The following is a 55970-nucleotide window of genomic DNA, read 5'->3' as shown; positions in this document are numbered from 1 at the left end:
GGTTGTCCTGGTTGAGCAGCATGCCGGTCACCGCGAAGTCGTTGTAGGCCAGCAGGAAGCTGAACAGGCCGGTGGTGATCACACCCGGCCACATGACCGGCATGATCGCCAGGCGGAACGCCTGGAAGCGGGTGCATCCATCGACCATGGCGCTCTCATCGAGGTCCTTGGGGATCGACTTGAAGAAGCTGTGCAGCATCCAGATGGTAAAAGGCTGGTTGATCGCCACCAGTACGATGATCGCCGTCGGAAGATAGCCCCAGATGTTGAGCTCGAAGAAGGGCAGCAGGTAGCCCGAGACCAGCGTGATATGCGGCATGGCGCGGAATATCAGCGCCGCAATCAGGATCCAGAAGGTGTAGTTGCGCGTCGAGCGCGATAGTGCGTATCCGCCGAGCGTGCCGAAGAGCAGCGAGATCGAGGTCACGCAGATCGTGACGATCACCGTGTTCCAGACCGAATGATAGAACTCGCGCTCAATCCATGCGCCCTCATAACCGCCCAAGGTGTAGGCACCGCCGGTCTGTCTCTGCGTCGCCGGGCCGGAGATGGCGTTCCAGAAGGACTCGCGCGAAAAGAAGTCAGCCTGCACCTTGAACGAGCCCCAGACCGTCCAGAAGAACGGAAAGGCGGCAAGGACGAGCCAGGCGAGGAGGATCAGCGTCGTGGTGATCGCGAGCGGGCGGGAATAGCCGATCTTTGTGGTCATCAGCGGGCCTTCCGGTTGAAGTCGCGCCAGGTGCGGATGAGCACCGGCATCAGAAGAACGATTACGCCAACCATGGTCAGGATCGAGGTCGCCGCGGCAGAGCCGAAGAGTTGGTCGCTCTGCCCGCTCAGATCATTGTAGATCGACCACGAGAGCGACGTCGCGTTTGCCTCCGAGGAGAAGCCGATGATCGGCTCGAACACACGGAAGTTGTCCATCAGCAGCACCAGCCCGACGAAGGTCGCCAGCGGCGTCAGGTGCGGCATGACCACGTAACGGATGCGCTCCCAGCGATTGGCGCCATCGATCATAGCGCTTTCCAGGGTGTCCTTCGGCAGCGTCTGCAGCCCAGCGTAGAAAACCACGAAGGCAAAGGGGATCATGTGCCAGGTCCCGTAGACGATCAGGGTCACCCAGGTCAGCGCCGGGCTCGCCTTGAGGCTCAGCTCGGGATCGTCGAACAGCCATTGCAGCGAGGCGCCGATGACCCCATCGGAATTGATCATCCAAAAGAGGATCAGCGAGCCGAGCAGCGGCGTGACGATATAGGGCAACAGCGACAGGAAGATCACCGGCCCCCTGAAGAAGCGCGGGATGGTGTTGACCCCCAGTGCCACCGCGAATCCCAAGATCATCGACAGCGGCGTCACCAGGAAGGTGTAGACCAGCGTGAAGCTCAGCGCTTTGTAGAAAGGCAGATTGTAGATCCGGCTCACCACATCCCCGAGCCCATCATTGTCGGATAGGATCTCGCTCAACTCGGTCACCGCGAGGTGCGCACGGTTGAGATAGGTGCCGAACCCGTTGAAACGTCCAAGCGGTTCCGCCGCCTTGAGCGCGGCGGTGGCATCGGCATCGACCTTCGTCTCCGTCAGGCAGCCAAAGGGGCCGCAGTTCTCAACCGAGATCAGCACCTGCTCGTGCTCGACAAAGAGCGACTGAACCGCGACCGAAACGATCGGGAGCGCGATGAACAGGATCATGGCCAGGGCCGAGGGGAGAATGAAGGCGGCAAAATCGCGGTGGCGCATGGCCGTCTCCTTCTTGGATGACCCCCGGCCCCTTGGCCGGGAGTCTGGTCTAGTGTCAGTTGAGGAAGCCGGCTTCCTTAGCGGCGGTGCGATAGGCAGCCTCGACATCAGCCAGAGCCTGCTCGGCGCCTTCCTTGCCCTGCATGAAATCCACCAGCTCGGCCCCAAGGGCCGTGTGCAGCAGCCCCATGTAAGGCGATGTCGGATAGCCCTTGGCGCCGGCGGCGGCATTCCCCAGCACACCCCTTGCGGTTTCGGGGGCATCAAAATCTTTCATCAGCCAAGTGGCCGCCGACGGGTTCTCCTGCGCGATCTCCGGCCGAATGCCGTGGATCATCGCTATGAAGGATGCCTCTGCGTCGGCGTCACTGATGTTCTTGGCGATCGTGAAGCCGTCCCACCACAGCGCCGCCGCCGGGATCGAGCCACCGCCCACCGTCGGGGCGGGCGCAAGGATGGTCGCTGCACCGATCTCGGGCGCCGGGCCGTCGGGGTCGATGTGCCCGTTCACCATCGATCCCCACTGGTTCATGATCGCGACTTCGCCCGACAGATACATCGCCTTCATCTCGTCCGAGGTGACGGTCATGTACTCGGGCTGCATGTATTCTGTCAGCGCCTTCATCATCTCCAGCGTCTTAATGCCAGCCTCGCCGCTGATCGCCGGCTCGGCGCTGCCGGGCTCGAAGAACTCGCCGCCCATGCCGAGATACATGTTCACGAACTCCGCCGCGAGGTACCAGCCGGCCTGGTCTGAAGCTGCGAGAGGGTACTGCATGATCCCCTTCTCGCGGATCACCTTTGCCGCCTCGAGGATGCCTTCCCAGCTGGTCGGCTGTTCGAGACCGGCCTCTTCCAGCACGTCGTCGCGGATGAACAGATGCTGGCCGTTGCCCATGAAGGCGACCGCCATGGTTTTTCCGTCGATTTTGATCAGCTGGTTCGGCTGCAGGCTTTCGCCGTATTTTGCAACAAGCTCGTCGAGAGGACGGATCAGGTTCTTGTTGAGAAGCGGGACGATCGAATTGTTCGAGACCAGCGCGACGCTGTATTGCGCCGGGCTCACTGTAAGCGCCGGCACCTGGAGCGCCTTGTGCTCGGTGGTCATGTTCACCTCGACCTTTACGCCCTCGCCCGCACAGGTCTTCGCCTCGTCCAGGACGATCCCGAGCGAGTCGAAATCATTGGCCAGAATGCGGACGGTTCCACTCTCGATGCCGCAGCCGGCGTGCGCCACGCCCGCTCCCATCAAGAAGGCCAACGCCGTGGTGGTCAGTCGTTTCATAGGAATTCCTCCATGTTGGGGCCCGCCGGCGTGTGCTCCGCCGGTCGGGCTGGCCATGGGCGGGTGATCCCCGCCCCTGCATCACTTGTCCAGCGCATCCGAAGCCGAGGGAGCGTCGGCCATCTGCGCAAGTTTGATCTGCACCAGCAGCGACAGCTCGTCGAAAACGGTCCATTCGTCGACGATCTTGCCGTCCTTGTAGTGGTAGTGGCTCATGCCCATCACCTGAACCCGCTTGCCGGTCGGATCGCCGAGGCTGTCGAGACCGCCGAAGCCGAGGTGGTGCCCTTCCATCACCCAGCGCACCGCGACCTTGGTGCCGCCCTCGTTGCAGGGCGTGGAGCAGATGTGCTGCGGCGCGAAGGCGGCGTCGGGGAACGCCCCGACCAGACCGATGGCTTGGTGGCTGACCGAGGTGGTGCCGTAGAGTTCCTTCATCAACGGGCCATGATACATGACCGTCGGTGCGTAGACCTCGCGGATCTTGCCGAACATCTTCTTGTTGAACACCTCGTGCAGCCAGCTCAGCGTGTGGCGCTCCAGATCGTTGTTCGCGATGGAAAGATCAGCATGCTCGGCAGGGGGGTACTGGCCCATGAGCAAGCCGGTCTCGCCGATGTCGAGTTGCTTCAGTCCCTGTGCGAACTTCGCGGCGGCAAGCTTCTCGGCATAGGCCTGCTCGTCGAGGCCGAGCTGTTTCACGATGGCCATCTGGTCGGAAACGACCCATTCGCGATAGATCTTGTTCCGGTGGATCATGCAGTCGGCCACCGTGCGGCTCACGAAGGGGCGACCGTTGGCCGGCCCGTAGTGTCCGTTCTGCGAATAGCGCCCCGAGCCGGTCACCAGATGCGAGGTATAGAAGCCATCCTTGTCGTTGCCGTTCCAGACCACATGAGTCGCCATGCCGCGCCGCTCGGGCAGGCTCACCAGCCGCTGGATGGTGTCGCGCACCACGTCCTCGCGGTTGTAGATGGTGCCGGTGGGCAGGTAGAGCACGATGTTGTGGGTGTAATGGGTGTAGATCAGCCCGACGTCGCGCTCGTCCCAAATCTTGTGGGTGCAGCGCACGATGTAATCGACGATGTCCGAGTAGCATGGGTCGAACCCGTCCATGCCCTGTACTGGCGCGCGCCCCTCGGGCACCAGATCGGTAAAATCGGCGCGCTCGATGTTCATCACCTTGCCATCATGGGGCGCGTCGTCGCGTTTTGCCGCGGGTTTCGCCGTCTTGGGCATGGTTGCGGTGTCATCCTGAGTTGCCATCGATCCAATCCTGAAGTCTGTGGTGCGGCGTCAGAGCCGCGCTTGCATAGGTATTCAACAGAAAGTGGCCCAGTTTGACGCCGCGTTCAATGGCAAAGTGAATACTTATGCAAAATTCTAGGACCGCGCGCCCTTGCTGGCCCCCGGGCACGCGGGCGCTCTTGCCCCGACAAGATTGAATACTTATGCAAACAGGGAGAAACCAGACATGGAGATGCGGGATGACGCCGGCCGAACCAACCCCTGAGACTTTCCGCGAGACCCTGCGCAAACAGGGGATCGACCTGCCCGAATCCGATCTCGCTGCGGCGCTTCCCTCCGCGGTCCGCCTGCTAAGGGCGGCGAATCGACTGCTGGAGCAGACCGATGTCTGAGCTGATCGACCTGCCCCTGCGCGCACAGGCGGCGGCCTTGACCAGGCGCGAGACCTCCGCGAAGGAGCTTATGCAGACGGTGCTCGACAGGATCTCCAGACGCGACCCCAAGCTTCACGCCGTGGTCCACCTCGATGCCCGGGCAATGGATGAGGCGCAACGCTGGGATGATACTCCGCTTGAAGACCGCCCAACCCTGGCGGGACTGGCGCTCGGGGTGAAGGACATCCTAGACGTGGCGCAGGCTCCCACCCGCTGCGGATCGTATGCGCAAGACAAGCTGGCCCAAAGAGACGCCGCCGCCGTTGCCCGCCTGCGCCGCGCGGGTATGACGCCGCTCGCTAAGCTCGCCACCTATGAATACGCCCTCACGGGCCCCGCCTGGGACCAGCCGAACCCGCCCGCGCGCAACCCCTGGAACACGGCCCATATCACCGGCGGCTCGTCCTCCGGATCGGCCGCGGCGGTCGCGGGCGGCTTGCTGCGTGTCGCGCTCGGCACCGACACTGGCGGCAGCATCCGGGCCCCGGCAGCCTATTGCGGCATCGTCGGGCTGAAACCAACGCTCAGCAGCGTGCCGGATGCTGGGTGTTTCCCGCTTTCGCCCGCGCTGGACGTGATCGGCCCCTTGGCCGCCTGCGTCGAGGACGCGGCTCTGGTGATGGAGGCGCTGGTGCCGGACAGCAAGGCGGCGCGCGCCCTCGGCCAGGACATCGAAGGGCTGAGGATCGGCTATGCGCGGGACTGGTTTGTCGCCGACCCGGCCTGCGATCCAGCGCTCCTGCGGGCCATGGATGATGCCGCCGCAACGCTGTCGATGCTCGGTGCGAGGATCGAGCTCATCGACCTGCCCGACTACCAACCCCTTGAAGAGGCCGGCAGCGTGATCCTGCAGGCCGAGGCCTGGGAGGTGCACCGCGCCGCCCTCGCGGACCATTGGCCGCGTTATGGAGTCGACGCGCGGCGCAACCTCGTCACGGGAGCGATTTTGTCTGAGGCGCATGTCGCGGCGGCCCGGCGGGCAGCGGCTCGGTTCGGTGCGCAGGTGACCGAGCTGCTTGGCACCTATGCGGCGCTGCTGGCGCCGACGACGCTGGGGCCTGCCCCGAGGTTCGCCGATTTCGAGGACGGGCCGGTCTGGACGGCGATGCGCACGTTGCCGTTCAACATGTCCGGTCACCCGGCACTTTCGGTGCCCTGCGCACTGTCCGACGCCGGTCTGCCACTCGGACTTCAGCTGATCGGGCGCCATGGCGACGAGGCGACGCTGTGCCGGATCGGTCATGCCTACGAGCAGGCGGGTCCGAACATGCTGTGTCCGCCGATCACGTGCCCGGGAGCAGCCGTCTGAAACCGCATCGGGGCCCGCAAGGGCCCCGATCAAAGGTGTTTTACTGGCTGGTTGGGCCGATCAGGCCTCGACTTTCATCCGGTCGAGTCGCAGCTGCGCCGCGCGGCGATGGCCCTCCAGCGTTTCCGAAGCCGCTTGGCGTGCGGCGGGCGGCGCCACCTGCCTCACGCCCTCCTCGGTCAGCCACTGGTGCGTCACGGTCTTGATATAGGTGCCGACCCAGAGCCCGCCGGTGTAGCGGCCTGCACCCATCGTCGGCAGGGTGTGGTTGGTGCCCGAGCACTTGTCGCTGTAGACCACCGAGGAATTGGTACCGATGAACAGCGAGCCGTAGTGACGCAGCCGTTTCGAAAGGCCGTGCGCGTCCTCGGTGTGCACCTGAAGGTGCTCGGCAGCCACGATGTCGGAATAGGCGATCATCGTCGCCTCGTCCGGGCAAAGCGCGATCTCGCCGTAGTCGCGCCAAGCCTGCCCCGCGGTCTCGGCCGTCGACAGCGTGGCGAGCTGGGCGTCCACCTCTTTCAGCACCGCCTCGGCCAGCGCCGCATCGGTGGTGATCAGCCCGACTCGGGTGCGGGTATCATGCTCGGCCTGCGCCAGCAGATCGGTCGCGAGCATTTCGGCGTCACCGGTATGATCCGCGAGGATGAAGATCTCCGACGGGCCAGCCAGCTGGTCGATGCCCACGGGGCCAAAGACCTGGCGCTTCGCCTCGTTGACGAACGCATTGCCCGGTCCGACGATCTTGTCGACAGCCGGGACCGTCTCGGTGCCGAGCGCCATGGCCGCGATGGCCTGCGCGCCGCCGATGCGGAAGATGCGGTCCGCGCCCGACAGGTGGCAGCCGGCGATCATCGCCTCGTGCGCGTTGGGCGGCAGGCAGGCGATGACCTCTTCGCAGCCGGCGACCTTGGCGGGCACGATGGTCATGATCGGCGCCGAGAGCAGCGGGTAGCGCCCCCCGGGAACGTAGCAGCCCACACGTTCGAGCGGGATGTTGCGATGCCCGAGATGGACCCCAGGGCGCACCTCGACCTCGACCTCGGACAGCGACGCGAGTTGTGCCTCGGCGAAGGCCTGCACATTGGCGATGGCGAACTCGGTGTCGGCGCGGGTCTGCGGATCGAGGTTGGCCAAGGCTGCCTCACGTTGCGCGGAGGTGACCTCAAAGCTTTCCAACTCGACCTTGTCGAAGCGTGCCGAGTAGTCGCGGACCGCAGCATCGCCCTCGGCCTTCACGCGGCCGAGGATCTCGGCGACGAGCTCCTCGACGGGGCGGTTGTCGGCCACGGCGTCGCGCGCCGGCGTCTTGATGAAACGGATGCTCTCGGGAATGGGCAGACGGGTCATGGTGTCCTCTTCAGGTGCGTGCGTTCTCGAAGGCCGCCCAGGCGGCCTCGAACTTGGTGAAATCGAACCCCGGCGCGCGGGCGGCATCGAGCACGATCGCTTCGGTCGCCTGCATTTTGCCGATGGCCGCCGGCAGCTCGGCAAGATGGGTCTCGGGGATAACCAGCGCGCCGTGCCGGTCGGCGTGGATCCAGTCGTCCGGGCGCACGGTCATGCCGAAGACCGTCACTGGACAGGCGAGATCGGTCACATGCACAAAACCATGCGATGGGCCGATCGACCCGGCGAGCACAGGAAAGCCGGGCGCAAGATCTCCGAGGTCGCGCATCACGCCATTGGTCAGCGCGCCGGCAAGGCCGAAGCCTTGATGCACGGCGGTGTTGAGCTCCCCCCAGAAGGCGCCAATGGCCGCCTCGCCGTCGAGATCCTCGACCACGGCCAGACGCGGTCCCGCACCGTCCGCCATGTGGCGATAGTAGTCCATGCGGCGGGCCCGCACGGTTTCAGGCGCCTCGGTGGACGGCGCCAGAGCACGGATCCTTGCGGTGCGCGCCCGCCCGACGATCACCCCGGTGGGATCGCTGGCGCAGAGCGTGCCTCGGGTGAAGGCATCGAAGCCGCGCTTGCCGTCGATCACCTCGATGGCATTGCAGACAGTGGGCGTGTCGACGCTGCGCAGCAGCGCGATGACGTGGGTCAGCTCAGCCATTGGCACAGCGCCTCCGTGACGGTCATGGGACTTTCGAGTGTGGGCAGGTGCCCCGCGCCGTCGACCACACGGTACGCGGCATGAGGCATCAGGGAGTGAAGCAGTGTGTGGCGCGTGACCGGGCAGAGCTGGTCTTCGGCGCCGCAGAGGATGAGTGCGCGACCAGTATAGCCACGCAAGGTCTCGCATTGGTCGGGGCGGTCGCGCAGGGCGCAGCTCTGGTGGACAAACACATCCGGCCCAAGATCCGCCGCCATGGCCAGGCAAATGGCCTCGATGTCCGGGTCAGGAGCCGCCAGGTAACGCGGAATGAAGGTGTCTGCCATCATCGCCGAAAGCTCGCCGCGCTCGGCGCGCGCGATCTGCGTGGCGCGCCCGTCCCGAACCTCCGGCGCCTCGGCCAGTGGATTGGTGTCGAGAAGGGCAAGACGGGACACCCGATCTGGGGCCTGTCGCAGAATCTCCATCGCAAGGATGCCCCCCATCGACAGGCCGGCAAGGGCAAAGTGCGGCGGCGCCTCGGCCAGGACACCCGCCGCCAGCGCGCCCATGCTGTCCCCATTATAAAGGTCCGCGCACAGGATGCTCCGGCCCGCCGAGAGCGCGGCGATCTGCGGCGCGAACACACGCGCGTCGCACATCATGCCAGGCAGGAGGACAAGCGGCAGGCTCATGGCGCGGTCCATCCGCCGTCGACCATCAATGCGGTTCCCGTCACCAGCCGCGATGCGTCGCAGGCAAGGTAGAGCACCGCGCCCATCACGTCCTCCACCTCTCCAACCCGGCCGAGGGCGATCTTCTCCATCAACCAGCGGCGCCGGTCGGGATCGGCGAAGGTTGCCTCGGTCAGCGGCGTGCGCACGAAGGTCGGGCACAGGGTGTTGATCCTGATCTGCGCCGGGCCGAACTCCAGCGCCATAGCCTTCACCATGCCTTCGAGCGCATGCTTGGAGGCGCAATAGACCGCGCGGTCGGGCCCGCCGACATGACCCATCTGCGAAGAGACATGCACGATGCTGCCCCCCCTGCCCCGCGCGCTCATGCCCCGCGCAGCACGCTGGCTGAGAAAGTAGGCCGCGCGCAGGTTGACCCCTAGCACAGCATCGAAGTCAGCGGGGGTAGTGTCGATCGCGGGACCGTGGCGCGCTAGTCCAGCCGCATTCACCACCACGTCATAATCACGGTCGAAGAGCGTCTCCTGCGCCTCGAGATCCGCGATGTCGCAGGATAGCGCGCGGGCGTACCAACCCTCGGCATGCAGGGCGGACAGCGCCGCCGCCAGCGGCGCCGCTCGGCGGGCGACGCAGGTAACCTCGGCGCCTGCCTCCGCCAGGGCGACCGCACAGCCCAGCCCGATTCCCGAAGAGGCCCCGGTCACGAGGGCTTGCCGACCCTCAAGACGGAAGGATGGGGTCCGGGGAAGGCTTGCACCAGGACGGGTCGAGACGCTGGCTTGCATCAATACTCCATCGAAACAGGGACCCGAGCCCTTGTGACAGCCCCATGTCCGTTGCACACGTTTGCAATACCGGTATCGGGAGCGAGGGTGCGGCGCAAGCAATTTTTGCATACTTATGCATTTTGTCTTGTCGGGCGAACGCACCCTGGATCAGTTCCTGAGAACCTACCTCATCATCGCGCTAGGCGGTTTCGTCTCGGGTTCGAACAGTCAGCCCCGCCACCACCGCTCTCGCTGCCGACACCTCAGAGAAATCTCTCGTCTAGGGAGTGAAGCGCTGACCCAGCTTTGGAGTCCTGAACAACCTCCGCAACACACGTTCCCCCAGGAAAATGTGCCGGCGCGGCGATACGCACGTGCGGTTCATCGCGCGGATAAGGCCAAAATATGTAAAAATAATTATGGTTTACCGACCAAGTGGCGCGTCTCTGCTATTTGCCGCATGCGCCTCAGTGCGCCTGCCCGATACAAAGTTGAACAAAGTGAAATCGCGCCGACGGAACCTTGCCGACCGAAGGCACTCCGATCTAGGCGCCCCCATACTGCGATTGCCCTGTGTCACCAAAATCTGGCTCCGCGTCACGTCACCCCTGCGCGGATCAGCACCGAGATCGCGGTTTCGAAATGCTCGGTCATCGCGGCCTCGGCCTTCGTGCTGTCCTGCATCCGCTTCGGCATTGCCGCGGCGACAGAGGCGGGCGTGATCGCGCTGGTCTGGGCTTTCGTGCTGGGCAAGTTCGTGTTCCGCGAATACAGCTGGCGCCATCTCGGCCGGTCGCTTGCCGAATGCTGCGTCGACAGCGCGCTGATCGGCTTCCTGATCGCGGCCTCGGTGCCCTTTGCCTGGATCCTGATCGCCGACGGCATGCCGCAACAGCTCGTCGGATTGACCCAGGACTATGCGCTCGGGCCGGCGGCGCTGATTCTCGTGGTCGTGCTGACGCTCTTCGTGGCGGGCACGTTCCTCGATCTGACCCCGGCCAGCCTGATCGCCGCACCGCTGTTCCTGCCGCTGCTGACCGCCGCGGGCTTCGATCCGGTGCAGGTCGGGATCATCATGATCATCAACCTTCAGCTTGGTGGCGTGACGCCGCCCGTGGGCATCCTCGTGTTCATCACCGCGCAGATCAGCAGGACCCCGGCCGCGGCGGTGTTCCGCGAGCTGACGCCCTTCGTCGCGGCGATCATCGTCGTGCTGGGACTGGTGTGCGCCATTCCCGCGCTCACGCTGGGGTTGTGGTCGCTGATCGGCTGAGCGCGCAGGGCCACGGTCCCGCTGCGGTCCGGCCGCGGCCCCTCCCCCGGCCGCACGCCGTTGCCCCGCTCACCCGATGCCTCCTGGGCGGACCCCCGCCCCAGCCCGGACCGACACTGCTTCAGGCCCGGCCCGGTGCCGGGGTGCGCAGGACAACCACCGAGACGCAAGGCACCACAAGCGGCGCAATGGCATGGGTGATTTCCCCATGGTCCCAGTGGACCGCGCAGCACCCCGGTCTGTGAATATCCCAGATATCCGCGGGCGGTTCGGGCGACCCTGCAAAGGCGGAAACTTCGCCTGTACCGCGACTTGACGGCTCCCTTCGCTCTCTGGCGCGTCTCGTTCTGGTCGAGTGCCGCCGAACACCGATGGGAGGGTGCTTGCTCCCTTCGGCCACGATACCGACCCACGATCGAGCGTCATGCACCCAATGGAGATGGGCTGACGCAAGCGCGGGGCGGCAACCGCAGCGCCGAAGCCCACCAATGGCCTGTGCAGCAGCGTTGACCCCCGCGACGCTTTGCGTTGTTCGGGCTCTAACACCCTTGCGAAGAACTGATGGGGCGCGAAGCGGGTAGGGACAAATTTTGAAAAAGAGTAGCGATGAAAGTGCCTGCCGGCGGGCCGAGGGCCTCTGCGCCGGGGATCGTTTCGAAGGGACGGCATCTGGCAGAGACACCGTGTCATGCGCCGAAAGCTGTCTTTTGCGCTGGAGACGTCCCGCCCCTCGCTTGCCCCTTGAAATAATTTGCACCAAACAAGAAAAATTTCACGCGGCGTTGACCAAGGCCGGAAGCCATCTCTATCGTCCCCTTACGCAAGAAATTGCGGGTCGTGAAATTACTTGCGGGGAGGCAAGTGCTCACGCACCGAAACCCCTGGCGTCTGCCAGGGTCATTTGGGAGGACAACATGAGACAATCCGCTATTGCCGTGGCTCTGGCCCCGGCACTCACTGCCCTATCGCTTGCAACCGCGAGCCCGGCGATGGCCCAGGAGGGTCTGCACTGCGCTCCGGGCGAGACCTATATCATGAACGTCATGGTGTCCGGCCACCCCTATTGGGTGCCGGTCTACCAGGGCTTCAAGCAGGCTGCCGATGCCTTCGGCTGCGAAACGGTATTCTCTGGCACACCCGACTACGACATCACCAAGCAGATCGCCTCTTTCGAGCAGGACATGGTGAAGCAGCCCGCGGGTATCCTGGTGCATCCGATGCAATCGGATCCGTTCATCGAGCCGATCAACCGCGCCATCTCAGATGGCACGCAGGTGGTGACCTTTGCGGCGGATTCTCCGAAATCCGACCGCAGCGCCTATATCACCTCCGACAACCTGGCCGAGGCGAAATTTGCTGCCGAGGAAATCGTCAAGCAGATCGGCGAGACGGGCGAATACGCGGTTCTGGAGAATCCGGGTCAGTCCAACCATGACCTCCGGGTGACCGCCCTGATCGACTACATGCAGCAACATTATCCCGACATGGAACTGGTCGGTCGCCAGGCCACCAATCAGGACAGCACCGCCGCCTATCGTGCGACCGCTTCGATCCTACAGGCCAATCCCGAGCTGGGCGCGATTTGGATCCCCGAGGCGGGCTCAGCGGAGGGCGCGGTCGCGGCGATCCTCGAAGCCAAGTCGGACGTGCTGGTCATGCATGCGGATATCACCCCGGCCACGCTCGAGCACATCAAGGCCGGCAACATCCACATGGCGCTGAACCCGAACCAGGGCATGCAGGGGTTCATGGGGTTCATGGCGACCTTCATGGCGGCGCATTCCGAAGTCTTCGATCCGTTCAACGACTACCGGACCTCGGGTTACAACCCGGTGCAGATCCCCTTTATCGACAACGGATTTGCCGTGATCACGAAGGACAATGCCGACAGCTTCGATCTGAACACCTACATGCAGGGCCGCGACCCGGCGTGACCCAGGCGGCGGGCTGTTCGGGCCCGCCTCACCGCCCTTTTCCGAGGCCCTCTCATGCACGACGACGTGATCCTGAAAATCTCCAATGTCAGCAAGTCCTTCGGCCCGGTGCGCGCGCTGAGGGGCGTCAATTTCGAGCTGCGCCGCGGCGAGATCCACGCGCTCGCCGGCGAGAACGGCGCGGGAAAGTCCACGCTGATGAACATCATCGACGGCATCCTCCAGCCCGACGGCGGCGAGATCCTCTGGGAAGGTGAGCCGGTCCGCATCGCATCCCCAAGCGCCGCGCAGCAGCTGGGGATCGGGCTGGTGCATCAGGAGATCGCCCTCTGCCCCGATATTTCGGTGGCCGAGAACATGTTCATGGCGGTCACAAACCGGAGCCGCCGCCTTCTCATGGATGTGGGTGCGCTCAAGCAGAAAGCCCGCGCCGTGCTGGGGAAGCTGTGCGATATCGATCCGGGCGCGATCGTTCGGGACCTGCCGATATCGCATCAGCAGCTGGTCGAGATCGCCAAGGCGCTGACGCTCGATTGCAAGGTCCTGATCCTCGACGAGCCGACCGCCGCGCTGACAGACCGCGAGGCGCAGACCCTTTTCGAGATCATGCACAGACTGTCGGCGCAGGGCATCTCGATCATCTACATCTCGCATCGGATGGTCGAGATCTTTGACAATTGCGACCGCGTCTCCGTCTTTCGGGACGGTCAGTACATCACCACCGCGCCGATTTCCGGGATCACGCCCTCGGGCGTGGTCAACGCGATGGTCGGCAGGGAGATCGGTACGCTCTATCCACCCAAGCAGGCAGCGGAAACGCGGACGGACAAGGTGATTTTCGAAGTCAGGGATTTGACCGAGAAAACTCGGTTCAGGAACGTGTCCTTCGCGCTGCGCAGCGGAGAAATCCTCGGCATCGCGGGTCTGATCGGCTCGGGGCGAAGCGAAATCGTCAAGGGCATCTGCCGACTAGAGGGCGACGCTTCGGGCGAGGTGCTGCTCGATGGAAAAACGCTGGATCTGCGCCACTACGGCGACAGCATCGCGGCTGGCCTCGTCTATCTTTCCGAAGACCGAAAGGGCGATGGCCTGTTCCTGGAACGCTCCATTGCGGAGAATGTCTCGGCACTGGATCTTGGTCGTGTCTCCACCGCGACGGGACTGATCGAGACGGAAAGGGAAATGGAATTGGCCCGAAGTCTGGGAGCGAAACTCAACCTCAAGTTCGGGCGGCTTTCGGACCCGGTGTCTTCCCTGTCAGGGGGCAACCAGCAGAAAGTGGCAATTGCGAAGATGCTCTCGGTCAATCCCCGGCTGATCTTCCTCGATGAGCCGACCCGCGGCGTGGATGTCGGTGCCAAGTCCGAGATTCACCGGATCCTGAGGGAACTGGCCTGCGAAGGCGTCGGAACCGTGGTGATTTCCTCCGAGCTGCCCGAGCTGATTGGGCTATGCGACCGCGTGCTGGTGGTGCGCGAGGGCCGCATCGCTGGCGAAGTAGCCGGGGACGCGATGACCGAAGAAAACATCATGCGCCTGGCCTCGGGCCTCGAGACCGCCCCGCAACCGACACTGAATGCCTGAGGAAGACCGATCGTGGAAAACTCAATCGAACTGACCGCAGCCGCCAAGCAGGGAGCGAACCCGGTGAAGAAGTTTCTCAGGATGCGCGAGACCGGGCTGATCCTGATCATCCTGGCGCTCTTCGTCGCCATGTCCTTCGCATCGCCCTACTTCCTGACTTGGGTGAACATGCGCGCGATGGTCATGGCCTTTGCCGTCGAAGGCATCGTGGTGGTGGGCATGACGATCCTGCTGATCTCGGGCGGCATCGACCTCTCGGTCGGCTCTGTCACCGCGCTGGCGATGGTCATCGCCGGATCGCTCTTCCTCGCAGGTGTCGACCCTTGGCTCGCCTCGCTGGTGGCGATCGCCGCCTGCACCGGGATCGGGGCCTTCATGGGCTTTTTCGTGACCCGGATCGGGCTGCACCACTTCATCGTCTCCCTAGCGGTAATGGTGATCGCGCGCGGGGCCTGTCTTCTCTTCACCGGCGGTCGTCCGCTCGGGTTGTTCACGCTGCCGCCGGAATTCAAGTTCATCGGCCAGGGCTCGATCGGGCCGGTGCCGCTGGTGATCATCGTCTTCCTGGTGGTGGTCCTGTGCTTTGACTTCATGCTCCGGCGCAGCACTGCCTTCCGCAAGGTGTTTTATACCGGCAGCAACGAGAAGGCCGCCGCCTATTCGGGGATCCGGACCAAGCGAGTGATCTTCCTCACCACGACGCTCTGTTCGACGCTTTGCGGCATCGCCGGGATCATCTACATGGCCCGCTTCGGCTCGGCCCAGCCAACCTTCGGTCTGGGCATGGAACTCAACGTGATCGCCGCGGCGGTGATCGGCGGGGCGAGCCTCAACGGGGGCTCCGGCACGATCTTCGGCGCGATCCTGGGGGCGGCGCTGCTGTCGGTCGTATCGAGCTCGCTCTCGCTGCTCGACGTGTCGGTCTACTGGCAGGACATCATCCGCGGGTCGATCCTGCTCACCGCGGTCTCCATCGATCACTACCTGAACAAGAAGCGCGACGCGGGAGGCAAGGCATGACCGAACCGTCTCCCGACTTCGATCTCATCCGCCAGATTCACACCGTGCTCGTGCTGCACTTCGTGGAGGGGGTGAAGCAGTCCGAGATCGCCGCGAAGCTCAACCTGTCAACCTCGAAGGTGAACCGGCTGATCGCGCAGGGCCGCAGGCTCGGCATGGTGCAGATCGACATCAAGAGCCCGTTCCAGCGCCTCTCGGACATCGAACAGAACCTGGTGGCGTCGACCGCGCTCGACGCGGCACGGGTGACGCCCACGGTCTCGGGCAACGCCGACACCACGCTTCACCAAGTCGGCCGCGCCGCAGCCAACCTCCTGCTCGAGACCCTGCGCGACGGCGATGTCATCGCGATCACGGGCGGCAAGGCGGTCAGCGCGGTCGTCGAGAACCTGTCACCCGAGCAGCCGCTCGACGTCACCGTCGTGCCACTCACCGGCGGGGTGCAGGGCAAATTCTACACCGATGTGAACCATCTCGTGACGCGCATGGCCGAACGGCTCGGCGGCAAGCCGATCCTGATCCACGCGCCGCTCTTTGCCGAGAACCGGGCGCAGCGGGACATGCTGACCGGCATGGCGCCGATCAAGCAGGTCTTCGACCTTGCGCGCACCGCTAATGTCGCGCTCACCGGCATCGGCTCGGTCGAGCCGCGCGGATCGAGCTACTACGACCTCAATCCGGTGCCCGAGGCCGATCGCAAGATGCTCGTGGGCATGGGGATCGCCGCCGAGTTCATGGCGCATTTGATTGGCATCAACGGGCAGGTGGCGGACTACGAACGCAACCAGCGCCTCGTGGCCCTGCATCCGCATGACACGGCGACCTGCCGCACCGTGATCGGCGTCGCTTCCGGCGTGCAGAAGGCGCGCCCGATCCAGGCGGTGCTGAACGGAAAACTTCTGAATTCACTTGTAGTTGACGAGGAGACTGCCGCTGCGGTCCTCGCGCAGATGAAAGGGTCTGAACATGCCGCATGAGATGCTGACGCGCCAAATCGGAAGATCGGGGATCGAGGCTTCGGTGATCGGACTCGGAACCTGGGCGATTGGCGGCTGGATGTGGGGTGGCACCGAGGAGACCGCCTCGATCGCTGCCATCCAGACCTCTGTCGACGAGGGTGTGAGCCTGATCGACACGGCGCCCGCCTACGGGCAGGGGCTGGCCGAGGAGATCGTCGGCAAGGCCCTCGTGGGGCGGCGCGACAAGGTCGTGCTGGCGACGAAATGCGGGCTGGTGTGGCACACGACGAAGGGCAACCGTTTCTTCGACTACGACGGCCAGCCGGTGCATCGCTACCTTGGCAAGGACGCGATCATCCACGAGGTCGAACAGAGCCTGAAGCGGCTCAGGACCGACCACATCGACCATTACATCACCCATTGGCAGGACCCGACCACCCCGATCGAAGAGACGATGGAGGCGCTTGAGTCCCTGAAGGCGCAGGGCAAGATCCGCTCCATCGGTGCAAGCAACACCACGCCGGCGGATATCACGGCGTATCTCGCCGCGGGACAGCTCGACGCGGTGCAGGAAGAGTACAGCATGCTCAAGCGCGATCTCGAGCAATCGCTCCTTCCGCTCTGTCACGAGCACGGGGTTTCGGTGCTGAGCTACTCGTCGCTCGCGCTTGGGCTGCTCAGCGGCAAGGTCGGGCCGGACAGAGTCTTTTCCGGAGACGACCAGCGCCGGGACAATCCGCGCTTCTCGCAGGGCAACCGACGCAAGATCGCGGCCTTCATGGAGGAGATCGCGCCGATCGCCGAGGCGCATGATGCGACCCTGGCGCAGACGGTGATCGCCTGGACCGTGCAACAGCCCGGCATCACCTTCTCGCTGTGCGGTGCGCGTACCGCGGAACAGGCCCGCGAGAATGCGGCCGCGGGCCGCATGCGCCTGACGCCGGAGGACCTCACCGCGATCTCGACCGCCGGGGCGCGCCACCTCATCGACCTCGACGGCTGACCGCCCAACCCCCGCCGACCCATCCAGCGCCGGAGAATTTCTCCGGCGAACGGAGGAGGAATGCCTTTGGAACGACACGACAGTTTCGACAAGATCCGCGAGAACGCCATATTCGACGTGCTCGTCATCGGCGGCGGCATCAACGGGCTTGGCGTCTATCGCGAGCTTGCGCTGCAGGGCCTGCGGGTGTTGCTGGTGGAGCGGAACGACTTCTGCTCGGGGTGCAGCGCAGCCCCCTCGAGGATGATCCACGGCGGCCTGCGCTATCTCGAGAACGGCGAATTCGGGCTGGTGAAGGAGTCGCTCGCCGAGCGCGACGCCCTGCTGCGCAACGCGCCGCATCTCGTCGGGCCGCTGCCCACCACGATCCCCATCAGCTCGGTCTTTTCGGGCATGTTCAATGCGGCGGCGGGGTTCCTTGGCCATTCCGGAAAGCCCGCGCGGCGCGGTGCGCTTCCGGTGAAGATCGGACTGACGCTCTACGACCTGGTCACCCGCAGGCGTCGCGCCCTGCCCCCGCACCAGTTCCGGAACGGCCGGGCGACGCGTGACAAATGGCCGGCTCTCTCTCCGGAGGTGCGGTGCTCGGCCTCCTATCACGATGCTTGGATTTCCTATCCCGAACGCCTTGGGCTCGAGCTCGTGGACGACACCGCGCGGATGGCGCCGGAGTCGATTGCCCTGACCTATGCCGAAATCACCCGCGACGGGGATCAATTCATGCTCACCGATCGCGAAGCCGGAGAAACCCTGCCCGTCGCGGCGCGGCTGGTGGTCAATGCCGCCGGTGCCTGGCTCGACGAGGTGCGGCGGGACCTCGGGGACAGCGTGGGGAACGACGCCCCGATGGTGTCGGGCACGAAGGGATCGCATCTCATCCTCGACAATCCCGCGCTGCACGCGGCGCTCGGCGGTCACATGATCTTCTTCGAGAACTCCGACGGGCGGGTCTGCATCATCTTTCCCTACCTTGGCAAGGTGCTTGCCGGCTCCACCGACATCCGCGTCGAGACGCCGACGCGGACCGCCTGCACCGAGCCGGAGCGCCGGTATATCCTTGAGGCCGTCGGGCGGGTCTTTCCCGACCTCCCGATCGCGGAGCAGGACATCGTCTTCAGCTACAGCGGGATACGGCCCCTGCCCCAAAGCAACCACGCCTTCACCGGCCGCATCTCGCGCGGGCATTTTACCCACCGGATCGACGGCACGGTGCCGCAGATCTGCATGGTCGGGGGCAAGTGGACGACCTTCCGCGCCTTTGCCGAGCAGACGACCGACGTCGTGCTGGCCGAGCTTGGGCGCGTCCGCGTGGCGCACACCGGGACCTTGCCGATCGGCGGCGGGCGCGACTTTCCCGGCAGCGCCGCGCTCCGGCAGACGCTGATCCGACACTTCGGTGTTTCGGAAAAGCGCGCCGCGCGCATGGCCGAAACCTACGGAACCCGCGCGCAGGATGTTCTGGTGTTCTGCGCCGGCCGTGCCGACGACCGGCCGCTGGCAGGCGGCTGCACCCTGACCGCCGCCGAGATTGCCTGGATGACCGCGCATGAACGCGCCCTGCACCTGTCGGACGTCGTGCTACGGCGCAGCGATCTGGCGATCACCGGACAGATCAGCGCCGAGCTGATCGACCGCATCGCCGACGCGATGGGCCGGGCGCTCGACTGGTCGGCGCAGCAGCGCGCCGCCGAAGTCGCGGCGCTCGGGGAAGAGCTTCACCGCTACCACGGGGTCTCCCCGCAGGTGCTGGACCAGAGATCGACGCAAAGGAGAACCGAATGCGTGTTAGCAACAAGGCCCGCATGAACCGATTGTTCACGAATGGCGGGTGCCTCGACGTGGCGATAGATCACGGCGTGTGCAACGAGCCGAGCTTCATGACCGGCCTCGAGGACATGGCCGCAGTGATGGACACGCTGATCGGCGCGCGGCCAGACGCGATCCAATGCGCCTATGGCCAGGCGGATCTGCTGCAGAGCCGCCCGGAGAAGGACAAGCCCGCGCTGGTCATGCGGATCGACATGGGCAATCCCTACAACGACCAGCGGCATCGCGTGATGTGGTCGATGCTGCAGAATGCCGACGAGCCGATCATCGGCGCGCTCGAGATGGATGCCGCCGCCGTGGTGGTCAATCTGTTCATGCTGCCCGATGAACCCGAGCTGTTCCGTCAATGCATCGAGAATATCTCGCGCGTGCGCGCCGCCTGCCACAAGTACGGCATGCCGCTGATGATCGAGCCGCTGGTGATGCTGCCCAACGATGTGCGCGGCGGATACCAGGTGGATGGCGACGCGGAAAAGATCGTGACGCTTGTCCGGCTTGCCTCGGAAATGGGAGCCGACATCATCAAGGCCGACCCGACCGCCAATCCCGAGGATTTCCACCGGGTGGTCGAGGCCGCGCGGGTGCCGGTGCTCGTGCGCGGCGGCGGCAAGGAGGACCTGCGCCATGTGCTGGAGAAATCAGCCGCCCTCATGGCGCAAGGCGCCAAGGGCATGGTCTACGGCCGCAACATCTACCAGCATGCCAACCCGAAGGCCGTGGTCGCGGCGCTGATGGCAATGATCCATCAGGGTGCGGGCGGCGAAGAAGCATGGGACATCTACAACCGTGGCTGACAACAGGACATATCTGCTGGGGCTCGACGCCGGCAACACCGTGATCAAGGCCGTGCTCTTCGACCTGGAGGGCAGGCAGATCGCCATGCACGCGCTGGACGGACGGTCCGCGACACCGGCGCCGGGCCATGTCGAGCGCGACCTCGACGAACTTTGGGAAAATGCCTGCGTGGCGATCCGCACTTGCATCGAGCGCGCCGGCATAGATCCGTCGCAGATCGCGGCAATCGGCTGCGCAGGCCATGGCAACGGGCTCTATCTTCTGGATGGCTCGGGCGCGCCGCTCATCGGGATCCAGTCGCTGGACACCCGTGGGCAGCGCGTGGCGGCGCAGCTTGGCGACGCGTCGGGCGGTGCCCTGCACGCGATCTGCTTGCAGAAACCATGGTCCGCGCAGACCCCCACCCTCCTGGCCTGGGTCAAGCAGAACCTGCCCGAGCTCTACGCCGAGGCCGGAACGCTGCTCTTGTGCAAGGACTTCATCAACTTCCGGCTCACCGGCGAGTTGACCAGCGACACTTCGGACATGTCGGGATGCGGGCTGCTCCGGATGCCAGACTGCGCCCATGACGACACGCTTCTGGACCTCTACGGACTCTCGGACGCGCGGCGACTGCTGCCCCGCCTCGTCGACCCCAGCGAGATCGCCGGCCGGGTGAGCGCCGTGGCCGCCGCGCGGACGGGGCTCGCCGAGGGAACGCCGGTCATCGGCGGGTTCTTCGACGTGGTCTCAAGCGCCATGGGCTCGGGCGTGGTCGCCCCCGGCGAGGCTTCGATCATTGTCGGGACATGGAGCATCAACCAGGTGTTCTCGTCGGCCCCGGTGGTGAACGACAGCGTCTTCATGGTCGCTGGCTTCGGCCCCGAGCGTTTCGTTAACATCGAATCCAGCGCCACCTCCGCCGCCAATCTCGAATGGTACGTGAGGGAATTCGTCGAGCGGGGCGGGCATCACCCCGATCCGTTCGGCCACTGCAATGCCCGGGTCGCCGAGGTGGTGCCAGCCGAGGATGACCCGCTGTTTCACCCCTTCCTCTACGGATCGGGCGAGGGCGCGGAATTCCGTGCCGGCTTCTACGGTATCGCCGGATGGCACACGGAAGGGCATCTGCTGCGCGCGCTGATGGAAGGCGTCATGTTCGAGCATCGGCGGCATATCGAGACCCTAAAGCGCGCAGGCGTGTGTTTCGATCACGCGGCGCTTTCCGGTGGCGGCGCGCGCAGCCCGGTCTGGCCGCAGATGTTCGCGGACGGCATCCAGGTTCCGGTGCGCGTCGCGGAGGCCCAGGAGACCGGTGCGCTTGGTGCCGCCATCGGGGCGGGCGTCGGCGCGGGGCTTTTCGAGAACTACGAAAGCGGCATCGCGGCCATGACCCGGGTCAGTGCGAGTTATGAGCCGAACCCAGACTTGGCGGCGCATTACGATGCCCGTTACCTCCGCTATCTCGACCTGCGCGACGCCATGCGTCCGTTCTGGGCACGTGAGTGAGGGACCAGAGGCAGACATCATGACAAGGCCATAGCATCTTCGGGGCGGGAACCGCAGGCTGCGTTCTTGCCGACCGGCTGAGCGCCGATCCGAAGTGCCGCGTGCTCCTGCTCGAAGCGGCCGGGTCGGACAATTATCACTGGGTGCACATTGCCGTCGGGTACCTCTATTGCGTCGGCAATCCGCGCACCGACTGGATGATGACCACCGCCGCCGAGCCCGGTCTCAACGGCCGCCGCCTCGCCTACCCGCGCGGCACGCTTCTGGGGGGATGCAGTTCGGTCAACGGTCTGATCTGCATGCGCGGCCATGCCGCCGACTACGATCTCTGGCGGCAGCTCGGCAATCCGGGCTGGGCATCGGACGACGGGCTGCCCTATTTCATCAAGTCCCAGGACCACCACGCCGGGGCGAGCCCCCTGCACGGGGCGGCGGCGAATGGAAGGTGTCGCGGCAGAAGCTGGAGTGGGAAATCCTGCGCCCCGTGCAGGAAGGCGCGACGGAATTCGGCATCGAGCCCCGCGCCGATTTCCAAAATGGCAGCAATGAAGGCTTGGGCTTCTTCGAGGTGAACCAGCGCAATGGCATGCGCAGGAACACCGCTAAGGGATTCCTGAGGCTTCCGAACCTTCGCGTAATGACCTATGCGGAAACGCAGCAGGTGGTGATCGAGGGCGGCAGGTGACCGGCGTCCGTTTCCGCCACAAGGGGCGCGTGCATGAAGCGGGCGCGAAACCCGAAGCCCTCTTCGCCGCGGGGGCGATCAATTCACCCAAGCTGTTGGACTTTCGGGCATAGGCGATCCGGGTCTCCCGGGAGATCACGGGTTGGAGGTGCGCCATGCGCAGCCAGGGGTCGGCGCGAACCTGCAGGACCATTTGCAGATCCGCACCGTCTTCCGCGTCGGCAACACGGTGAGGCTGAACGAGGTGGCGAATTCGCTGCGCGCTAAGCTGCGCATCGCGACCGAATACGCGCTCAGGCGCAGCGGGCCGATGTCCATGGCGCCAAGCCAGTTCGGCATGTTCACCCGCTCCGACCCCTCGCTCGACATGCCCGACCTCGAGTATCACGTCCAACCGCTCGCCACCGACAAGCCGGGGGATCCACTGCACGACTTCCCGGCCATCACCGTCTCGGTCCGCAACCTGCGGCCGGAGAGCATCGGCTCGAGCCATACCATCAGCGCCGGGGCGGACCGGCGGCCTGTCATCCGCCTCAACTATCTCAGTGCCGAAGCGGACCGGCGCATCGCGCTGGCTTCCATCCGGCAGGCGCGGCAGATCATGAAGGCCCGCGCTATGGCCCCCTGTGCGCCGCAGGAGATCCTGCCGGGCCCGGCCGCCGAGAGCGATCAAGATCTGCTGGAGGCGGCGGGAAACATAGCAACACCCATCTTCCACCCGGCCGGCACCTGCCGGATGGGCAGCGACGCGGCGGCGGTTGTCGACCCCACGCTGCGCGTCAGGGAACTGCCGCGGCTGCAATGGCTTGAAGCTCCTTGAACACGGCATAGCGCTCCAGATGCTTCGCAACCGCGTCCGGGCTTGGAAGATTGATGCCGCCGCTGCGCGACATTGCCGTCATGGCGCCGGCGGCATCTTCGTAGCGCGCGCCCGCCAAGGCGCCGAGCATGGCGGCGCCAAGCAGGACAGGTTCCGCGGACTCCGGAGCAACCACGGGCTTGCCGGTGGTATCTGCAAGGATTTGGCGGATCACCGGATGCCGGCCCGCGCCGCCACTGATCGCGATGCGGGCGATCTCTGCGCCGGCGGCGCTTTGGGCCTCGATGATCTGGCGCAGCCCGTAGCCGAGGCCGCAGATCGTCGCGAGGTAGAGTGCCAGCAAGCTGTCGAGGTCGCGCTCCATGCCGATCCCCATGATCGTGGCGCGGCGGTGCGGATCGGCGTGAGGCGCGCGGTTGCCGAGCACCTCCGGCACCACGTGGACACCTTGGACGCGCTCGAGAACCTCCCGGTCATCGACATGATCCGCGAGCCAGGACGGCAGGCTCTGACCGGCCGCCGCTGCGAGCTCATGCCCCTCGGTCGCGTAGGGGTGATGGTCGATCAGCTGGTCGACGGCCGCGCCCGCCGCGGATTGCCCGCCTTCGTTGAGCCACATGCCGGGGATCATCGCCGAGTGGTACGGCCCCCAGACACCACGCACGAAAGCCGGCGTCTCCGTGGTGGTCATCGTGCAGGACGAGGTGCCGAAGACATAGGCGAGATCGCCCGTCGGATCGCCGCTCGTGCCGACGGTGCCGAGGCCTCCCGCATGTGCGTCGATCAACCCCGCGCCAACGGGTGTTCCCTCCGGCAGACCCATTTGCGCCGCCGCCTCCGCCGTGAGGCCTGTGCCGAGCGCGGTTCCCGCAGCGACGACGCGGCTGCCAATACGGGTGAAGCCGTCCTTGCCGAGGTCGCCGAGGCCGACTTTTTCAAAGTAGCTCGCGTCCCAGCCCCCTTCGTGACCCAGGTAGGTCCACTTGCAGGTGACCGTGCAGATCGAGCGAGACAGATCCCCCGACGCCTTCCACGTCAGGAAATCCGTGAGGTCCATGAACTGCCATGCGGCGGCATAGACCTCTGGCGCATGTTCCTTGAGCCAGAGCAGTTTGGGGGTCTCCATCTCGGGCGAAATGACGCCTCCGACGTAGTCGAGCACGGGATGGCCGAGGGCGTTGATCCGTGCCGCCTGTTCGGTGGCGCGATGATCCATCCAGACGATGATGTTCCTGTCCGCTTCAACGGGCAGCGGCACGCCTCCCTCCCCGAGGATCACCAGCGAGCAGGTGGCATCAACTCCGATGCCGCCGATGCTTGCCGGATCGACCCGGGCGGCCGCGACCGCCTCGCTCACGGCGGTGCAGACTGCAGACCAGATGTCGTCGGAGGATTGCTCCACGCGGTTGCCCGGGCCCTTCCAGAGCGCGACCTGCTGCGAGGCGGTGCCCTTCAACACCCCCTGCGCGTCGAAGACACCCGCCCTTGCCGAGCCCGTGCCCACGTCAATGCCGATCAGATGCATGTCAGAGGTCCACGCTGTTGGGCAGAATGACCATGTCACGGATCACCACGCCCTTGGGGCGGGTGAGCATGAAGACGACCGCCGCGGCCACTTCTTCCGGCTGCATCAGCGAGCCGTTCGCAAGCGCCTCTTCCATCTTTTCCTTCGGCCAGTCGTCGAGCAGCGCCGTGACCACCGGGCCGGGCAGGACCGCGCCCATCCGGATGCCATGCTGGGACACCTGGCGTCGCGTCGTGTGCAGAAAGGCCTGCACGGCGAATTTCGAGGCCGTGTAGATCGGTTCCCAGACGACCGGGACGACGCCTGCCACCGATGAGGTGAACAGGACGTCGCCCGACTTTCGCGCGATCATGCCAGGGAGGACGGCATTCACGCAGCGGAAGGCCGCATTGATGTTCAGGTTCAGCATCCGGTCCCAGGCATCCGGGTCGCCCTCGGCTGCGGGGCCGCCAACGTAGGCACCGGCGTTGGCGTGGAAGATGTCGAGCGGGCCGACGAGGTCCTCGATCCGCGGAACCATGGCCGAAACCGCGGGCCCGTCGAAAAGATCGAGCACGAGGGGATGGGCGTTCTCGCCCAGCTTGCTGCAGAGCCGGGAAAGTTTCTCGGAGTCGCGATCGATGAGCACGACCCTGGCGCCTTCCGCCAGAAGCGCCTTGGCGCAGGCGAGGCCGATGCCGCTGGCCGCGCCGGTGATCGCGGCCGCTTTGCCTTTCAGTTTCATGGTCTTGTCCTTATGCGCGGCCATGCGAGGCACGGGAGCGACGGGCGAGGCTGTCGACGATCACGGCAATCGCGAGGACGCCGCCGGTGATCATGTAGCGAAGGCTCGAGGAAAGGTTCAGCAGTGTGAGACCGTTGGAAATGGCCTGGATCACGATGATCCCGAGCAGCGCCGACCAGGCGGAGCCACGGCCGCCGAAGAGCGAGGTGCCCCCGATGACCGCCGCGGCGATCGCGTTCAGGTTCACGTCGCCCGTGCCGGCCTGTTGCGAGGCGGAGGCGAGGCGGGAGGCCGCGAAGACGCCCCCAAGAGCCGCCAGCGACGAACAGAGCATGAAGGCCGAAAGGCGGATCTTCTTCACCGGGATGCCAGAGCGGCGCGCGGCCTCCGCATTGCCACCCACGGCGAACATGGAGCGCCCCCACTGCGTGCGGCGCAGCGCATAGTCGAGCGCGACGACGAAGAGGGTGAAGACACCGAACATGTAGGGCACGCCGCGACCCTGCTCGAGATAGGCGACGCAGCCGATGAGAGCCACGGAGAGCACGCCGGCCTTCACCAGCAGCACCGACAGTCCCGGGCTGGAGAGGTTGGCGTCACGCCGGCGATTCATCGTCTTCAGCCCCGAAAAGACCATCAATACGCCCGGCAGGATCGCCGCGAGATAGGACAGCCACGCGGGCATGATGAGGATCTGGCCGAATTTCACCAGCGGCGAAGTATAGGGCAGGTTGATCGAGCCCGTGGCCCCCAGCAGGTAGAGTTGCAGGCCAAGCAATGCCAGCAGCCCTGAGAGCGTGGCGACAAAGGACGGCATCTCGAACTTATTGCGCAGAAAGCCATAGACGAAGCCCACGGCCGCACCTGCAAGGACCGCCCCGAGGATGGCGAGCATCATCGGCAGGCCCGAGTTCACCCAGAGAACACCGACCAACGCCGAGGACAGGCCGGACATCGAGCCGATCGAGAGGTCGATTTCGCCCAGCAGCAGCACGCAGACGACACCAAGCGAGATCAGGCCGATAGCGGCGGCGTCGAACAGCAGGTTCACGAGGTTGTTCGGCGCAAGAAACACCGGGTTCAGGGACGAGAACACCAGTGTGATCAGCAGCAGGCCGATGAAGACTGGCAGCATTCCGAGGTCGCCGGATCGGACGCGGTCGAAGAAGGCACGCAGCGCACCGGAGAGACCTTCGTCATGGCGGACGCGCGTATCGGCGCGGTCGAGTTGGGCGCCGCTCATGCGACTTCTCCTTGCTTGCGGGCCAGGCGGCGAGAGACCGAGTTTTCAGAGGCGCCGGTGATCGCGGCGACCAGTTCCTGATGAGAGGTTTCGGCGGTGAACACGCCGTTGTTCTGGCCGAGGCGCAGGACGACGATCCGGTCGGCAACGGCGCGCACATCCTCCATGTTGTGCGAAATGAGGATAACGCCATGCCCGCGCTCCCGGACGCGCTCGATGAGGTTCAGAACCTCGGCGGTCTGCGCGACGCCAAGCGCGGCGGTCGGCTCGTCCAGCATGATGATCTTGGGATCGAGCAGCAGCGAACGGGCAATGGCCACGGTCTGGCGCTGGCCGCCCGAGAGCGAGGCGATCGGCTCACGGACCGAAGGAATGCGGGCGGCAAGCTCCTGCAAAAGTGTCCAGGCGCGAACCTCCATTTCGACTTCATCCAACGCCCAACGGTTCAGCTCGTGACCCAGGAAGAGGTTGGCAACCACATCGAGGTTTTCGCACAGCGCCAGATCCTGGAAAACGGTGGCGATGCCAAGCGCGAGCGCGGTGCCGGGGCTGTCGAGACTGACGGGCGTGCCGCACCACTCGATGGTTCCGGAGGTCGGCTGGTGCACGCCCGCGAGCGTCTTGACCAGCGTCGACTTGCCTGCGCCGTTGTCGCCGACCAGGGCGACGACCTCGCCTGCATGCACATCCAGCTCGATGTCCTTGAGCGCGGTCACCGCGCCGAACTGCTTCGACACGCCGCGCAGTTTCAGGATCAGTTCACCCTGTTCCATGTTTTCTCCTCCCTGTTTTACCGGGGGCAACGTGCTGCCCCCGGCGATCTCCTGACCGGAGATTACTCGATGCCCAGCTCGGCGCAGGGGTCGGCGTATTCGCCGGTGCAGACCTCGGAAGCGGTCTGGATTCCCTTGTCGAAAATCTCGGACTTGATGTTCTCCTGCGTTACGACCGCCGGGACGAACAGCTGCGAGGGCGTGTCGTAGAGCGTTGTGGTGGCCTCCGGCTCTTCGCCGTTGACAAGCTTCATCGCCACTTCTGCCGCTGCCTCAGCGACGATCTCCGAGGGCTTGGAGATCGTGTTGTACTGGTCGCCCGCGATGATGAGCTGCAGCGCTGCGATGGTGGCGTCATTGCCGGTCACAGGCGGCAGCGGATCGACGCCGGCCGCTTTCATCGCCGCGATCGCGCCGCCAGCAGTGCCATCGTTGGCGGCCACGATGCCCTTGATTTCAGGGCCGAAGCGGGTGATCTGGCCGGCCGCCCACTCCTGCGCCTTCGGCGGGGCCCAGTCCGGGGTGTCGAATTCGGAAAGCGTCTTGTAGGCGGAATTGTCGAGCGCGGAGTCGATGCCATCGCGGATCAGCCCGGCAGCGGCGTCGGTGGGCGAGCCGTTGATCTGCAGCACGCCTTCGCCCTCGGCGACGCCCGACGCCTTGAGGTGGTCGACCAGGGATTGCGCAATGGCCCGACCGATGCCCTCGTTGTCGAAGGACACGTAGAAATCCGCCGGCACATCGGGGATCGGCCGGTCATAGGCCACGACCTTGACGTCTTGGGAGTGCGCGATCTGCACCAGTGCCGCTGCGGCGGAACTGTCGACCGGATCGAGCACGACGACTTTCGCGCCCTGGGCGATCACCGAGTTGAACTGCTGCTGCTGCAGGGCCACGTCGGCGTTGGCATTCTGGTAGATCACCGTGCAGTCGGGGCAGAGCTTGTCCATGGCGGCCTTGAAGCCGGGATAGTCGTGCTGTTCGTAACGGGTGGATGCCTGATCGGGCATCAGAAAGGCGACGGTCGCCTCTGCATGCGCCATGGTCGCGGATGCGATCGCCAGCGCGGATGCGGCGAGAAAACGGGTCTGGGTCATGTTACTCCTCCTGTCATGTCAGACCGGCCCTGCGGGCAGCGCACAAGAAGGGAGTCCTCCGGACAAGCGGCCCGGCAGCACCCAGAACAAGTTCCTCCTCCCAGCGCGCCATCTTTGGACGCTCTATCGGACGAGCATGATATTATTGCGATGCTCAACCGATAGAGCATAATTGCTCTCGACCTTCGATCCTGTCAAGATCGCTGAATGAACACTCTTTGCGAGAGGCACTCTCATGACGGCCGGTGACGGAATTTCCTCAAAGCGGACAACGATCTACGATTTGGCCAGGATCGTCGGCACCTCTCCTACCGCCGTCTCCTCCGTGCTCAACGGATCATGGAAGAAGCGCAGAATCAGCCAGAAGCTCGCCGATCGCGTGCTGAGCGCTGCCGAGGAAAATGGCTACGCGCTCAACATCCAGGCCAGTGTCTTGCGCCGCGAGAAATCCAACATCGTCGGCATGATCATCCCGAAATACGACAACCGCTTCTTCGGCGCGATCGCGGAGCGCTTCGAGGAGGCCGCACGCGCCGAAGGTCTCTTTCCCGTCATCACCTGCACGCAGCGCGACCCCGATCTTGAGGTCGAGGCGGCGCGCGGTCTGCTATCCTACCAGGTCGATTGCCTGGTGGCCTGTGGCGCAACAAATCCTGACCATATCGCCGAGCTTTGCGCTGCCAATGGGGTCGCGACGATCAACCTCGATCTGCCGGGCGGCCGCGCGCCGTCGATCATTTCCGACAGCTACTCTGGTGCCCTGGATCTCACGAACGTCATCCTCGACGCTTGCGAGCGAGACCTGGGGTCCAGGGCGCCGCTGGTCTTCATCGGTGGCCGCCTCGATGATCACAACACCAAGGAACGGCGGCGCGGCTTCCTCGACGCCCACGCAGCGCGCGGGATCGAGGTACCCGAAGGCAACGTCCTGATGCCGGGCTACGCCCCCGAGAAGGCGCGCGCGGTCTTGGAAAGGATGCCAGCGCGCGCCCGGGGTATCTTCGTGAATTCGACCATCACCCTCGAAGGCGTGGTGCAATGGATGCAGTCGCTGCCGCCGGCCGAGGCCGCCGGAATGCGCTACGGCAGCTTCGACTACGATCCTTTCGGCGCTTTGCTGCCGCAGAATGTCGGCATGGTCGAGCAGGATGTTCCGAGCCTCATCGCGGCATTGGTGGCGCGGATGGGTGACCTCGCCAATGCGCCGATCGACGTGACAAAAGTGCCCTGCATTCTCCGTCTGCCGCACACTTAATCGCAGCAACGTCCAAGGCGGGTTTGAAGCGGCGCAAAGCCTCCTCGAAAGATACCCGTTGGCACACTACCGTAAGCGGATCGATCAAGACGGCTGAACAACATGGCAAACCAAGGCTGACCGCGTCTGGCCTTGGCTGCGTTCATGGGCGTCGGCGCGGACGATGGACAGTCCCGGACCAACGCTGCCCTGCGCAGCACCGCGTGCCGCATCGATGCGGTAGAAAGGTCGGAATACCTCATCGAGCAGATGGTCCGGGATGCCGGGGCCGGGGGCGCGGATGATGACGTGGACCATGTCTCGCGTCTTGCGGAAATCGACCTCCGCGCTGCCCCCGTATTTCACGGCATTCTCCAGCAGATTGCGCGGCGCATAAGGAAAATCCACTTTCTCACACCCGAATTTGGAACTCTGGATCGGGCAAGTAACGGGATCAGCCCCGATGGGGGGTCAGGTCACCGCGACGACCGAATAGTCGGGCGAGCCCTCCCAGACGAGGTCCCAGGACGCCCCCGGGCGGACGTTCTGTATGGCGCGGGGCTCGAAGCACACGAGGCAATTGCCCCCCGGCACGGGCGCGCGAACCGAGGGGTAGATCAGCCCCCGCGAGCCTTCGCGCCGCAGGTGCTGGGCGAGGCTCTGGCCCTCGGGGTATCCGATCTCCGGTTCGGGGCGCAGCGCAGGATGGCCCGGATCGTCGGTGATGTCATCGAAGGTGCCGATGAAATCCGCCAGCATCTCGACGTAGCGGGCGCTGTCCTCGAAACAGCCGATGTAGCCGAGTTCCCGTGTCCGGTGCCACGCGACCTCGCTGACCGAGACCATGACGTCCCAAGCGCAGTACCAGGCCCCGCGCTCCTCGGAGTTGAAGCGATTGCCACCCGCCCGCGTATAGGTGAAGGCCGCGTTGACATGGGTCTCTCCATAGATGCGCAGGTCGTGGCTGCGGCGGCGCCAGGCAAGCTCGCGCGGGTCGATATGCGGGTTCCTGCCCCGCTCGGCCTGAAGGCGGCCGCTGGTCAGCCCCTCAATCTCGGCGAGGATCTCGAGTTCGTCGTCGCTGTCCACGAGGCCGCGCAGCGCGGGCGGCTTGTGGTAGGTGGCGGGCAGGAGGCGCACGAGGCCGCGATCCGAGATCTCGGTCTGTTTCACGCGCCACCCCGCAGCGCGTCGAGGTAGGTGCGGATCGCGAGGATCTGCGGCAAGCCGCCCTCGACTGCGGCATCGATCGGCCGGCTGCCGCCGAAGAGCGGGCCGGCGTTCGGCCGGGTGAACCAGCTCCGCGCGAGCGGATCCGAGAAATAGAGTTCGAGGGACTTGTAGATGCCGATCACCGCGCTGAGCCGCAGCAGCTGGTCCTTGGTCAGCTCGCCTGCGAAATCGGGTTTCCGGGCGCGCTTCCAGGTGCTTTCCGACATGTCCGCAAGGCCCGCCGCCTCCTTCACGCTCAGCGCCCAGGCATCGGCGATGCGCGCGTAGGCCTTGAGGGCGACGGCGTTGATCTGTGCAGGTTCCCGGGTCTTGGCGATGACGTGCATCTCGATCTCCTTTGGTTCGAATATAGTCCATATGAACCTATAGTAAAGATCATATGAACTGACAGCATGGTTTCAACAGATGTCAGCGCGCGTGTCCTCCTGGACTGGGAATAGCTTCGACGGCTCGGAGCGTTCTAGGATCACGCGGACGCGAGTCTTCACCTTGGGAGTGGGCACCGAGCTGGCAAACCGTGAATTCGCGTACGGCGAGCCTTCACCTGTTGCCATCCTCACCGAGGCGTAGTTCATGGGGCCTACTAGGACCCACAGGAAGGGCGGATGCCTTGACCACCACCACGCCCGCCCGCACTTACCTTGTCGTCCTGACCGCGCTCGGCGCGACGCATCTTCTGAACGACCTGATGCAGTCGCTGATCCCGGCGGCCTATCCGATCCTGAAAGAGGCTTACGGCCTCGACTTCGTGCAGATCGGGCTGATCACGATGACCTTCCAGATCGCCGGATCATTGCTTCAGCCGGTCATGGGGATGGTGACGGACCGGTATCCCGCGCCCTATTCGCCGGTCGTCGGCATGGCCTTCACCCTGTCGGGGCTGATCTGCCTCGCTTTCGCGGGAAGCTATGGCGGCATCCTTGTAGCGGTCGCGCTGATCGGCATCGGCTCCTCGATCTTTCACCCGGAGGCGACCCGGACGGCACGCTATGCCGCGGGCGACCGGCAGGGGCTGGCGCAGGGGATCTTTCAGGTTGGAGGTCAGGCGGGCGGCGCGCTCGGGCCGGTCCTTGCCGCGCTGATCATCGTGCCTTGGGGGCAGCCGAGCCTCGCTTGGTTTGCGGTGCTCGCGCTGCTCGCGATGCTGATCCTGACCTGGATCGGCAGCCAGCAGCACCGGATCCGGGCAGAGTTCACCCACCGTTCTGCCCGCAGGCTGGCCGAAGCCCCCGCATCGAAGCGGAGTGCCGCGACGGTCGCTTTGGGATTGATCGTCCTCACCTTCCTGATGTTCACCAAGAACACTTATGGCGAGAGCTTCCGGTCCTTCTACACCTTCTACCTCATCGAGAAGTTCGGCCTGTCGATTCCCGCCTCGCAGATGATGCTGTTCCTCTTCCTCATGGCCGCCGCCGTGGGCGTGCTGATCGGCGGCATCGTCGGCGATGCAATCGGACGGCGACAGATCATCTGGATCTCGGTGCTGGGGCCGCTGCCTCTGACCCTGATCCTGCCTTACGCCGACCTGTTTTGGACCGGAGTGCTGACGATCGCGATCAACCTGATCATGGCCAGCGCCTTTGCCTCGATCCTGATCTACGCGATGGACCTGCTGCCGAACCGCATCGGGCTGATCGGAGGACTCTTCTACGGCCTGAACTTCGGCCTCGGAGGGATCGCGGCAGCGCTGCTCGGCATCCTGGCGGACAGCTACGGGGTCGAGGCGGTCTATAGGCTTTGTGCCTTCCTGCCGCTGGCGGGACTTGCCGTTTGGTTCCTACCGCCGATTGAGGAACGGCGCGTTCGGTAGGATGGAGCGAATGGCTGTCGAGGGTCCGGCGCGCCTGTACGGGCATTTCCGGGATTTCGTTCCAAACGAGCCATCCAGCCAATGTTGCCCAGATCAGAGCCGTATAGTCGAGAGGCGCAACGACAACCGCGGGCGTCATTCGGAAGGCCTGGGTGATCAGCGTTATCCCAGCCGTCCCAAAAAATGCGATAACAACGAACTTCCACAGGTCACTCAGCGGTAGGCTGCAGAACGCCTGCCGAAGTCTTCGAGTCTCAGCTCGTGGATATCCGGAACCGATTGACGCAAAACAGGAAATCAGACTTTGCGCTTCGGCGTGAGTTCACAGCGAACCTCAGCCTCAGTGTGCGGGCCAGCGCGTTCGGTGACGCCAAGAGGGCCAACGCGCTCCTCGACCGGCTGACGCTTCGCAGCCATATGCTCGAAACACGAAACGGCTGTCTCCATTTCGGGGGCAACGCGGCCGCAGCAGCGCGAAAACGAGGGGGGACGCATATCCTGACCCAAACATGCGCCGCGCGGCACAATGTAAGGTCGTCCCTCCCCGGCGGCCCCCCCGGTGCCGTGATGGGTCAAAATCAACACTCAAGACCTCGGCAAGTCTTCGCCTATGGCTTTTGGGCTCCACTTCGGTCAGGTATGGCCTCAGTTTGAGGCAAGGTGCGGTGTTACAGTGACCCAGCATTGGAGCAGGAAGGAGGCACGTTTGCCCATTCGGCTTGCGCGCGTTTTGGTGCCGGGCCTACTGGCGATCATGCTTGCCGCCTGCGGGAGCTTCCCTCTGACCTACACGGAGTTCCAGGCGCGACTTGACGGGGCGCCTTACGTACAGCAGCCGCTGTCGAGCGCATGGATCCGGGTCCCCGAGGCCCAACTCGTTCTGGAACGCAGATTTCGTTTCGTGACCGAGCAGCGCATCCTGCTGCCCAACCGCACGGCCCTGCGGGGCGAGAATTTCATCCTTCTTCACTCGGAAGCGTCGCCGCTTTCCGTCGGAGGAAGGTTCCGTCCGACCGAATTGCTGGCCTCTGCCGAAGGCACGCCCTACCCGTTCGAACGGTTCGAGGACCTCGCGTTCAGAACCACCACCGATGCTCTTGGCATCCTGAGTTGGGCGAGTTGGAGCAACCATGCGGGGCTCAACTGCGTCCTCGCCTTCCGCCGCCTTGATGCGACCGCGCGCACCCTGTTGTCGGGCACCGCGGCAATGGACATGATGCTGCGCAATTGCATCCACGGCAGCGAAGAGGCGGCACTGGCACCGATCGGGCCGGAGGCCGTCGGCTTTGCCGCGATCACCACCGAGCCCGCCGCCGCGCCTCAAATGCTCTCACCTCTGGCGGGTCCCCTCCCATGAAATCGTCATCAAGCGCACAATCCGCCACCTCGCTCTTGCTGTTCGGGGTCTGGACGGTCCTCGCCGTCCCTCTCCTCTTCCTCGCGTCGGTGCCGATCTCCGTCAGCACGCAGGGCCTTTTGGCATTGGTGGCCTGTGTGCTCATCTATGGTCTCAAGCCGTTCGTGGGAACGCGGATTTCGGTCCGCTTCGTCGTGATGTCGATCGCCGGGGTCTTTGTGCTGCGCTACTGGCTGTGGCGTGCCTTCGAGACGCTGCCATCGCTGGATGACCCGGTCTCGCTGATCGCCGCGCTGGTGCTCTTCGGGGCCGAAACCTTCACCGTCGGCCTGTTCTTTCTCACCGCGCTGATCACTGCCGACCCGGTCACCCATCCGCGGCCGGAGCCGATCAGGCTGAGCGATGTTCCGACCGTCGACATCCTCGTGCCGAGCTACGACGAGAGCCCCGAGCTTCTGGCGGTCACGCTGGCGGCGGCCAAGCGGGTGAACTACCCCGAAGACCGAAAGACCGTCGTGCTCTGCGACGATGGCGGCACCGACCAGCGCTGCACCCATTCCGACCCTGCCATTTCCGAGCGGGCGCTGGCGCGCCGGGCGAGGCTTCAGGCGCTCTGCGATGAGCTTGGCGTGGTCTACACCACGCGCGCCCGGAACGAGCACGCAAAGGCCGGCAATCTCAACGCGGCCTTGCAGAAGGTCAGCGGGGAGCTGGTTCTCATCCTCGATGCCGACCACGTGCCCACGCCGGACTTCCTGGCCCGGACCGTGGGATATTTCGCCGAACGGCCACGGCTTTTCCTTGTGCAGACCCCCCACTTCTTCACCAACCGCGACCCGATCGAGCGCAACCTCGCGCTGCCCGAGAACTGCCCGTCCGAAAACGAGATGTTCTATTCCGAGATCCACCGCGGGCTCGACCGGCTGGGCGGGGCGTTCTTCTGCGGATCGGCGGCGCTGCTGCGCCGCAAGGCGCTCGACGAGGTCGGCGGCATCTCGGGCGAGACCATCACCGAAGACGCGGAAACCGCGCTCGACATCCATGCGCGCGGCTGGGAGAGCCTGTACCTCGACCACGCCATGATCGCCGGGCTGCAGCCCGAGACCTTTGCCTCTTTCATTCAGCAGCGCGGCCGTTGGGCGACTGGCATGCTTCAGATGCTGATCCTCAAGAACCCCATTTTCCGCAGCGGCCTCACCATGGCGCAGCGGCTTTGCTATCTCAACTCGATGAGCTTCTGGCTGTTTCCGCTGATCCGCACGATCTTCCTGCTCAGCCCCCTGCTCTATCTCTTCTTTGGTCTCGAGATCTTCGTCGTCGATCCCGAGGAGGTCTTCGTTTACATCCTGCCCTACCTGCTGATCGGCTTCATGGTGCAGAACGCGCTTTTCTCCGAGGTACGCTGGCCGCAGATCTCGGAAGTCTACGAGATCGCGCAGACCCCCTATATCCTCAAGGCGCTGGTCGAAACCGTGCTGCGCCCGCGTGGCGCCTCGTTCAAGGTGACCGCAAAGGACGGCAGTCTCGAACACGCCTTCCTGTCGCCCATCTACCGGCCGCTCACGCTGCTCGTCGCACTGCTGCTCGCGGGCCTCGCCGCCGGGGCCTACCGCTGGTACGCCTTCCCCGGGGACCGGTCGGTCGTGCAGATCGTCGGCGCTTGGGCGCTCTACAATTTCGTGCTGGCGGCCTATGCCCTGCGCGCCGTCTTCGAGCGCCCCCGCCGCCTGATCCGCCCGCGCACCGCGGTGTCGACCCCCGGGCAGATCACCCTGCTCGCGCCGACCTCCGAGGCCGACCGCGAGGCGCAGGACGTCACGATCCTGTCCGCCAGCCCCGAGAGGTTCCAGTTGCAGCTCAAGGACGGCACGCAAGAAGCCTGGACCGCCGAACATCCCGGAGCGACAGTCGCGCTTGTCCCCACCCTGCCCAAGGCACCCGACCTCGAAACCGCTCTGCCGATGACCATCTCCGAGGTGCGCTCGGGAGTGGAGGGCACCGTGATCGAGCTCAGCGTCGCGCCCGAGCACATGGTTCAGGCCGCGCAGCTGACCGCGCATGTCGTTTACGGTGATAGCCGCAGGTGGCAGTTCTTCCGCAAGTTCCATTCGCAGAGCAGCACGCTGGTTGCGGGGCTGCTCTACGTTCTGGCCAAGAGCGCGATCTCGATTCCGCAGTCCATCTTCGACTTTGCCCGCGAGCTGACCCTGCGCAGCGGCCGGCCAGAGGCGGATGACACCCTGTTCGAGGATGCCTTCACCGGCGCCACGAAGGGGACCCAGCCAAATCCTGTCCTGGTTGCCGAGACAAATGTCCCCCAGGCCAGTATCCCGCAGGCCGACGGCTACCTCAGGATCGAGGATTGAGCCCATGCACACGATCAAACCCCTGATCCTGGCGCTCCTCCCCGCGCTCGCGCTGCAGACCTCGTGGAGCGCCGCACAACAAATCGAAATCGAGGATTTTCCGCCGGCCTCGGAACCGCGCGTCGCGCCTGCCGAGCCCAAGCCCGAAACGCGGGTCCTGCCCTCGGAGCGGCAATGGTCCGTGCCCGACGTACAGCCCTCGTCAGAGGGGGCGCAGGAGAGCGACGTGCTCTTGCCGCTGCGCCCGCGCAGCCCGCAGGGGGGAGAGACCGCCGGCCACCGCCTGCAGGGCGAATATCCCGAAGAAGATTTCTGGCTCTTTCTGCCCCGCGCGATCGACGGGGCCTCTCTCGCGATTACCACGCTGAGCTCGATCAACCTTCTTCCGGATCGCTCGCATGCCACGGTCCTCGTCAACGGCACCAAGATCGGCAGCGTCGTGCTCGAGAATTTCTCCGCAGCCGGCACCATGTTGCTTCCGGTGCCGGATGGGCTGTTGACCGCGGGCCGCAACCTGGTGGAGGTCCGCCTCGAGCAGGTTCACCGCGTGTTCTGCGGCCCGGACGCTTCATTTGGGCTCTGGACCGACATCATCGCGTATCAGAGCGGGATCACGGTGCCGCGCACGGAGCTTGGTCTCGACCCGCTGAGCTTCATCGCCGCCACTTCCGCACAACTCGCGCAGGGAAAGACCTTCTCGCTCGCGAGTGACAGCTACGCACAGGTGTTGAACGCTTCACCCCACGTCGCGCGCATCGAAAGCCTGTACGAAGGCCTGCCGCCCGAGATCACGGTCGACGATTACTACAGGGTCACGGAGCAAAGCCCTCAACTCGCCCGTGTCACCGCGCTTCCCGAGCAATACTCCGTTCCCGACCTGCCGCGGTTTCAGCGCGGCGGAGACGGCGCCATCGTCCTGCTCACCAACAATGGGCAGGCGCAAGCATCCGAGGCGCTGCTGGCACGCGCGCTCGGCCCGATGCCAGCGGGCACATCGGTGCCGGAGGTCGTCCCCGGAAAAAGACAGCCGCTGTCCGAACTCGGGGTGAGCACGCTCGAGGGTCGCGGGCACTACATCCGCCAGGCGGTCCCGTTCCGCCTGCCGTGGGACTGGCTGGTTCTGGCGTCGCAGCGCGCGCAACTGCGCCTTGACTACGCGTTCGTCAGGGATTTGCCGAAAGGCGCGCTGCTGCTGGTGAAGATCAACGACGAGACCATCCGACTGCTGCCACTGGACGATGTGAATCAGGCCGGGCGCCGCCTCGATCCGCTGCTTATCCCCTTCGCGGCAAACCAGCTGCAGCCGGGCGTGAACGAGGTGTCCTTCGAGGCGCTCGTCCCGGGTGAGCCGGCGGATGCCGCCTGCGCGCCGCAGCCCGCCCCTGTCTTCCAGATCTTCGACACGACCAGCCTGACGGTCCCGGAGAGCCCGCGCATGGTGCTGCCGCGCATCGACCGGAGCCTGGCCTCGCTCGATGTCTCCCGCATCTCGATGAGCGAAGCGGCGCAGCGGACGCTGCCGCTCGGGATGCTCGCCCAGATTTCGTCGATCTACGTCTCGGATGAGACGGCCGCCGCTGTCGAGCAGGGTCAACCTCCACGCACCGGTTCGATCAAGATCGGCATCCCTGCCGATCTTTCGATGATCCCCGGCGACATCGTCAGCAAGAACGTGGCCGAGCTCGAAGAGGTCCTGCTCTCGCCGCCCACCACCACGGGACAGGTCGTCGATCCCTGGGCGAAGGTTGACTCGCGCGGCTGGTGGACGCTCTTTCTCGACCGGCACAAGGCCACCGACAGCCTGCGGGAATTGCGGGGCAAGATCATATCGCTCTGGCGCGGCCCGGAGTCCGATCTCGACAGCTGGCTGCTCGGCCGCTCCGCCGAGGCCATGCTCGTTCAGCCCAGCATGGAGACACCCGAGGATCTCTGGTTGATTGTCCGTCCCAACACCGATTACGAGCGCCTCGTTGCCTCGCTGGTCGACATGCACCAAAAGTCCGAAGGCCCCAAGGGACAGGTCTCGCTGTTCGGATTCGACGGCACCTGGCAGGTCTGGAGATCGGCCAGCCGCCCGCTCAGCCTGCAGGAACCTCTCACCATCTCGAACGCACGCGCAGTTGTCGGCAACTATGTAACACTTTCGCCGGGAAGGTACATTGCCCCCCTTTTCCTGCTCGCCATAGGATGCGCACTGTCTGCGATGGGGCTCCTGGTCGCGAGCCGACGGAGAAAGAAATGAACCGGCGCAGTTTGCTTTCGGGAATGGCGGCTCTGGCTGGCCTGATTGGCACCGGCGCGGCAACCTCGGCCCAGACGCTCGGGCTGGAAGCCAACCTGCAGGACGTCTGGCTCGCCTGGCGCACTGCAAATCTCGATGCAACCGGACGGGTCATCGACCAATTCCAGCGCAATTCCAGCCATTCCGAAGGACAGGGCTACGGCCTGCTGCTTGCCGCGACATTGGGCGACCAGCGCGCCTTCGAACGCATGGAGACCTGGACGCGTCTGAACCTTGCCATCCGTTCCGACAACCTGATGGCCTGGCGCTGGTTCCCGGACGAGCCGGTCAAGGTGCCGGATCTCAACAACGCCAGCGATGGGGATCTCTTCCGGGCCTGGGCTCTGCTGCGCGCGGCGCGGCGCTTCAACATCCCCGACTACCGCCAAAGCGCCAAGCTCATCGTCTCGGACATCGTCGCCTCCTGCATCGCGCGGCACCCCGGCGGTGACGACCATGATCCGCTGCTCATCCCCGGCGCCGAAGGCTTCAGGACCGACGCGGGGTTCATCTACAATCCCTGCTACGCGATGCCGCTCGCGATGACCGAACTGGCCACCGAGTTCGATGCCCCGATCCTCGCGCAGGCCGCCCGCGGGTCCGTCGAATTGGCAAGGACGCTCGCACAGGACGGTGTCGTTCCAGACTGGGTAGAGGTGACCCCAAGCGGGGTCCGCGCCGCCGAGGGCTATTCGTTCGATGCCGGCTACGAAGCCATGCGTCTGCCGCTCTACCTGATCTGGTCCGGGCTGAAAGACCACCCGGCGGTGCTGCGCTACGCCGAGGCACAGGAGCGGCTCGCCGCGGGCGTTGTCGCCACGGTCATCGACCGAGAGACCGGCCGCGCGCTTTCCACCAGCAACGACCCCGGCTACAGGGCGATCTCCGCGCTCGCCGCTTGCACGGTGCGCCAGAGCGTGGGCTCGCAGATCCCGCCCTTCTCGAGCAGTTCGCCCTACTATCCGGGCACGCTGCAGCTCTTTACGATGATCGCCCAGATCGAAGCTTCGCCGATGTGTATCCCGATATGACCCTGCTTAGACACATGGGACTCCCGCTCGCGGTTGCGTGTTGCCTGGTCGGCGGAGCCGCCCTGGCGCAAACGCCGAGCGACGCGGACCTCCAGGCGCTGCGTTTCTACATGTCCGAGAGCAACCAGCAGGCGGTCAATTCAGAGATCCGGCGGCTGCAGTTGCAATACCCCGATTGGGTCGTGCCGGACGATCTTGGCCAGATCGAACGCAGCGTGCCCGGCGAGATGATCGACCGCATCTATCGCCAGGTCGACGCCGGGCAGTTCGAAGGCGCCCGCGGCACGATCGCCGAGATCAGCCGCGAATATCCCAATTGGGCGCCCTCCGCGGACCTGCTAGAGACCCTCGCGCTTTCCGAGGCACAGGCCAGCTTTGACGAAGCCGTGTCGGGGAACAATGCCGACGTCGCGATCCGCGTTGCCCGCGCCAATCCCGCCCTCTTGCGCTGCGAGCGGGTCAACAACGCCTGGCTGCTGGCCGAGCAATACCAGTCGATTGGCGACGTGACCGCCGCGCTCGGGGTGTACACCGGGATCGCGCGCAGTTGCACCGATCCCGACGCCCTGGTGGCCACACTCGAGAAATCGGCGGATGTCGCCACACTCGACCAGCTTGCACGACTTGCCGATCTTGCGCGCAGCCAGTCCCCGGCCACGGCGGACCGGCTGACCTCGGTCGAAGACCGGCTTCGTGCCGGAATGCTGGCGCAGGGACAGATCGCGCCCGCGACGTCTCCCCTTGATCCCCTGAGCACCGTGGAAATCGGCCCTGCGACAGGCTCCTCACCTGCAGTCAGCCTGCGCCCCGTCGGCCGGCCTCAGCGTGCGGCCAGCCTGCAAAGACCGGCAAGCAGCGCCCAGACCACCACGGCTCCCGCGTCGCTCTCGGGCGCTCGAAGCGCCGCGCAACGCGGCGACTGGGCAAGCTGCCTCGCCGAGTCCGCCAGCGCGCGTGACGCGGAGACCGTCGCGCAGCGCGGATGGTGCGCCCTCAATGCGGACCGTCCCATGCAGGCGCTCGCGGATTTCAAGGCTGCCGCCAGCAGCGCGCGGAGCCCCCAGACCCGTCGCGATGCCAGCTATGGTCAGGCGCTCGTCATGCTGCGGCTCAACATGGTGGATGAGGCCGCGGCCGTCGCCGCCGGCACGCATTTCACCGCCGAGCAACGGCTCGAGATCGAAAGCCAGATCCTCGATAAGCGCGGGGTCGCCGCCTACAACCGCCGGGACTTTAGGCGTGCCATCGCCTATTTTGACGAGCTCGAACGCGTCACGGGCGTGGTGCGCCGCGATCTCGCGCTCCTGCGGGGCTATGCCTACCTGAACTCCGGGCAGAAAGCGCAGGCCCGGATCGAATTCCAAAGGCTCCACGACCAGATGGCCACGCCCGCCTCGCGCCGTGCGCTCTCCGACGCGCTGCGCTGATCCACAGGCCGAGACTTACCCTCAGCTTGGCGGACCTATCCGATCGGATAGGCCGGGACACGCCGTTCGGACTACCCCTGCCCCCCAACGCGCCAAGACCTAACCTGCCGTGGGACTGCCGTTCCTCCGCAACCGCGGCTATCTAGTTAACCCAAGATTAAAGACTGCAAATTTGCAGCGTGAGTTGAGAATTGGTTGAGAGGGACGCGTGACATGAGCAAATTCGAAATCGAGCACGAGTCCCAGAAGAAAACCCGCCGCTGGCTCCGCGCCCAGGCATTCGAGCTGATCATCGGCGCCGTGATCCTGCTGTGTGTCGTCAACTACGTCGCCGCCTAGGTCTCGATCCCTCGCAGGAGCGGCGCCCTGTCCTGTTGCCCGCTCCAAGACATGGCCGGGTCCCGCCCCGTCAGGGAAAGCTATAGGACACACCGAAGCTGATCACCTCATCCTCGAAGAAGTTCACTGTCGACCAGGTCCGACTATAGGCCGCCGTCAGGACCAGCCTGCCATCGATGGCGAGCAACCCCGTCACGCCGAGGCTGTCATCGCGTCGATCCTCGCCCAGGAATAGCGTCTTCGGCGAGCGCGAGAGCGACAGGCCAAGCCCGACCACCTGACCCGCCGCCGGCCAGCGTATCTCGCCTGCCGCGGTCAACAGCGCGCCGGTCTCGTTCCCGGTCGGTGCGCCATATTCGAACGAGAGCCGCGTCGCCGAGCCGGCCCAGACCGACTCGAGCCCGACCTCCGCGAGGCTGCGCAGCCGATCTTCGTCGCTCCGCCGGGACAGCGACAGCCCGACCTCATGGCGGCTCGCGCTGCGCTCGAAAAGTGTGCTGACGCTGACGGTTGCCTCATCCCGCGTGATGTCCTGCAGGTCGCGGTGATCCTCGTAATGGTTCAGGCACAGATCGACGAAATGCCAGTCGGTCAGATGGTTGCGCGAGCAAAGAGCGAGTCTCGCGCGGGTCCTGCCCAGGTCGGGGCCCGGCGCATAGAGACCGCCGAGTTGCGCCTGTAGCTGCAGGTACCGCCCGCTGTCCCAGCCATAGCGCAGGAGCCCGTCGTAGGTGGCGCCGACCGCCAGCCCGCCCCGCGCCACCAGATCGTCGCGCAAATCAAAGGTCAGCCCGCGGAATTCCAGACTCTCCTGAGGTGAGCCGCCATTCATGTTCGGCACGTAGCTGAGCTGCGGATAAAGCGCCTGGTCGGCGGCGAGCCGTTGCCAGCCGGTCTCATCCATGTAGAAGCCTTGCCGTCGCAGCAGCTGTTTGAGGTCGAGCGCGGTCCCGAGGTCGGGTCCACCCGCTGCGAGCCCACGCGCCAAGGCATAGGTCCGCAGCCTCTCGGAGGTCACCAACTGCGTCAGATCGCGGAGCGAGGGGTTCGTCGCTTGTGCCCCAGCCGTCTGCGGTGCAAGAGCGAGAACGCCCAGAAGTAGCGCCGCGAACCGGCGCTTAATCCTCATAGTTGAGCTGGCTGCCCCAGAAGACGCCGTCCGCCTGGAAGCGATCGCTGTCGCCCCCCACGGTGAACAGGCCCGAGGTCGTCATATTCTCAACGAGCCGGGAAAGCCCTTCTTCATCGCCGTTGAGATTGCCCCGGAGCTGCCCCGTCGACGAGAGGATCTCGCCGGTGTCGGCCGAACGCGTGGTCATCGCGACGGTCCCGCCAAAGGCACCGGTCAGCACGTTCAGCGAGAGGTCCGAAGCCTGGATGGCGGTCTCGATCTCCGACCCGGCGCCGGGATCATAAGGGGTGCGCAGGTCGATCGTCACCGTCTCGCTGTCAAAGTCGACCACCATATTCTCGAGGTCACCGATACCGCGCTGCATGCCGCCGCCGTCGACGCTGGCGTAGACCTCCGCACCGCCGCGGAAGTAATATTGCCCTGACGCGATCAGGTTGCCGTCGCCGTCGACGTTGTTGAAGGGCGCCTGATCCGCGGTCAGACGCAGGATGCGTTTGACCCGTTCCTCTGCGCCCGTGCCCGAAACCTCCGCGATCACCTCGATCGTCATGGTGTCCAGGTAACGGGCCTCTGTCTGGGCGATCAGATTGCGATAGCCGCTTGGGTCAGCCGGGTCCGCGTCGTCGAACTTGGCAAGGATCGCGGCGTCCCCGGGCCTGTCTCCGGCTTGCAGACGCACGCGGCTGTAGCCGTTGTGATCGGTCGAATAGGTCTCGAAAGCCGGGGTGTCGATCTCTGTCCCGGTTTCCGGCGCGTTGCCCGCGGGAGCGCTTCCGCTCCCGCCGCCCGAGCCGCCCCCGCCACAGCTGGCGAGCGTCAGAACGAGGCTGCCTGCCACGCAAAGCTTACGGAGTGGCACAGGAGTCACGGCGACCCCACACACGGAAAATAAAGACACGTCTTGGTTCCTGATCCTTGACCCCACAGGGACAGATGACTCCGCCCTGCAAGGCAGGTCGGCATGCATGAAGCCCGCCGCTCACACATACATGATCCCTCCAGGTTCTGCCATCCGTCGAGGCCGGGCGAACTGCCACCCCCTCCTTTGGGATAGGATCGAACTCCCTCCGGGCGCGTTTCGAGCCCAACTCGCTATCCCGGGCGTCCCTTTTCGTCTGTGGCTAGCCCGCCGCGGGACTGCCCGCCGCGATCTCGGCAGGGTATTCAGGTTCCAGAGCCGGACGACAACAGCGTGAGGCTCGATTGTAACCAGTATCGCAAGCCCAACGAGTCAGGGCGGAGGGGAAACACCATGAGCAAGATCGAAATCGAGCGCGCCGCACAGCAGAAGAGCCGTCGTTGGTTCCGTGCACAGGCTTTCGAACTCTTTGCTGGCGCCGCAGTCCTTCTGACCGTGATCAACTACTTGGGCAGCGCTGCTTGACCCGAGCAGACCGGCTGTCCGGCGTACTCCACGCAGGCCCGAACCGAGACCCGGAGTGCTTTGGTCGGCGGACACCCAAAAAAGCCGCATCGCCTTATTTTCGTCCTGAGACCGCGGGTCATGCCAGTCACATTTAGGCAAGGCACAACTCTATTCTGTCGGCAGAACGGCCAATCTATTCAAAAAAGGACACCGCCGCGGCATGCAGAGATAGCATCAAAGCGGGGTTCCTCGCCTGTCTCTGCGCCGCAGAGGCTGGCGGCGATGACCATCACCTGAAGTATGAGATCCTTCGCCGCGCTCAGGGCTTCAACATGTCCCCCTGTGACGCGTGAAACTACGTAAGACCGCATGTCTTTCCGGGCACATCGAGGCCCCTGGTGCCGGACTGGACTCTCGCGCCGGCAGTGAAAGCGCTTGAGGCGCTGCGGGGCGTCGCTCTGATCCGCGCCGTCACCTTCATGGCCAAGATCGGCGATGTGCAGCGGTTCGAGACACCTGTGAAGCTGATGGCCTGTCTCGGGCTCGCGCCGAGCGACTACTCGACCTGCAAGACGACCAGGTGCCGCTTGCCCGCACAGGCCCCCGCGCGCGCGTTGTCGGGGGAACAACCGCAATTTGATCTGGATCCTGTGGCGCCGCGCGGAAGCGAGTAGTCTCGTGGCGTCAGGGGCTCGCAGAGGGAGAGCGGGTGAGTGGAACCGACAGCGAAAGACGGTGCTCGAGTCGTCGCGATCCGCGGGGCGGTGCTCGACATACTGTTTCCGGCTGGCACGCTGCCGGCGATCACCGACGCGGTCGAGATCGCGGCGGGTGACGGGCCGCCCTTCGTCGCCGAGGTACAGGCGCATCTCGACAGCTGCACGGCCCGGGCCATCGCGCTGCGTCCGACCACCGGGCTGCGCCGCGGGGCTCTGGTGCGGGCTCTGGGAGGGGCGGTTTCGGTGCCGGTGGGCGACGCGGTGCTCGGCCGCTTGCTCGACATCACCGGCAGCATCGGCGACCGCGGCGGCCCGCTGCCCGCGGACACGCCGCGGCGGCCGATCCACAACGCGCCGCCACCCTTGGTCGCGCAATCGGGCAACCACGATATCTTCCGCACTGGGATCAAGGTCGTCGACCTGCTGGCGCCGCTCTCGCAGGGCGGCAAGGCGGCGATGTTCGGCGGGGCGGGGGTCGGCAAGACGGTGTTGGTGATGGAACTCATTCACGCCATGGTGGCGCGCTACGAGGGCATCTCGGTTTTCTGCGGGGTCGGCGAGCGCTCGCGCGAGGGGCACGAGATGCTCTCGGACATGACCGCCGCCGGGGTGCTGGGGCGCACCGTGCTGGTCTACGGCCAGATGAACGAGCCGCCTGGGGCGCGCTGGCGCGTCCCTATGTCCGCGCTTGCCATCGCCGAGCATTTCCGCGACGAGCAGCACCGCAACGTCCTGCTTCTCATGGACAATGTCTTTCGCTTCGTGCAGGCGGGCTCCGAGGTCTCGGGGCTGCTTGGCCGCATGGCCAGCCGCGTGGGCTATCAGCCGACGCTTGCCACGGAGGTCGCCGAGCTGCAGGAGCGCATCGCCGGGCGCGGCAGCGCCGCGATCACCGCGATCGAGGCGGTTTACGTGCCCGCCGACGATTTCACCGATCCGGCGGTGACCACCATCGCCTCGCATGTCGACAGCACTGTGGTGCTGAGCCGAGCCATGGCGGCCGATGGCATGTACCCGGCGGTCGACCCGATCGCCTCGACCTCGATCCTGCTCGATCCGCTGGCGCTCGGCGAGGAGCATGTCGGCATCGCCAACCAGGTGCGCCGGACCATCGAGCACTACCGTGAGCTGCAGGACGTGATCTCGCTGCTCGGGGTCGAGGAACTGGGCCGCGAGCAGCGCCAAGCGGTCGAGCGCGCGCGGCGCTTGGAGCGCTTCCTCACCCAGCCCTTCGCCGTGACCGAGGCCTTCACCGGCATCGAGGGGCGCTCGGTGGCGATCGCAGACACGCTGGCGGGCTGCAGGGCGATCCTCGCGGGCGAGGCCGACGACTGGGACGAGGGCTCGCTCTACATGGTCGGCACCTTCGAGGAGGCTCGGGCGAAGGAAGAGGCCGCGCGCAAGGGGCAGGCGGCATGACCCGGGGGCTGCATCTGAGGATCACCACACCGCTCGAGGCGCTGGTCGACGCGCCGGACGTCCGCGGACTCCGAGCCGAGGACGAGAGCGGCGGCTTCGGCATTCTGCCGGGACATGTCGACTATCTCACCGTCCTTCCCGCCTCGGTGGTGCGCTGGCGCGACGCGCAGGACAGGCTGCGGTTCTGCGCGCTCAGGGCGGGGGTCCTGACGGTCTCGGGCGGAACCGAGATTGCCATTTCTTGCCGCGAGGGGGTGCTCGGCGACGATCTCGCGGGGCTGGTCGCGCGGGTGGCCGAGCTGCGGGAGCGCGACAGCGAGTCCGAGCGCAGCGCGCGAATCGAGCAGACCCGGCTGCATTCCCGCGCCGTGCGCCAGATCATTCGCTACCTGCGCCCCGACCGGCCGGGCGCCTTCGACCATCCCCCGCACCTGTCGGGCCGCGACGGGGAGGTCTCGTGATGGCGGCGGACAGGGACGAAGAGACCGATCACACTGCCGATGCCGCGCGCCGCTCTGCTCACCGTGAGAAGCTGGCCCGCGAGACCCCCGAACCCTCCTTCGGCAGCCGCATGGGGCAGATCGGCATCCTTGGTTGGGCCATCGTCACGCCGATCCTGCTGGGGATTGTGCTGGGCCGACTGGCCGACCGGCACTTCGGCACCGGGATCTTCTTTTCCGCCCCGGCAATCTTCATCGGCGCGGCCATCGGCCTGCACGCCGCCTGGAAATGGATGCACCGCCAATGACCAGCCTGATCGAGGCACATCCGCTCCCGATCGCCCTTGCCGCGTTGCTGGCGGGCTTGGCATTGGGGCTCTTCCACTTTTCCAGCCTGCGGCGGGTGTCGGCGCTCTATCTCTCGGGCGGGCCGGTCTGGCGCGCGCTGACGCTGCAGCTGGCGCGCTTCGCGTTTCTGATCGGGCTCTTCGTGCTGCTGGCCCGGGCCGGGGCGACGCCGCTGCTCGCGGGGGCGTTGGGGCTTCTGATCGGCCGCGCGGTGGTGCTGCGGCGCAGCCGGGAGGCCGGGTGATGGAAAACCCGCTGCAACTCGACACGCTGTTCCAGATCGGCCCTGTCGGGATCAGCAAGCCTGTGGTGGTGACCTGGGCGATCATGGCGGGGCTCGCGCTTTTCGCCATCCTCGCAACCCGCAGGCTGAGCCTGCTTCCGGGCAAGACCCAGACGGTGCTCGAGCTTTTCGTCGGGGTGATCGATGACCAGCTGCGCGATACGATGCAGCGCGATCCCGTCGCCTTCCGCCCGCTGATCGGGACGATCTTCCTCTTCGTGCTGGTCGCGAACTGGAGTGCGCTGATCCCGGGGCTCGAGCCGCCCACCGTGCATCTCGAGACCGATGCCGCGCTGGCCGCCATCGTGCTGGTCGCCACTGTCTATTTCGGCATCCGCATCCGCGGCGCGAAGGGCTACCTCGCCACCTTCGCCGAGCCCTCATGGGTGATGATCCCGCTCAATGTGGTCGAGCAGATCACCCGCAGCTTCTCGCTCGTCGTCCGGCTCTTCGGCAACGTGATGAGCGGGGTCTTCGTCGTGGGCATCGTGCTCTCGCTCGCCGGGCTCTTCGTGCCCATCCCGCTCATGGCGCTCGATTTGCTCACCGGCGCCGTGCAGGCCTACATCTTCGCGGTGCTCGCCACCGTCTTCATCGGGGCCGCTGTTGGCGAGGACCGCCCCGCAGCACCTTCAAAAAAAGAGGAAATTCCGCAATGACAGGGAACCTGATCGAAATCGTCTCGATCCTCGCGGCAGCGCTGGCCGTTAGCTTCGGAGCGATCGGCCCGGCGCTGGCCGAGGGCCGCGCGGTGGCCGCGGCGATGGATGCGATCGCGCGCCAGCCCGAGGCCGCCGGCACGCTCAGCCGGACGCTCTTCGTCGGTCTCGCGATGATCGAGACCATGGCGATCTACACGCTGGTGATCGCGCTGCTGGTCCTCTTCGCCAATCCCTTCGTCTGACAGGATCGCCCGTGACCTTCGACTGGTGGACCTTTCTGTTGCAGACCGTCAACGCGCTGGTGCTCGTGTGGCTGCTGGCCCGCTTCCTGTTCCGTCCGGTGAGCCGGATCATCACCGAGCGGCAGGCGACGGCCCATGCCGCGCTCGACCAGGCGGAGGCGGCGCGCAAAGAGGCCGAGGCGGCGCTGGCTCAAGCGCAGAAGGAGCGCGACGCCGTCGCCGCAGCGCGCGCGGATATGATTGCCGCCGCCCAGGAGGAGGCGGCGAAGCAGGAGCGCGCGATGCTGGCAGAGGCCCGGAAGAGCGCTGAAAAGGCGCGCGCCGAGACCGAGGCCGAGCTGTCGCGCCTGCGCGAGACCGAGGCGCAGCACTGGCAGGCCGAGGCCGCCGCGCTGGCCGTCGACATGACCGAGCGGTTGCTCGGGCGGCTGCCGGGCGGAGCGCGGACGGGGGATTTTGTCGAGGGACTGGCGGCGGCGGTGGCAAAGCTGCCACAGATGACGCGCGACAGGATCGGCCGCGACGGCCCCGCTGTGCTGTGCGCCGCAGGGCCGCTCGGCAGTGACGAGCAGGCGTTGGTGTCGGAGCGTCTCGCCGCCGTTCTCGGTCGCCCGGTCGCGCTGCGCTTCGAGACCGACGCGACCCTGATTGCCGGGCTGGAACTCGACACGCCGCACGCCATCGTCCGCAACTCGATCCGTGCCGACCTTGAACGGATCGCGCAGGAGGTCGCGCGAGATGGCTGACCGCGATGCCGCCGCCGACTGGCTGGCGCGGAGCCGCGCCGCCGTCGCTGCCACGCCACTGGCCCCCGAGTCGCTTGCCGTCGGCCGGGTTGAGCGCGTGGCGGACGGCATCGCGCAAGTGTCGGGCCTGCCCGACATCGCGCTCGGCGCGCTGGTCCGGTTCGAGGGCGGACAGCTCGGATTTGCCCACAGCCTCGGGATCAGCGAGATCGACGTGGTGATCTGCGACGACGCCAGCGCGATCGAGGCCGGGCAGCGGGTGATCGACACGGGCGGCGTGCTCGAGGTTCCGGTGGGCGAGGCCCTGCTGGGCCGGGTGATCGACCCGCTGGGCCGCCCGCTCGACGACGGGGCACCCCTGCCAAGCTGGCCGACGCTGCCGGTCGAACGTCCGGCCCCGGCGATCATCGACCGCAGCGAGGTGACCGAGCCGCTCGAAACCGGCGTGCTGGTCGTCGACAGCCTGTTCGCGATCGGCCGCGGCCAGCGCGAGCTCATTGTCGGCGACCGGGCGACGGGGAAGACCTCGCTCGCCGTCGATGCGATCATCAACCAGCGCGAAAGCGACGTGATCTGCGTCTACGTCGCCATCGGCCAGCCCGCCGCGGCGGTGCAGCGGGTGATCGAAGCGGTGCACCGCCACGGCGCGCCCGAGCGCTGCGTCTACGTCGTGGGCGGCGCCGCAACCAGCCCGGGCCTGCAATGGATCGCCCCCTTCGCCGGCATGACCATCGCTGAGTATTTCCGCGACCGCGGCCAACACGCGCTGATCGTTCTCGACGATCTCACGCGCCACGCCGCGACACACCGCGAACTGGCGCTGCTGACCCGTGAGCCGCCGGGCCGCGAGGCCTATCCGGGAGACATCTTCTATCTGCACGCGCGGCTGCTCGAACGCGCCGCCAAGCTCTCGCCCGAGCTCGGCGGCGGCTCACTGACCGCGCTGCCAATCGCCGAGACCGACGCCGGCAATCTCTCGGCCTATATCCCGACCAACCTGATCTCGATCACCGATGGTCAGATCGTTCTCGACACCACCCTCTTCGCTGCCAGCCACCGCCCGGCGGTCGACGTCGGCCTCTCGGTCAGCCGCGTCGGCGGGAAGGCGCAATGGCCCGCGCTACGGCAGGTCTCGGGGCGGGTACGGCTCGACTACGCGCAATTTCAGGAACTCGAGATGTTCACCCGTTTCGGCGGCGTCCCCAACGCCCGCGTGCAGGGCCGGATCGAGCGCGGCAAGCGCATCCGCGCGCTGCTGACCCAGCCGCGGTTCTCGGGGCTATCGATGGTCGGGCAAGTGGCGATCCTCGCCGCGCTGGCGGGCGGCGTGCTGGACGGTGTCTCGCCAGCGCGGATCCCCGACCTGCGCCGCCGCCTGCCAGGCTGGCTCGAGGGCACCGCCGGGGATGAGGTGTCATCCGTGCGCGCCTCGGGCCGGTTGGACGCGGCGGAGAGGGCCGCGCTTGTCGCGGCCGTGGCGGCACTCGTCAAGGACATGGCCCGCGGCGGAGAGGTGCAGTGACCGGCCGGCTCGCCGAAGTCAAAGGGCGGATCGGCTCGGTCCGCAAGCTGGGCGCGGTCATCGGCGCGATGCGCGGCATCGCCAGTGCGCGGGTGCAGGACGCCAAGCAACACGTCGCCGCGATCCGCGCCTATGCCGAGACCATCGGAGACGCCATCGCCGAGGCGCTGGTCCTCCTGCCCTCTGCCGCGAGCGCGGGGGCGCATGTGCAGGCGAGCCAGCGCCACGCGGTCATCCTCATGGCCGCCGAGCAGGGGTTCGCAGGCACTTACAACGAGCAGGTCTTCGACGCGGCCGCATCCCTGCTGAACGCGCCGCACATCCTTTTTCTCGTCGGCGACCGAGGCGTGCTGATCGCCGGCGAGCGGCATCACCCGCCGCATTGGAGCGATGCGATGATCGCCCACCCGGCGCAAGCGGGGCCATTGGTCTCGCGCCTCGCCGACGCGCTTCTTGGCATGCTGGCCTCGGCCGAGATCACCCATGTCACGGTCGTCCACGCCATTCCGGTCGGCACCGGAAGCATCGAGATCGTGACCCGGCGCCTGCTGCCCTTCGACTACGCCCGGTTCCCGCCACCCGCCGTGCAGGTCTCGCCGAGGATCACCTTGCCCGCGGACCGACTGCTCGCCCGGCTGGTGGAGGAATATATCGTCGCCGAACTTCTCGAGGCGGTGATGCTGGCCTTCGTCGCCGAGAATGTCGCCCGCATGCGGGCGATGATCTCGGCGCAGGACAATGTCTCGGAGACGCTGGATGCCCTCGTCGGCACCGCAAGGCGGCTGCGGCAGGAAGAGATCACCGAGGAAATTGTCGAACTCGCAGCGGGGCACCCGCGGGATTGAGTCGCGCGGACCGCCGGTTTCGGAGTGAGGCGGCGCGGGCACGCATAGGTGCGGAGAGCTGGTGCCCGGAGCTCAGGTTGACCTCCTGTGAGTTCGTCACAGGTCAGGGGAGCTTTCCCGGCGACCGCATTCCGCTTCGATCCCGAGGCCAATGAGGACACCTGCCCGGGCGCAAGGACCACGACGTCCCCCGAAAATCTCCTTGCGGTGCTTCCCAAGCCGAACGGCCACGCAGGCACCGATCCCGCCTTCTTAGGTCACCGGCGCCTTGGCCAGCCCCTTGCCGAGGATGGGTCCGGTCGGAAGGTTGGTCGGCGAGCCGCCGGCGGGCTCGAAGGTGATCTCGTAGAGCTGCGCCGGATGCGGCTCGGGCAGGCCTTCTATGCTCAACACGCGTGACAGGCCGGTGGAGAGCAGACCCAGCGAAACGGGCGGGCCATCTTCTTCGGGCTTGGTCCAGACCTGCATCACCTGGCCGGTGGGCACGTCGGGCCGCTCGAGCAGGGTCACGCGGGTGGTGTTGTCCGGGCCGCTTTCGACAAGCGCGATGGCTTCGCCGCGGTCGTCCAGCAGCACGGCCACGACCAAGGGGTCAGAGGGCGAAAGCAGCGACCAGCCGAGCAGTCCGGCCAGCAGCAGGCTGGCGGCGATCCCGGTCACGGCGGCGCTGCGCCAGCGATTCAGGCGCGCGCGCAGCGGGGCAAGGTCGATCACCTCGGCGCGCTCGGTGCCAAGCTCCGCAGGCGGCGGCGTCTTGTCCGGTACATCCAGCCGGGGCGCGAGACGCTCCCAGAAACCGTGCGGCAGCGGATGCTCCTCGGCGGTCTCGTCGAGCGGGGCGAAGCGATCACGCGCCCTTGCAAGCCGCGCCGCCACCTCGGGATCGCGCGCGGCAAGTTCCTCCAGCCGCGCGGCATCCGCCTCCGAGGCGAGCCCGAGCACGACCTCGTCGATCAGCAGGTCAAGAGAACGCTCCGTCATGACAGACACTCCCTCAGCTTGAGCAGGCCGCGGCGGATACGTGCCTTCACCGTGCCCAGCGGCGTTGCCAGCCGCCCGGCGATCTCGCCGTGGCTGTGCCCAAGCACGTAGGAGGACAGGATCGCACGCCGTGTCGCCTCATCAAGCCCCTCCAGACAGCCGCGCAGATCGGCCGTCGTGGGCAGGCGGTCGAAGGCCGCATCCACCAGCGCGCCCTCGGAGGCCCGGTCGATCGCCTGCGGTTCGGTCGGCACTTCACGGTCCTCGCTGCGCAGCATGGTCAGGCAGCGGTTGCGCAGGATGGTGTAGAGCCAGCCCTTGGCGCTGCCCCGGCTCTCGTCGAACTGATGCGCCCGCCGCCAGACCAGCACGAGAGCCTCCTGCACCGCATCCTCGGCAAGGTCGATCCGGCCCAGCATGCGACGCGCGACACCGAGCATGCGGCCGCCCTCCGCCGTCATGATCCCGCGCAGGGCGGATTTGTCGCCCCCGGCGCAGGCCCTGATCAAGGCTGCATGATCCGTCACGTGACTACCTGCTCTCCCTGTGCCGCCCTCTTGCGTTGCGGCGATGGACCTACGGCTAGAGACCGTTTGCGGGCCTGTCAATTTGCACAAGATGGCAGGGCGGGATGCGCGATGAGACGTTGCCGATTTGCGTGACCCCTTCGAGCCGGGCGCAGGCATGCAGCCTGCGCCCGACATAAACGTCTCGAGACGCCTCACATCTCCGCGGTCATGAAGGTGATGTCGCGCAGCATCGCGCCGTCAGCGCCCTCGATATCCCAGCTTTCCTGCACGGAGCCATCCTCGAGCGAGACGGTGTGCAACTGACCCGCTGCCACGAGCCAGGCGGTGTTGGTGCCCTCGGCATCGGTGGCGATATCGAAGGCATAGTGATCCGCGCCCTCGATACCCAACTTGCCGACCGCGGCTAGGGTGCCATCATTGGGCGAGGTCTGCTGGATCAGCGCGACGATGGTGCTGTCGATGTCATACATCGCGGTGCTCTCGGGCTTGCCGAAACTGTTGATATAGGCCGCAGCGACGATGGCCGGGGTCTCGCCCGCGTGCATGTCGACCTCCTCGAAGGCCAGCGAGCCGTCCACGGTCACGGCACCGCTTTCAATGTCGACGCGGTGGTTGGTGGTGCCCGACATGAAGCGGAGCTTGTCGGCCATCGGGTTGAAGTCGACGATCACCGGCGCATCGCCTTCGATCGGCAGCTCCTTGTCCATGGTCGAAATCACGGTGGCGGCCCCGGTCTCGGGGTCGATCTCGACGATGTCGAAACTGTCGGTGACGCCGATCAGCTGCCCGTTCGAGGGGCGCAGGTCGATGCCCAGAAGCCGGTCGACGCCGGTGACTTCCATGGACTCCGTCACCTTGGCAGAGCTCGTGTCGATCACGTGCAGCATCTTGTCTCCGCTGAGCCCGATCGCGGTCATCGCGCCATGATCATCGGCCATCGCACCGGTGGCGGCAGAGGTGGTCAGCAGCAGGGTCAGGGCGGAAAATGTCTTGTGCATCGTTTAGTCTCCTCAGGTCGCGAGCGCGGCCATTCCGCAGGCTCGATAGCCCTAGGACTCGGGCCCAGGCCCGTTTGGATGCATCTGTGCCGATTTTTTTCGGAGACTTTCTTCGGCCAGTTGCCGGCGCACGGCTGCGCGGAGCCCTGAAGCCTCTGTTGCATGTCCGGCTGCAAGAGCATTGTTGAAAGCCGCGTAGGGAGCGGGCGGGGTCCAACAGCGTTTGCCACGGTTGGTCTGGCGTCGTTCGCCCTCCGGCGACGAGGAAAGAGCGCCGCGGGCCTGTCCGTTTGGCCAAAAAGCAGGAGGGCATGCGCCCGCGACACGCATAAGGCCGCGGGCGCCATTGCCCTAGGCGCGCTTACTTGGGCACCAGCACGTGGTCGACCACGTGGATCACACCATTCGACTGATCGACATCGGCGATCGTCACCCGGGCAACCGTGCCACTTTCATCGTAGATATAGAGCATTCCGTCCTTCATGCGTGCGGACAACGCGTCGCCCGAAACGGTGGTGAAGTTCGCCAGCCCGTCCGAGCTCGCCCGTGCCTTCTGCACGATCTTCGCGGCGGTCCAGTCGCCGGCGAGCACATGCGCCGTTAGAACCTTGGTCAGCATCGCCTTGTTTTCGGGCTTGAGCAGTGTCTCCACCGTTCCGGCCGGAAGCATCTCGAAGGCGGCGTTTGTCGGCGCGAACACCGTGAACGGGCCGGGGCCCTGAAGAGTCTCGACCAGGCCGGCGGCCTGAACCGCGGCGACCAAGGTCGTGTGATCGGCGGAGTTTACCGCGTTCTCGACGATGGTCTTGGACTCGTACATCGGCGCGCCGCCGACCATTGGGTTTGCGGCAAAGGTCGGGGCCGTAAAGCCAAGGGTCGCGACGAGGCCGAGGGCGAGTGCGGCGGTGCGGTTGATGTTGGTCATGGTGTTTCCTCCAGAATGCGCCGGTTCCGTCCGGGGCTGCAGAGGATACGAAGGCGCGATTGGCCGCGTTGCACCAAGAGGTGGAAAAACTTCCGCCGCGCTAGAGGCTCGAAATCTGCGCTGTTGCCAGCACCGGTCCGCTCGGGCCCGCCACAGGTGATCCCCCGGCCGGCTCGAGGCTGACTGCCAGCACATCGCCGGCGCGCACCTCTGCGCTCACCTCGGTCGTGCGCGGGGCGAGCAGTCCGAGGGAGGCGACCTGTCCATCGCGGATCAGCCACAGCTGATAGGACCGCCCCTCGGGGTCGGGTGCATCGGACAGGCGGCGAAAGACCAGCCTTTGGCTGTCGCCGCGGACAGCGATCTGCAGGTCCGGCGCGGTGAGCTCTGCCAGATGGGTGCCGGGTCGGTACAGGGGCACGCCCCAGATCGCTACGAGCGCCACAACCGCGGCCACGGCCAGCCCGAGAAGAACCGAAATTCCACGTCTCTGCTCGCCGACCCCGGACCCGTCCCGGCCAATGGCTGCCCGACGCAGCCAGCCAAACACGCCGCCGCGCTGCGGCGGGGGCGCCCCGAAAAGCCTGTGTTCGGCTCGGTCCAGCACGGCGGAAGGTGGCTCAATCGCCGCGAACTCGACGTTCAACTCCGAGAAGCGCGCCTGCCACATCTCGACCTCCCGCGCGAAGGCCGGATCGCGGATGATCCGGTCCTCGGCCCGCGCGCGATCCTCGGCCGAGGCAAGCCCCAGCACGTAGTCCGCCGCGAGATCGGGGGTCTCGTCTTCGGTCATGCGTCCATGCACTCCTTGAGCTTGCGCAGGCCGCGATGCAGCCAGCTGCGCAGGGTGTTCAGCGGGATCCCGAAGGTGCTCGCAATGTCGTCGTAGCTGCGCCCGTCAAGATAGGCACTCCGAATGGCGCTCGCACGGTCCGTGTCGAGCGTTGCGAGGCAATCGGCGATGCGCCGCGCCTCGTCTTTCATCTCGACGAGGGTTTCCGGCCCGGGCCCGGCGTCGGCAACCTCAAACATGGCCGCATCGTTCGAGCCGGCGGCTTCGCGTCGCAGCGCGGCCTTGCGCGACCGCAGGCGATCGAGGCAATGGTTGCGCGCGACGGTCACAATCCAAGACATCGGCTGGCCGCGCATGGGATCGAACTGATGCGCCTTGCTCCACAGCTTGACCATGATCTCCTGCAACGCGTCTTCCGCTTCGGCCCTGTCCTTGAGCATACGAAGACAGACCCCGAAAAGTTTCGGGCCGGCTTCGGAATAGAGGTTGCGCAGCGCGGCCCGCTCCCCCTGCGCCATGCGCAAGAGGACGTCAGCCAGCGGTTCCTCGGTCATGGGTCCCCCTCGTCTTGGGCCAGAACGCCTGCCAAAGCGGCCGAATGTCAAGGAAAACGAAAATGATGGCCACCGCCGCCGCGAGATGCCTGCAAGTCAGACCGAAAGGACGAAGTCTTTC

Annotated in this window: 56 protein-coding genes (1 of these 56 only partly in view); 32 read left to right on the top strand and 24 right to left on the bottom strand. The window is 65.8% G+C overall.

Annotated elements, in window-relative coordinates; all coding sequences use genetic code 11:
• The 4 genes from G0Q01_RS09565 to G0Q01_RS09550 form a co-directional block, all read right to left on the bottom strand.
• Positions 1–709: the 5' portion of a carbohydrate ABC transporter permease gene (locus G0Q01_RS09565; protein WP_164192673.1), read on the bottom strand. Its footprint begins 170 nt before the window's first position; only the first 709 of its 879 coding nucleotides appear in the window; it begins with the start codon at positions 707–709; the stop codon falls past the left edge of the window.
• A complete protein-coding gene (locus G0Q01_RS09560) occupies positions 709–1740 on the bottom strand; it encodes a carbohydrate ABC transporter permease (protein WP_164192670.1) in 1032 nt (343 codons plus the stop codon). The genes G0Q01_RS09565 and G0Q01_RS09560 overlap by 1 nt, the downstream gene beginning before the upstream one ends.
• Before the next feature lie 55 nt (positions 1741–1795).
• Positions 1796–3025 (bottom strand): ABC transporter substrate-binding protein, encoded by a 1230-nt coding sequence (locus G0Q01_RS09555; protein WP_164192667.1) that lies wholly within the window; start codon positions 3023–3025, stop codon positions 1796–1798.
• An 81-nt stretch (positions 3026–3106) separates the two neighbouring features.
• Complete coding sequence (locus tag G0Q01_RS09550) at positions 3107–4291, bottom strand: ester cyclase (protein WP_164213311.1); 1185 nt, start codon at positions 4289–4291, stop codon at positions 3107–3109.
• Between the two features lie 221 nt (positions 4292–4512).
• Between G0Q01_RS09550 and G0Q01_RS09545 the strand changes: the two genes are divergently transcribed.
• Positions 4513–4665 (top strand): hypothetical protein, encoded by a 153-nt coding sequence (locus G0Q01_RS09545; protein WP_164192663.1) that lies wholly within the window; start codon positions 4513–4515, stop codon positions 4663–4665.
• Positions 4658–6016, top strand: coding sequence for an amidase (locus G0Q01_RS09540; protein ID WP_164213310.1), 1359 nt, complete (start codon positions 4658–4660; stop codon positions 6014–6016). Before G0Q01_RS09545 ends, G0Q01_RS09540 begins: the two co-directional genes overlap by 8 nt.
• A 60-nt stretch (positions 6017–6076) precedes the next feature.
• On the opposite strand, the gene hisD is transcribed toward G0Q01_RS09540, so the two are convergent.
• From hisD to G0Q01_RS09520, 4 genes are read right to left on the bottom strand one after another with little or no spacing between them, the layout of a single operon-like run.
• A complete protein-coding gene (gene hisD / locus G0Q01_RS09535) occupies positions 6077–7366 on the bottom strand; it encodes a histidinol dehydrogenase (protein ID WP_164192657.1) in 1290 nt (429 codons plus the stop codon).
• Between the two features lie 10 nt (positions 7367–7376).
• Positions 7377–8075, bottom strand: coding sequence for an RraA family protein (locus G0Q01_RS09530; protein ID WP_164192653.1), 699 nt, complete (start codon positions 8073–8075; stop codon positions 7377–7379).
• On the bottom strand, positions 8063–8749 hold the full coding sequence (locus tag G0Q01_RS09525; RefSeq protein WP_164192649.1) for an alpha/beta fold hydrolase: 687 nt from the start codon (positions 8747–8749) through the stop codon (positions 8063–8065). Before G0Q01_RS09525 ends, G0Q01_RS09530 begins: the two co-directional genes overlap by 13 nt.
• Positions 8746–9534 (bottom strand): SDR family NAD(P)-dependent oxidoreductase, encoded by a 789-nt coding sequence (locus G0Q01_RS09520; protein WP_164192646.1) that lies wholly within the window; start codon positions 9532–9534, stop codon positions 8746–8748. The genes G0Q01_RS09525 and G0Q01_RS09520 overlap by 4 nt, the downstream gene beginning before the upstream one ends.
• Before the next feature lie 652 nt (positions 9535–10186).
• On the opposite strand from G0Q01_RS09520, the gene G0Q01_RS09515 reads away from it, so the two are divergent.
• The 11 genes from G0Q01_RS09515 to G0Q01_RS26810 all read left to right on the top strand — a co-directional run bounded on the left by G0Q01_RS09515 (position 10187) and on the right by G0Q01_RS26810 (position 22904).
• The gene (locus tag G0Q01_RS09515) at positions 10187–10789 is read left to right on the top strand and encodes a TRAP transporter large permease subunit (RefSeq protein ID WP_370526702.1); all 603 of its coding nucleotides are present in this window, start codon (positions 10187–10189) and stop codon (positions 10787–10789) included.
• A gap of 914 nt (positions 10790–11703) precedes the next feature.
• Positions 11704–12723, top strand: coding sequence for a substrate-binding domain-containing protein (locus G0Q01_RS09510; protein ID WP_164213309.1), 1020 nt, complete (start codon positions 11704–11706; stop codon positions 12721–12723).
• Positions 12724–12777: 54 nt separating this feature from the next.
• Positions 12778–14307, top strand: coding sequence for a sugar ABC transporter ATP-binding protein (locus tag G0Q01_RS09505; RefSeq protein WP_164192639.1), 1530 nt, complete (start codon positions 12778–12780; stop codon positions 14305–14307).
• 12 nt (positions 14308–14319) lie between these two features.
• Entirely contained in the window at positions 14320–15327 is a 1008-nt protein-coding gene (locus G0Q01_RS09500; RefSeq protein WP_164192607.1) for an ABC transporter permease, read from the top strand.
• Entirely contained in the window at positions 15324–16304 is a 981-nt protein-coding gene (locus G0Q01_RS09495; protein WP_164192604.1) for a sugar-binding transcriptional regulator, read from the top strand. The genes G0Q01_RS09500 and G0Q01_RS09495 overlap by 4 nt, the downstream gene beginning before the upstream one ends.
• 1 nt (position 16305) lies before the next feature.
• Positions 16306–17289, top strand: a complete 984-nt coding sequence (locus G0Q01_RS09490) for an aldo/keto reductase (protein WP_235939935.1) — start codon at positions 16306–16308, stop codon at positions 17287–17289.
• A gap of 60 nt (positions 17290–17349) precedes the next feature.
• Positions 17350–19095, top strand: coding sequence for a glycerol-3-phosphate dehydrogenase/oxidase (locus G0Q01_RS09485; protein WP_164192598.1), 1746 nt, complete (start codon positions 17350–17352; stop codon positions 19093–19095).
• A complete protein-coding gene (locus G0Q01_RS09480; RefSeq protein WP_164192595.1) occupies positions 19068–19910 on the top strand; it encodes a class I fructose-bisphosphate aldolase in 843 nt (280 codons plus the stop codon). Before G0Q01_RS09485 ends, G0Q01_RS09480 begins: the two co-directional genes overlap by 28 nt.
• Positions 19903–21399 carry an FGGY-family carbohydrate kinase gene (locus G0Q01_RS09475; RefSeq protein WP_370457212.1) on the top strand — a complete coding sequence of 499 codons (1497 nt, stop codon included), beginning with the start codon at positions 19903–19905 and terminating at the stop codon, positions 21397–21399. Before G0Q01_RS09480 ends, G0Q01_RS09475 begins: the two co-directional genes overlap by 8 nt.
• A gap of 35 nt (positions 21400–21434) precedes the next feature.
• Positions 21435–21971, top strand: a complete 537-nt coding sequence (locus G0Q01_RS26815; RefSeq protein ID WP_370526704.1) for a GMC family oxidoreductase N-terminal domain-containing protein — start codon at positions 21435–21437, stop codon at positions 21969–21971.
• A 261-nt stretch (positions 21972–22232) separates the two neighbouring features.
• Positions 22233–22904, top strand: coding sequence for a GMC family oxidoreductase (locus G0Q01_RS26810; RefSeq protein ID WP_370457215.1), 672 nt, complete (start codon positions 22233–22235; stop codon positions 22902–22904).
• On the opposite strand, the gene G0Q01_RS09465 is transcribed toward G0Q01_RS26810, so the two are convergent.
• The 5 genes from G0Q01_RS09465 to G0Q01_RS09445 form a co-directional block, all read right to left on the bottom strand.
• A complete protein-coding gene (locus G0Q01_RS09465; RefSeq protein ID WP_164192592.1) occupies positions 22864–24429 on the bottom strand; it encodes an FGGY-family carbohydrate kinase in 1566 nt (521 codons plus the stop codon). The two genes, G0Q01_RS26810 and G0Q01_RS09465, sit on opposite strands and share 41 nt — an antisense overlap.
• A 1-nt stretch (position 24430) precedes the next feature.
• Entirely contained in the window at positions 24431–25153 is a 723-nt protein-coding gene (locus G0Q01_RS09460; protein ID WP_164192589.1) for an SDR family oxidoreductase, read from the bottom strand.
• 10 nt (positions 25154–25163) lie between these two features.
• Positions 25164–26396 carry a sugar ABC transporter permease gene (locus G0Q01_RS09455; RefSeq protein ID WP_164192586.1) on the bottom strand — a complete coding sequence of 411 codons (1233 nt, stop codon included), beginning with the start codon at positions 26394–26396 and terminating at the stop codon, positions 25164–25166.
• A complete protein-coding gene (locus G0Q01_RS09450; RefSeq protein ID WP_164192582.1) occupies positions 26393–27169 on the bottom strand; it encodes an ATP-binding cassette domain-containing protein in 777 nt (258 codons plus the stop codon). The genes G0Q01_RS09455 and G0Q01_RS09450 overlap by 4 nt, the downstream gene beginning before the upstream one ends.
• Positions 27170–27231: 62 nt before the next feature.
• The gene (locus G0Q01_RS09445) at positions 27232–28266 is read right to left on the bottom strand and encodes a sugar ABC transporter substrate-binding protein (protein WP_164192579.1); all 1035 of its coding nucleotides are present in this window, start codon (positions 28264–28266) and stop codon (positions 27232–27234) included.
• A gap of 235 nt (positions 28267–28501) precedes the next feature.
• On the opposite strand from G0Q01_RS09445, the gene G0Q01_RS09440 reads away from it, so the two are divergent.
• Positions 28502–29521: a LacI family DNA-binding transcriptional regulator gene (locus tag G0Q01_RS09440; RefSeq protein ID WP_164192576.1), complete on the top strand. Its 1020-nt coding sequence runs from the start codon at positions 28502–28504 to the stop codon at positions 29519–29521.
• An 84-nt stretch (positions 29522–29605) separates the two neighbouring features.
• On the opposite strand, the gene G0Q01_RS09435 is transcribed toward G0Q01_RS09440, so the two are convergent.
• The 3 genes from G0Q01_RS09435 to G0Q01_RS09425 all read right to left on the bottom strand — a co-directional run bounded on the left by G0Q01_RS09435 (position 29606) and on the right by G0Q01_RS09425 (position 31059).
• The gene (locus G0Q01_RS09435; RefSeq protein WP_164192573.1) at positions 29606–29908 is read right to left on the bottom strand and encodes an ATP-binding protein; all 303 of its coding nucleotides are present in this window, start codon (positions 29906–29908) and stop codon (positions 29606–29608) included.
• 63 nt (positions 29909–29971) lie between these two features.
• On the bottom strand, positions 29972–30673 hold the full coding sequence (locus tag G0Q01_RS09430) for an RES family NAD+ phosphorylase (protein ID WP_164192570.1): 702 nt from the start codon (positions 30671–30673) through the stop codon (positions 29972–29974).
• Entirely contained in the window at positions 30670–31059 is a 390-nt protein-coding gene (locus G0Q01_RS09425) for an MbcA/ParS/Xre antitoxin family protein (protein WP_164192566.1), read from the bottom strand. The genes G0Q01_RS09430 and G0Q01_RS09425 overlap by 4 nt, the downstream gene beginning before the upstream one ends.
• A 362-nt stretch (positions 31060–31421) precedes the next feature.
• On the opposite strand from G0Q01_RS09425, the gene G0Q01_RS09420 reads away from it, so the two are divergent.
• From G0Q01_RS09420 to G0Q01_RS27080, 7 genes are all read left to right on the top strand, one after another.
• The gene (locus G0Q01_RS09420) at positions 31422–32543 is read left to right on the top strand and encodes an MFS transporter (RefSeq protein WP_370457214.1); all 1122 of its coding nucleotides are present in this window, start codon (positions 31422–31424) and stop codon (positions 32541–32543) included.
• A 706-nt stretch (positions 32544–33249) separates the two neighbouring features.
• Positions 33250–33900, top strand: a complete 651-nt coding sequence (locus tag G0Q01_RS09415; protein WP_164192562.1) for a hypothetical protein — start codon at positions 33250–33252, stop codon at positions 33898–33900.
• Positions 33897–36266, top strand: a complete 2370-nt coding sequence (gene bcsA / locus G0Q01_RS09410) for a UDP-forming cellulose synthase catalytic subunit (RefSeq protein ID WP_164192559.1) — start codon at positions 33897–33899, stop codon at positions 36264–36266. The genes G0Q01_RS09415 and bcsA overlap by 4 nt, the downstream gene beginning before the upstream one ends.
• Before the next feature lie 232 nt (positions 36267–36498).
• Positions 36499–38508 (top strand): cellulose biosynthesis cyclic di-GMP-binding regulatory protein BcsB, encoded by a 2010-nt coding sequence (locus tag G0Q01_RS09405; protein WP_164213308.1) that lies wholly within the window; start codon positions 36499–36501, stop codon positions 38506–38508.
• A complete protein-coding gene (locus G0Q01_RS09400; protein WP_164192553.1) occupies positions 38505–39578 on the top strand; it encodes a glycosyl hydrolase family 8 in 1074 nt (357 codons plus the stop codon). The genes G0Q01_RS09405 and G0Q01_RS09400 overlap by 4 nt, the downstream gene beginning before the upstream one ends.
• Positions 39575–41005, top strand: a complete 1431-nt coding sequence (locus G0Q01_RS09395) for a hypothetical protein (protein WP_164192550.1) — start codon at positions 39575–39577, stop codon at positions 41003–41005. Before G0Q01_RS09400 ends, G0Q01_RS09395 begins: the two co-directional genes overlap by 4 nt.
• Positions 41006–41218: 213 nt before the next feature.
• A complete protein-coding gene (locus G0Q01_RS27080; RefSeq protein ID WP_255455614.1) occupies positions 41219–41344 on the top strand; it encodes a hypothetical protein in 126 nt (41 codons plus the stop codon).
• Positions 41345–41414: 70 nt separating this feature from the next.
• Here G0Q01_RS27080 and G0Q01_RS09390 read toward each other — a convergent pair whose 3' ends face one another.
• Together G0Q01_RS09390 and G0Q01_RS09385 are read right to left on the bottom strand one after the other, a co-directional pair.
• The gene (locus G0Q01_RS09390; protein ID WP_164213307.1) at positions 41415–42362 is read right to left on the bottom strand and encodes a hypothetical protein; all 948 of its coding nucleotides are present in this window, start codon (positions 42360–42362) and stop codon (positions 41415–41417) included.
• Between the two features lie 100 nt (positions 42363–42462).
• Positions 42463–43314 (bottom strand): viral aspartic protease, encoded by an 852-nt coding sequence (locus G0Q01_RS09385; protein ID WP_370457210.1) that lies wholly within the window; start codon positions 43312–43314, stop codon positions 42463–42465.
• 414 nt (positions 43315–43728) lie between these two features.
• Here G0Q01_RS09385 and G0Q01_RS27075 point away from each other — a divergent pair, with 414 nt between their 5' ends.
• From G0Q01_RS27075 to G0Q01_RS09335, 11 genes are all read left to right on the top strand, one after another.
• Positions 43729–43860, top strand: a complete 132-nt coding sequence (locus G0Q01_RS27075) for a hypothetical protein (protein WP_255455613.1) — start codon at positions 43729–43731, stop codon at positions 43858–43860.
• A 380-nt stretch (positions 43861–44240) separates the two neighbouring features.
• The gene (locus tag G0Q01_RS26800; protein ID WP_370457209.1) at positions 44241–44516 is read left to right on the top strand and encodes a transposase; all 276 of its coding nucleotides are present in this window, start codon (positions 44241–44243) and stop codon (positions 44514–44516) included.
• A gap of 39 nt (positions 44517–44555) precedes the next feature.
• Entirely contained in the window at positions 44556–45980 is a 1425-nt protein-coding gene (gene atpD, locus G0Q01_RS09375) for a F0F1 ATP synthase subunit beta (RefSeq protein ID WP_108970095.1), read from the top strand.
• Positions 45977–46441, top strand: a complete 465-nt coding sequence (locus tag G0Q01_RS09370) for a F0F1 ATP synthase subunit epsilon (protein ID WP_164213306.1) — start codon at positions 45977–45979, stop codon at positions 46439–46441. The genes atpD and G0Q01_RS09370 overlap by 4 nt, the downstream gene beginning before the upstream one ends.
• Positions 46441–46728, top strand: coding sequence for an AtpZ/AtpI family protein (locus G0Q01_RS09365; protein WP_108970097.1), 288 nt, complete (start codon positions 46441–46443; stop codon positions 46726–46728). Before G0Q01_RS09370 ends, G0Q01_RS09365 begins: the two co-directional genes overlap by 1 nt.
• The gene (locus G0Q01_RS09360) at positions 46725–47012 is read left to right on the top strand and encodes an ATP synthase subunit I (protein ID WP_164192532.1); all 288 of its coding nucleotides are present in this window, start codon (positions 46725–46727) and stop codon (positions 47010–47012) included. Before G0Q01_RS09365 ends, G0Q01_RS09360 begins: the two co-directional genes overlap by 4 nt.
• Positions 47009–47710: a F0F1 ATP synthase subunit A gene (locus tag G0Q01_RS09355; protein ID WP_164213305.1), complete on the top strand. Its 702-nt coding sequence runs from the start codon at positions 47009–47011 to the stop codon at positions 47708–47710. The genes G0Q01_RS09360 and G0Q01_RS09355 overlap by 4 nt, the downstream gene beginning before the upstream one ends.
• Positions 47707–47955: a F0F1 ATP synthase subunit C gene (locus G0Q01_RS09350; RefSeq protein WP_108970100.1), complete on the top strand. Its 249-nt coding sequence runs from the start codon at positions 47707–47709 to the stop codon at positions 47953–47955. The genes G0Q01_RS09355 and G0Q01_RS09350 overlap by 4 nt, the downstream gene beginning before the upstream one ends.
• A gap of 11 nt (positions 47956–47966) precedes the next feature.
• The gene (locus G0Q01_RS09345; protein WP_164192524.1) at positions 47967–48701 is read left to right on the top strand and encodes a F0F1 ATP synthase subunit delta; all 735 of its coding nucleotides are present in this window, start codon (positions 47967–47969) and stop codon (positions 48699–48701) included.
• Positions 48694–50223, top strand: coding sequence for a F0F1 ATP synthase subunit alpha (locus G0Q01_RS09340; RefSeq protein WP_164192521.1), 1530 nt, complete (start codon positions 48694–48696; stop codon positions 50221–50223). Before G0Q01_RS09345 ends, G0Q01_RS09340 begins: the two co-directional genes overlap by 8 nt.
• Positions 50220–51068, top strand: a complete 849-nt coding sequence (locus G0Q01_RS09335) for a FoF1 ATP synthase subunit gamma (RefSeq protein WP_164213304.1) — start codon at positions 50220–50222, stop codon at positions 51066–51068. The genes G0Q01_RS09340 and G0Q01_RS09335 overlap by 4 nt, the downstream gene beginning before the upstream one ends.
• Before the next feature lie 252 nt (positions 51069–51320).
• On the opposite strand, the gene G0Q01_RS09330 is transcribed toward G0Q01_RS09335, so the two are convergent.
• The 6 genes from G0Q01_RS09330 to G0Q01_RS09305 all read right to left on the bottom strand — a co-directional run bounded on the left by G0Q01_RS09330 (position 51321) and on the right by G0Q01_RS09305 (position 55849).
• Entirely contained in the window at positions 51321–52049 is a 729-nt protein-coding gene (locus G0Q01_RS09330) for an anti-sigma factor domain-containing protein (RefSeq protein ID WP_164192514.1), read from the bottom strand.
• Positions 52046–52510, bottom strand: a complete 465-nt coding sequence (locus tag G0Q01_RS09325) for a sigma-70 family RNA polymerase sigma factor (RefSeq protein WP_203594960.1) — start codon at positions 52508–52510, stop codon at positions 52046–52048. Before G0Q01_RS09325 ends, G0Q01_RS09330 begins: the two co-directional genes overlap by 4 nt.
• A 260-nt stretch (positions 52511–52770) precedes the next feature.
• Positions 52771–53577: a DUF4394 domain-containing protein gene (locus tag G0Q01_RS09320; RefSeq protein WP_164192509.1), complete on the bottom strand. Its 807-nt coding sequence runs from the start codon at positions 53575–53577 to the stop codon at positions 52771–52773.
• A gap of 361 nt (positions 53578–53938) precedes the next feature.
• A complete protein-coding gene (locus G0Q01_RS09315) occupies positions 53939–54502 on the bottom strand; it encodes a fasciclin domain-containing protein (protein ID WP_164192504.1) in 564 nt (187 codons plus the stop codon).
• Between the two features lie 100 nt (positions 54503–54602).
• Entirely contained in the window at positions 54603–55295 is a 693-nt protein-coding gene (locus G0Q01_RS09310) for an anti-sigma factor domain-containing protein (RefSeq protein ID WP_164192500.1), read from the bottom strand.
• Positions 55292–55849, bottom strand: a complete 558-nt coding sequence (locus G0Q01_RS09305) for a sigma-70 family RNA polymerase sigma factor (protein ID WP_164213303.1) — start codon at positions 55847–55849, stop codon at positions 55292–55294. The genes G0Q01_RS09310 and G0Q01_RS09305 overlap by 4 nt, the downstream gene beginning before the upstream one ends.
• Between the last annotated feature and the right edge of the window lie 121 nt (positions 55850–55970).

This window comes from Salipiger sp. PrR007 (genome assembly GCF_010499845.1).
In the GTDB taxonomy this organism is placed as follows: Bacteria; Pseudomonadota; Alphaproteobacteria; order Rhodobacterales; family Rhodobacteraceae; genus Salipiger; species Salipiger pacificus_A.
This window is presented reverse-complemented; position numbering and strand designations above follow the sequence as displayed.

Bases quoted from the DNA above. Each gene is read 5' to 3' on its own strand.
- G0Q01_RS09560 (WP_164192670.1), bottom strand. From the start codon at position 1,740: ATGCGCCACCGCGATTTTGCCGCCTTCATTCTCCCCTCGGCCCTGGCC.
- G0Q01_RS09555 (WP_164192667.1), bottom strand. From the start codon at position 3,025: ATGAAACGACTGACCACCACGGCGTTGGCCTTCTTGATGGGAGCGGGC.
- G0Q01_RS09550 (WP_164213311.1), bottom strand. From the start codon at position 4,291: ATGGCAACTCAGGATGACACCGCAACCATGCCCAAGACGGCGAAACCC.
- G0Q01_RS09545 (WP_164192663.1), top strand. From the start codon at position 4,513: ATGACGCCGGCCGAACCAACCCCTGAGACTTTCCGCGAGACCCTGCGC.
- G0Q01_RS09540 (WP_164213310.1), top strand. From the start codon at position 4,658: ATGTCTGAGCTGATCGACCTGCCCCTGCGCGCACAGGCGGCGGCCTTG.
- hisD (WP_164192657.1), bottom strand. From the start codon at position 7,366: ATGACCCGTCTGCCCATTCCCGAGAGCATCCGTTTCATCAAGACGCCG.
- G0Q01_RS09530 (WP_164192653.1), bottom strand. From the start codon at position 8,075: ATGGCTGAGCTGACCCACGTCATCGCGCTGCTGCGCAGCGTCGACACG.
- G0Q01_RS09525 (WP_164192649.1), bottom strand. From the start codon at position 8,749: ATGAGCCTGCCGCTTGTCCTCCTGCCTGGCATGATGTGCGACGCGCGT.
- G0Q01_RS09520 (WP_164192646.1), bottom strand. From the start codon at position 9,534: ATGCAAGCCAGCGTCTCGACCCGTCCTGGTGCAAGCCTTCCCCGGACC.
- G0Q01_RS09510 (WP_164213309.1), top strand. From the start codon at position 11,704: ATGAGACAATCCGCTATTGCCGTGGCTCTGGCCCCGGCACTCACTGCC.
- G0Q01_RS09505 (WP_164192639.1), top strand. From the start codon at position 12,778: ATGCACGACGACGTGATCCTGAAAATCTCCAATGTCAGCAAGTCCTTC.
- G0Q01_RS09495 (WP_164192604.1), top strand. From the start codon at position 15,324: ATGACCGAACCGTCTCCCGACTTCGATCTCATCCGCCAGATTCACACC.
- G0Q01_RS09490 (WP_235939935.1), top strand. From the start codon at position 16,306: ATGCTGACGCGCCAAATCGGAAGATCGGGGATCGAGGCTTCGGTGATC.
- G0Q01_RS09485 (WP_164192598.1), top strand. From the start codon at position 17,350: ATGCCTTTGGAACGACACGACAGTTTCGACAAGATCCGCGAGAACGCC.
- G0Q01_RS09480 (WP_164192595.1), top strand. From the start codon at position 19,068: ATGCGTGTTAGCAACAAGGCCCGCATGAACCGATTGTTCACGAATGGC.
- G0Q01_RS09465 (WP_164192592.1), bottom strand. From the start codon at position 24,429: ATGCATCTGATCGGCATTGACGTGGGCACGGGCTCGGCAAGGGCGGGT.
- G0Q01_RS09460 (WP_164192589.1), bottom strand. From the start codon at position 25,153: ATGAAACTGAAAGGCAAAGCGGCCGCGATCACCGGCGCGGCCAGCGGC.
- G0Q01_RS09455 (WP_164192586.1), bottom strand. From the start codon at position 26,396: ATGAGCGGCGCCCAACTCGACCGCGCCGATACGCGCGTCCGCCATGAC.
- G0Q01_RS09450 (WP_164192582.1), bottom strand. From the start codon at position 27,169: ATGGAACAGGGTGAACTGATCCTGAAACTGCGCGGCGTGTCGAAGCAG.
- G0Q01_RS09445 (WP_164192579.1), bottom strand. From the start codon at position 28,266: ATGACCCAGACCCGTTTTCTCGCCGCATCCGCGCTGGCGATCGCATCC.
- G0Q01_RS09440 (WP_164192576.1), top strand. From the start codon at position 28,502: ATGACGGCCGGTGACGGAATTTCCTCAAAGCGGACAACGATCTACGAT.
- G0Q01_RS09425 (WP_164192566.1), bottom strand. From the start codon at position 31,059: ATGCACGTCATCGCCAAGACCCGGGAACCTGCACAGATCAACGCCGTC.
- G0Q01_RS09420 (WP_370457214.1), top strand. From the start codon at position 31,422: ATGCAGTCGCTGATCCCGGCGGCCTATCCGATCCTGAAAGAGGCTTAC.
- bcsA (WP_164192559.1), top strand. From the start codon at position 33,897: ATGAAATCGTCATCAAGCGCACAATCCGCCACCTCGCTCTTGCTGTTC.
- G0Q01_RS09400 (WP_164192553.1), top strand. From the start codon at position 38,505: ATGAACCGGCGCAGTTTGCTTTCGGGAATGGCGGCTCTGGCTGGCCTG.
- G0Q01_RS09395 (WP_164192550.1), top strand. From the start codon at position 39,575: ATGACCCTGCTTAGACACATGGGACTCCCGCTCGCGGTTGCGTGTTGC.
- G0Q01_RS27080 (WP_255455614.1), top strand. From the start codon at position 41,219: ATGAGCAAATTCGAAATCGAGCACGAGTCCCAGAAGAAAACCCGCCGC.
- G0Q01_RS27075 (WP_255455613.1), top strand. From the start codon at position 43,729: ATGAGCAAGATCGAAATCGAGCGCGCCGCACAGCAGAAGAGCCGTCGT.
- G0Q01_RS09370 (WP_164213306.1), top strand. From the start codon at position 45,977: ATGACCCGGGGGCTGCATCTGAGGATCACCACACCGCTCGAGGCGCTG.
- G0Q01_RS09365 (WP_108970097.1), top strand. From the start codon at position 46,441: ATGGCGGCGGACAGGGACGAAGAGACCGATCACACTGCCGATGCCGCG.
- G0Q01_RS09360 (WP_164192532.1), top strand. From the start codon at position 46,725: ATGACCAGCCTGATCGAGGCACATCCGCTCCCGATCGCCCTTGCCGCG.
- G0Q01_RS09350 (WP_108970100.1), top strand. From the start codon at position 47,707: ATGACAGGGAACCTGATCGAAATCGTCTCGATCCTCGCGGCAGCGCTG.
- G0Q01_RS09340 (WP_164192521.1), top strand. From the start codon at position 48,694: ATGGCTGACCGCGATGCCGCCGCCGACTGGCTGGCGCGGAGCCGCGCC.
- G0Q01_RS09330 (WP_164192514.1), bottom strand. From the start codon at position 52,049: ATGACGGAGCGTTCTCTTGACCTGCTGATCGACGAGGTCGTGCTCGGG.
- G0Q01_RS09325 (WP_203594960.1), bottom strand. From the start codon at position 52,510: ATGACGGCGGAGGGCGGCCGCATGCTCGGTGTCGCGCGTCGCATGCTG.
- G0Q01_RS09320 (WP_164192509.1), bottom strand. From the start codon at position 53,577: ATGCACAAGACATTTTCCGCCCTGACCCTGCTGCTGACCACCTCTGCC.
- G0Q01_RS09315 (WP_164192504.1), bottom strand. From the start codon at position 54,502: ATGACCAACATCAACCGCACCGCCGCACTCGCCCTCGGCCTCGTCGCG.
- G0Q01_RS09310 (WP_164192500.1), bottom strand. From the start codon at position 55,295: ATGACCGAAGACGAGACCCCCGATCTCGCGGCGGACTACGTGCTGGGG.
- G0Q01_RS09305 (WP_164213303.1), bottom strand. From the start codon at position 55,849: ATGACCGAGGAACCGCTGGCTGACGTCCTCTTGCGCATGGCGCAGGGG.